A 57,671-nucleotide genomic window follows, 5' to 3' on the forward strand; every position below is an offset into this window, starting at 1 on the left:
GGCCGCCGCGGCGGCCTCCCGGGTCGTGGCAGCTGCCGGCATCGCCGACGATCCGCGCCCCGGGCGGGGCCCGCGCGTCTTGTTGCGGGAAACCAGCCGCATGATCACCAGGCCGATCACGACCACCAGTACGGCGATGAGCAACGGCACCACAAATTCCATACTTGAATCGTACGTCCCGGACCATGGCCCGCGCGCCAACAGCCTTCGAAAGAGGGCATCACAGCTCTGTAATTTCAAGCTGTGGATAACCCGTGGATAACTTTCGCCTTACGCGTCTATTCCGAATCTGTCAACCGCAAAAATGGTGGAGAAATCAACAGCAAACTTCTTTTTGTCCACAGCCCGTGGATAGCGTTTTCGCAGGTCAGAGCGGGGTTACTCGCGAGTCAACTATTGTTTCCACAGCTCTGCGCACAGCCTGTGCACAAGACACGCCCACTGATCCACATTTTATCCACAGGGGGAGTGGATAACTCGCTTGGTGGGAAGGGGGAAGGGGGTTACCGTTGCGGAGTATCCCACTCGCAGCCCGCGCGTTGAACTGCAGTATGCGCCCTTTGGCGGTCCGACGAAATCGTCCGATCCGGCTGGTAGTTCTAGATCTGAGGGGGATGCGGTATCCGGTTCGAGGAGCAAAGAAAGCAGGCAGCGGTGTCGTTAGCGCACGCGGATTCGGCAACAGGTCGGGACTCCGAATTCGGCCGCACGCCGCCGCAAGACCTCGTGGCCGAGCAATCGGTCCTGGGCGGCATGATGCTCTCCAAAGACGCCATCGCCGACTGCGTTGAAGTGCTCCGCGGCGTGGACTTCTACCGCCCCGCCCACGAAAGCATCTACGAGGCCATCATCGACCTCTACGGCCGCGGCGAACCGGCCGACGCCGTCACCGTTTCCGACCTGTTGACCAAGCGCGGCGAGATTTCCCGCATCGGCGGACCCGCCTATCTGCATACCCTGATCCAGTCCGTGCCCACGGCCGCCAACGCAGGCTTCTACGCGGAGATCGTCCGGGAACGTGCCGTGCTCCGCCGCCTGGTCGACGCCGGCACCAAGATCGTTCAGCTGGGTTACTCGCAGGACGGCGAAGTCGACGCCATCGTCAACCAGGCCCAGGCCGAGATCTACGCCGTCGCCGAGCGCCGCACCGCTGAAGACTACGTCCCGCTCAAGGACATCATCGAAGGCACCGTCGACGAGATCGAATCCGCCGGACACCGCGGCGAAGGCATGACCGGCGTGCCCACCGGCTTCTATGAACTCGACGAGCTCACCCAGGGCCTGCACGGCGGGCAGATGATCGTCATCGCGGCGAGGCCGGCCGTTGGCAAATCCACCTTCGCACTGGATTTTGCGCGGTCTGCCGCGATCAAGAACAACATGACCACGGTCTTCTTCTCCCTGGAAATGGGCCGGAACGAAATCGCCATGCGCCTCCTCTCCGCGGAAGCCACCATCGGGCTTCAGGACCTGCGCAAGGGCACCATCAAGGACGAGCAGTGGGGCAAGATCGCCACCACCATGGGCCGGATGAACGACGCGCCCCTGTTCATCGACGACAGCCCCAACATGTCCCTGATGGAAATCCGGGCCAAGTGCCGGCGGCTCAAGCAGCGGCACGACCTGAAGCTGGTGGTGCTCGACTACCTCCAGCTGATGTCCTCCGGCAAGCGCGTCGAATCCCGCCAGCAGGAAGTCTCGGAGTTCTCCCGCGCCCTGAAACTGCTGGCCAAGGAACTCGAAGTCCCCGTCATCGCGCTTTCGCAGCTGAACCGTGGCTCGGAGCAGCGTACGGACAAGAAGCCGATGGTTTCCGACCTTCGCGAATCCGGTTCGATCGAGCAGGACGCCGACATGGTCATCCTGCTCCACCGCGAGGACATCTACGACAAGGAATCCCCGCGCGCCGGCGAAGCCGACGTCATTGTGGCCAAGCACCGTAACGGCCCGACCAAGACCATCGTGGTCGGCTTCCAGGGCCACTACTCACGCTTCGCCAACATGGCGGTCGAGCACGGCTAGCAGCCGTAGGGTTTCAGCCCACTTGCCGTTTACGACCTTTGGGGAGGGGTTCTATCGGTGCCCGCTGGCTTGAGGGCGCGGTGGTCGTGGGCCAGGCGGGTGGCGGCGTGGGTGATCGCCTCGGTCATCAGGCTGAGCACCTTCAGATCGACGTTGCTGAGGTCGTCGCCTGGCCGGTGATAGTTCGGATCGCAGGGCCGCTTGGCGGTGCCGCCGAAAAGGCGGGCCTGTTTGGTGGTTTTCTTCTCGTCGTCTCCGGTGTACAGCCCGCCCACGGCGACACCCTTTTTGACGAAAGACAACTGATCCGAGTCCATGTCCCAATCGGTGGCGACCCAGGGCTGGTCCCGGGTGTCGAAGTAGTCAGTGAAGACGTCCATGATCTCGGTCGAACCTTCGGGCACCTCGTGATGGGGCTTGGCGTCCCGTGCGTCATAGACGCCGATGATGGGGTTGGGCGAGGCGATCATGTCGAAGTTCAAGTAGGCGGCGATCCTGTCGAGTGCCTCGCTGTCGCGCTTGGCCAGGTGCTTGACGTAGTGCCGTGACCCGTATTCCTTCTTGTACTCCTCGGCGCCCCACCAGGCGAAGCGCACCGTGTTGCTGAGGCCCTCCTGACGGCCGAGCGCTTTGGCGGCCTCCACCACGGCCGCCACCCCGGAGCCGTTGTCATTGATCGCCGGACAGCCGGGCACCCCGTCGAGGTGGGCCCCGAGCATGATCACGTTCTCGTCGCTGCCGGATGCGGTCTCGGCGAGGATATTGAAGGTCTCGATCTGCTCGCCGCGGTGTTTGAAGGTGAAGTACTGGCGCGTGCTGCGATAGCCGGCACTCGCGAGTTGGCGTTCGACGTACTGGGCCGCGGCCTCGTACCCGGAGGTGCCGGTCGCGCGGTCGCCGTGCTCCTCGGCCAGGGCCTGGAACTCCTCCAGATGCTCGTAGGCGGCGGGAACCTTGCCCGGTGGGATCACGAGGCCTGATCTCAAGCGCCGGCTCAGCTTCATCATCGTCCCTATCCAGTACGACCCGGAGACGGCAGTCTACCCTCCTCCTCTCCGTGATGCACAACATAATTTCACTTGACACGCTGTAAAGATAACGGGCAGACTGTGTTCCACGCCTCACTGCCGAGGCGCGGCTCTCCGAGGCAATGGGCGTCCCCATCGTCCGGCTTCCGACCCGCCCCAGGACGATCAAAAGGAGCACACCGTGACCACACCGATCGAAGCAGACATCGACATCTGGGACGATGACGTCCTCGTCGACCCGTACCCCACCTACGCCGCCCTGCGCGAGCAGGCCGGCGTCGTCCGCCTGCCGAAGAATGACCTCTACGTCCTGACCCGCTACGACATCATCCGCGACGCCCTCGCCGATCCGGAGACGTTCTCCTCCACTAGCCTTGGCTTTAACCCGATGGTGAACGAGGCGCTGCAGGGCACCTCGCTCGCCTCCGACCCGCCCACGCACACGCAGCTGCGCGCGACCCTGTCGGAGAACCTCACGCCGCGCGCCCTGCGCGGACTGAAGGTCACCATTGACGAAAAAGCGGACAAGCTCGTCGCCGAACTCGTCGCCAGCGGCAGCTTCGAAGCCATCGACTCGCTGGCACGTGCCTTCCCGCTCGAAATCGTCGCCGACCTCATCGGCTTCAGCGGCCACGTCAAGGACAACATGCTGCGCTGGGGGCAAGCCGCGATGCAGGTCCTCGGACCGATGAACCACCGCACCCAGGAGAACTTCCCGATCGCCGGCGAGCTCTACGGCTGGTGCTCCTCCGTCACCGCCGAGGACCTCGTACCGGGGTCGATCGGCCGCGGCATCTTCGACGCCGAGACCCGCGGCGACATCCCGCAAGGAGCCGCCGGGCACATCATCCACCAGTACCTGGGCGCCGGCGTCGACACCACGATCGCCTCCATCGGGAACATCGTCGCACTCTTCGGCCGCCACCCTGAGCAGCTGGAACTCGTCCGCCAGAACCCGGAGCTCGTGCCCGCAGCGTTCGCCGAGGTGCTGCGCTACTGGCCCCCGATCCACATCTGGGGCCGGACGGCGACCCGCGACGTCGAGATCGATGGAGCAACCGTTCCCGCAGGAGCCCAGCTGGGCATCCTGTTCGGTGCCGGCAACCGCGACCCGCGGCACTATGAGAATCCCGACGTCTTCGACGTCACGCGCAACCCGGTGGACCATCTCAGCTTCGGCTACGGGCCGCACGGGTGCGCCGGCCAAGGCCTGGCGAAGCTTGAGGCCCACGCGATCATCGAGGCCCTGGCCCGCCGGGCGAAGGTGTTGGAGATTGGAGACGAGGTCCGCGTGCCCAGCAACATCACGCGCAGCCACGAACGCCTCGACGTCGTGAAGGCGGTGGCAGTGTGAGGATCGAGCTTGACCGCCCCCGCTGCGAAGGACACGGACTCTGCGAGGAAGCCGCGCCCCAACTCATGCACCTCGACGACGACGGCGAATTGGTGATCGACGTCCCCATGGTCGACGAGGCGGAGCTGGCCGCTGCGAAAGCCGCGGTACGGGTGTGCCCGGTGGCCGCGCTGCGGTTGGCGGAAAAATGACCCTGCGGCGGATCGTCGTCGTCGGCAACGGCATCGCCGGGCTCACCGCGTGCGACTCGCTGCGTTCGAATGGGTTCGACGGCGAGTTGACCGTCGTCGGGGCCGAGCCGCGCCACCCGTACAGCCGCCCGGCCCTCTCAAAGGCGCTGCTGCACGGCGACGGCGGGCTGCAAGCCCACGAGCTGCCCGAGCCAACCCACGAAGCGACCGACCTCCTCGGGGTCAGCGCCACAGGCATCGACCCGGAGGCGAAAGTCGTCCGGACCGACGGCGGCGATGAGCTGCCCTACGACGGCCTGGTCATCGCCTCCGGTTCACGGGCCAAGCGGCTTAGCCCGAGTCCGCTGTCAGAGGGCGCTCCCCGGGAGCTCACCCTGCGCACGCTCGAGGACGCGGTGGCGCTCAAACAGTGGGTCTCGGGCCGCCCCTCGGTGATCGTGGTCGGCGGCGGACCCTTGGGCATGGAGATCGCGTCCGGCTGCCTGCACGTCGGCTGCGACGTCACGCTGGTCTCCGACGTGCAGCCCCTCTCGCGGCAACTCGGGGACCACCTGTCCGGGATCTTCACTGCCGCCGCCGCCCGGCGCGGGCTGCGGTTCGTCAGTGGCAGCAGGGCGCGACTTATTGACTCCGGCTCGGGGGCGCGGGTTGCCCTTGCCGACGGCACTCGGCTTGAGGCGGACCTCGTCGTCACGGCCATCGGCGACGAACCGAACATCGAGTGGCTGACCGGTTCGGGTCTCCTTGTCGACGGGGCGCTGCGCGTCGATTCACGCGGCCGGGTCCGGCCGGACGTCGTTGCCGCCGGCGATGTGGCGTACTTCCCGACCGGCCGCGGGGAGGGGCGGGTGCCGTTGTGGACGAGCGCCATCGATCAGGCCAAGGTCGCGGCTGCCGGCCTGCTCAACGGCGACGCGGCGCCGGAGCTCGACTTCCAACCGTACTTCTGGACCGAAGGATTCGGGCTGTCCCTCAAGGCGATCGGCTTCACACCCGTGACCGGGGCGCCGGACTACCTGGAGCCGGGCGGCGAGCCCCACTCGATGCTGCTGCGTTGGGACGGCGCGGACGGCGGCCCCGGAACCGCGGCGGCGATCAACTACCGCATCCCCATTCCCAAACTGCGCCGCCTGGCCAATGTAGGTTCGTCCGCGCTGCAACCGGCTACGCCGGCGAAGTCTTGATGCCGTCGCTGCGAGAAGCCCAGAAACAGCTGACCCGCGACAGGATCGTCGAACGGGCGCTCGAACTCTTCATCGACAAGGGGTACGCCGCCACGACGATCGACGATATCGCCGCCGCTGCCGGCACCACCCGGGTGACCTTCTATGCGTACTACCCCTCGCGAAGCGATCTCATGGGGGACTTCATGGCCCGGGTGAATGCGGTCCTTGACCGCGCCGCCGGACCCGGCCATGCATCGACGGCCCCCGAGCTCGTGGATGTGGTCCGCGCGGGCGAGCCAGCCGGCATCCGCGACTGGCTCGAGTCGCGCGCAGTACTTTGGCCCGTCTTCCGCCCCTACCTGGATGTCCTCGACGAGGCTGCCGCCGTCGACCGCGAAGTGCGGGCCCTGGTCATGGGCTGGCGTGAGGAAGTAGTCTCCGACCTCGTCCGGGGCATGCAGCAGGCCGGCCGCTTCTCGGAGGAGACGCACCACGTCCGCGGAACGCTCGCGTTCACCCAGCTCAACTACGTCTCCACCCTCTGGACGAGCCGCACCTCAGAACCAAACCGTGGCCAGGCGCTCGGGGTCCTCGCCGAAAGCTGGTACCACCTGCTCGGCGACGCAGGCTGAGTAAAGACTTTTCAGATCGACGGCATTGGATTAGGGTGTGACGCACGGGAGAACCGTAAGCACCCTTACTATTTTCTGAGAGGCCTACATCATGAAGGCACAGACTCTTCTCATTGCCCCTGCCGTCGCGATTGGCGCGATGGCTTTCGCGGCCGGCCCGGCCGTAGCCCAGGACGGCGTGTGGCAGGCTGACCTTGCGCCGGCCAACAACAGCGGAACCGCCGGACAGGCGATGATCGAGATACACGGTCAGCAGGCAACCGTCAGCATGAACGTCTCGGGCGCCGCGGAAATCTGGATGAACGCGCCGTTCCCACATGGCCAGCATATTCACATCGGCGGCCAAGGGTTGTGCCCCGGGCCGGCAGCAGACACCGACGGCGACGGCGTCGTCAGTTCACCCGAAGGCGAACCTTATGCCGGTGCCGTCAGTACCTCGCTGACAGTCCAGGGGGACACCAGCCCGGCCTCGATGGTGGCAACCGACCGCTTCCCCGCCGGCGGAGCCTACACCTATGAACGGACCCTGACCCTGGATCCGGCAACAATAGCGGCGATCCAGGCCGGAACTGCAACGGTGGAGGTCCACGGCGTAGACCCGAACAGGCTGCCTCCGGCTGCCCAGCAACAAATGAGCCCTGAAGCCCCGGGGCTGCCGCTGGCGGCCACACTTTCCGCGGCCTGCGGAACCTTGGTTGCTTCCCAGATGACCGGGCCGATGCCAGGCGGTGCCCCCGACACAGGCGTCGAGACCCCCGCGCAAACAGACGGAAGCGCGATGTCCCTCGCCGCAGGTCTGGGGGTTCTGCTTGCTGCAGGCGCTTCGGTGGCCGTCGCACGCAGGCGTTCCGCTCCCAAGGACTGACCGGCGTGAAGACGGCACGGACAGGGCCACCCTTCTTCGCCGGGCTGGCCCTTGTCCTGGCCGTGAATGCGGGGTGCGCTGCACCCACCGCTACCGGGTCACCACCCCCACCCTCCGTACCTTCGGCCTCCGCACCCTCGACTTCCGCACCCTCGAGCACCGCACCCTCGGGCACCGCCGTCGAGCAGGCTCCCCGTGCGGCTCAAGGGCGTGAACCAGGGGAAAAGCCGCAACGGGCTGACAAAAAAACAGCCGCGCCCCAAGCCGCCGTTCCCGCTGCCGGCGGCGATTCCCTCGTGATGGAGAAAGCCAGGCCTTCAGCGTTGAGCATTCCCCGGATCGGGCTTGGCAGCGACATCATCGACCTCGCACAGCAGGAGGATCGCACCTTGGAGGTGCCGCCCGAAGAGGCCGGTTCCCCGGCAGGGTGGTACATCAATTCCCCGACGCCGGGGGAAAGGGGGCCCTCGATCCTCCTGGGTCACGTCAACGCCTTGGGCGGGGGCCCGGGCGTTTTCGCCAGACTGCAGGAACTGGTACCCGGAGACGAAGTCAGGGTGGAGCGCGAGGATGGCACGACGGCGGTCTTCCGACTGACGGTCATCAAGCGATATGCCAAAGACAACTTCCCGGCCCTGCAGGTGTACGGGAATACCAAGCAGGCAGAGATCCGGCTCATCACCTGCGACGGGTACAACCCGCAAAGCGGCAGGTTCGAGGACAACCTTGTTGCCTACGGGAAACTTATCGCCGCCATCCCAGACGCGGGGGACAAGGGCTGAACGTGCTGGCAACTGCCCGCCACCGTTCCGACCCATCACCGAAGACCAGCCTTGACCGAACGCCCGCCCCTTCCGCCTGCGGCTTTTCAACACACTTGAATCGCGGTCCTCGCCCTGAGTTCCGCGTCGAGGCGGCCGCCTGCCGATGCGAGGGTGAACTTAAGGGATCCGCGTTCCTGGTCCACCGGAACCAAGGTAGCGCCGGGCAAGCGTGCTGGTGAGCTTTCCGGCGGCGGTGAGGACGAGCAGGGTGGCGCCTGTCCTGCGCAGCGCGGTTTTTCTTCTTCCGTGCCAGCCGCCTCCCGTTGCTGGCTTTGGGTGCGAGGGCTGCGGCGAGTAGAGGTTTCCCGCGGTCGTGGGCGCCGGCTCGCTGCGCGAAAGATGTGTCCTGTTAACCTGGGCCGCCATGGCGCCTTCCATCAAGCGCGGGGTGAGCCTGTGCTGCAAGGCCATGACCCGTCCAAGCGGTCCGACGACGGCTTCCGCGCGAGGGGAGACCGCCAGCGCGGTGATGGCTTTGGCAACCCGTTCCGCCGTGTACACCGGCGGCATGGCCAGGGCCTTGCGGCCGGTGTAGTTACCGGCGTGCTGGAAGAACGGGGTGTCGATGGTTGCCGGCAGAAGCGTGCAGACCCTGAGGTTTTTCCTGCCGGTGAGCCGCAGTTCCGAGCGCAGGCTAACGCCCAGGGCGCGGATGGCGGCCTTGGACATCGAATAGGCGGAGGTGTAAGGCTGGGCGATTTCCCCCACGACGGAGGAAACGTTGATGACCACGCCCGCGCCCTGCTGCTGCATCTGCGCTAGCGCGGCCCGGCACCCGTGCACGTAGCCCATCACGTTGACGTCGATGAGGCGCCGGAAGTCCTCGACAGGTGCCCTCAGGAATGGAGCGAAAAAGCTAACCGCGGCGTTATTGACCCAGACGTCGATTCTGCCGAAGCGTGCTACCGCGCGGTCCGCGAGTTCCTGCACGGCGGCTGCGTCGCTGACATCGGTCGGCGCTGCCAGTGCTTGCGCCCCGCGACGTTCGCATTCGGCGGCAAGCGTTTCCAAAGCCTGAGTCCGGCGGGCCGCGAGCACGACGCGGGCGCCCTTCCGGGCGAAACGCAGGGCAGCGGCGCGGCCTATTCCGCTTGACGCGCCGGTAATCACAACGACGGAATCCTTGATGCGCATCGAAGCTCCTCCTCGATGTAGGCCCGATGCCCACTATGGGCAACTCTGGGTTCCAAAGCCTGTGTTTATAAGTATGCTTACGGTTTCGGTAACTCGCTAGCCATGGCTTTCGCGGTCCGCAAAGGAGGCCCTGATTATCTGACTTTTGGTGCTGCCAGCGGCGGGGTCATGGCAAGGGTGGCGGAAGCCCCTCGAGGGGCGGGGCGTGGTGTGATGCTGGCTGCCTGTTGTTGTGCTTCCACGGGAAGGGGCGACCAGCAACGGCAATCTGCGGGGTCTGCCAACCAAGAGGGTCGCCGGCTCCAGGCGCACCGTCTAAGCTGAGGCCATGCCGGGCCAGAGCAGGCATGGCCCAGCCCTGACAATTTTTGCCCATGCGGCGAAGAGAAGTTTGGAGGACACCAATGGCCGCCTCGCACCGATTCAGTGGCATCTGCCGCGCGGCCGGCACCGGTGCTTTGGCCGGACTCATCGGAGCGGGGGTGATGACGGTAGGGGAGAAGGTTGAGCAGGCGATCACCGGCCGTCGGAACTCCTACGTACCTGCCCGCGCCCTGCTGACCCTGCTCGGACAACGGCCCGCCAACGATGCCAAGCCCTTCCTGTGGAACCACCTGATGCATTACTGCACCGGTGCCAGCCTCGGCGCCCTGAGAGGAGTGTGGGCCGTCACGGGCATTCGCGGACTGCACGCCAATATATGGCACACCGTGATGCGACTGGGCTTTGACCAAACAATTGAGAACGCCACCGGTGCCGGGTCACCACCAAAGACCTGGCCCGCCGAGGAGAAAGCCGTGGACGTCCTCCACAAAGCGCTATTTTCAATGGTGACCGGAATGGTGGCCGACCGAATGCTGCCCCCGACGTTGGCCTCATCCCGCGGGCGCACCAGTCACTGAATTGTCTTGCCCTGGAACTGTTGCCCTAAGCCTATTCCGCCCATACTCTGAGCTCAACGACAGGAGACAAGTGTGGAATTTGCCATCATTGTTGCCATCCTCTGTGCGGCATGTATTGCCTGGGTGGTTCTGGGTGCCCGCGCCGACCGCCGACCAGTAAAGGGTGCCCGGGCTCCCGTTCGCCCGGATGCAGCCAGCACGGGAGCTTTTGGAGCCACTGCCTATGGAGGAGACGCCGGAGGCGGTGGTGGCGGCGACTGTGGCTGACAGGAAGGTCAGGCTGCCGCCCTTGGCCGTGGCTGCGTGACTTTACCCGTCTAGTCGCCGCGCCCGGCTTCAGTACTGATGCAGAGCCGGTTGCCTTGGGCATCAGTGGCAACTACCCACATGGGCGCATGTTCATCATCGAGTGTTGCACCAACGCTAACCAGGGCATCCAGAGTCGAGGCGCTTTCGCTGAAGGGGACGGTGACGTCCAGATGAAAACGATTCTCGCTCGGACGCTGGGACTCCTGAAACCAAATGGCCGGACCCCTGCCATAGGGATCGATCAGGCTTCCGTCTTCGTGCCGCTTGTAGCCCAGCGCCGTCCGCCAGACTTCCGAGATGGCTTCCGGGGCATCTGTGTCTATGGCTATCTCCACTGTTCGCAAGAGTTCCGGGAGGGGCGTGACGCCGGTGGTTTGGGCAAGCTGCGATATTGAACGGGCCAGCGTTACGTCACGCGCCGTCACCCTGTCGCCGGCATCATGCGAAGTGAGCGTGATGAACAATGTGTCGTACCGCCAGTCCACATCAGGGTGGTGGTCGGATTTCTGTGCCAGCCGGCCAATTGCGGAAAGCAAGTCCAAGGCAGCTGCGGATGATTCGCATTTCACTGCGGTCCGCAAAGCACCCAAACCATAGCGCCATTCGGGCAACTGGAGCAGATTTGCTTGGATTTGCTCCTGGCTTAAGACATCTCTTGCTGGCATGATTTTTCCTCCGCGTTTCGAGTTAGAGCTTGAGACCATCCAAGGTATCTGGAATGCCGGAGGGCGCGCTTTCCAAATATGCTTGGGTCGGGTTCGACAGCCGCTACCTGGGCCTCGAGGGCATCGCGTCACTTTCGGGTTAAGCCGAAGGCGACCCATTCAGGTCATATTCTCCTTTATGCAGATGGTTGGTTACTCGCTTTGGGCAAGCGCGTCGTTGACGAGTTTGATGAGTTCGTCCTGTGCTTCTTCCTCGATGTCGGCTCCAATTTTCACTGCGGTGGCCGCGAGGGATCCTTGCGTTCCAGCTACGGACATGACCTTCTGGCTTTGCCCGTTCGGCAACTTCTGGGTGGTGATGGAGCCGAGGGACTGCTCACCGTCTGTGATCACGTCCAGTGGGGTGATCTTGCTGCTGATTTTCTGTCCTTCCGCTTCGATTTCGAAGTCGGCGCACTGCTGCATGGATTTTTGTGCTTGTTCGAGCTGCTCGGCGACGACTTGCGGGTCTTGGACGGCGACGAGGGTGATGATGGTCTGAGACTTTTCTTCGGCTGAGTGGCTGGCTCCGGCGGCGTAGGTGCTGCCATCGGGTATCCGGGTCTGTTCGGTCGCGAACATGGAACAGGCTTCAGGGGTAATGGTCGCGTTCGCCAGCAATTCCTTCGCGGCCGTGAGTCCCTGATCGATTTGTGCCGCCGGAACGACTGAAAGTTGTTGGCCCTGCGCGTCTTCCAGACCCGCGATCACTTCCTTGAGGTCGTCGTTGGTGTATGTTTTGGCCGCCGAGGTGGTCTGCGGAGATTGGGCGGTAGGGGACGTGGCCGGCTCGGCGGTCCCTTCCGGGGCTGCTTCACCTCCGCAGGCTGTGAGCATCAGCATTGCGGACAGGAGCACTGCGTAAACCCCGGTTGTGCGTGCCATTCTTACCGTCTCCCTCGGTTCGCCGGTCACACCGGCCGTGGACGCGCCGGCATGATGCGCGGCGTAGGGCGTATTCTGCACGGGTCCTCTTATGAAAAGCTTGTTCCAGCATTCACCCCGTCCATAGGGAAGCTTGCGGAGGCCAGCGGGACTTGCTGGATGCTGCGCCGAGGAAGCTATTCCACATACAGGCAACAGTTACGCGGAGGCACCATCGGCCAACCAGCCTGCCGAAGTTGCGCAAAGACGCCGGATGGTGCGATTCCGCCCGGCCGGATCCTACCCCTGGCCATCGTGTTCGGCCGGCATTTCGTCTGCCAGTGCCGAGGAGGGATCGGGCAGGGTTTGGGCGTTGTAGTCGACGACCTGCCACCCGCGGTCCGGGTGCTTTTCCAGCACCGTCCAGGCGCAGTTTGCCATGCCGGCAAACATCTCGCGCATGTGGGCCGGTGCGTCGAAGAAGGCCAACAGCCCGCTTCGGAGCGCGGCACCGTGCCCCACCAGGACGCCGGTGCCGCCCCGGGCCAGCTCCGCGGCGGCGTCCTGCATGACCGATTTCATCCGCCCGTTGACTTCGGAGGGCAGCTCGGCTCCGGGAACCCGGTAGTTCTCCTCGCTGAAGAACTTCTCGTAGATGCTCGGATGCTGTTCCCGGAACTCCGCAAAGGTGGTGCCTTGCCTGATGCCCACATGGTACTCGCGCAGCCGCTTGTCCAGCACCGGTTCCAGCCCGGTTAACGCGGCCAGCTCTGCAGCAGTGTGGCGGGCGCGTTCCAGGTCGCTGGACCAGATGAAATCGGGTTGGAACGTTGCCAGCAGCCGGGCAGCCTGCTTGGCCTGGACCCGGCCGATTGCATTGAGCGGGATGTCGGCATGTCCCTGGGCCTTTTCCAAGACGTTCCAGTCGGTTTGGCCGTGCCGCCACAGCACCAGGCGGGGCCGATGGACGTGGCCGCCGGCGGGGACCTGCTGCTGCATCAATTCTCCTCACTGCCGCGGCCTTGCGCAGACGTTTCCGAGCCGCCCGCACCGGCATCCGCAGCCCTTTCCGGGGGCCGGCCGTCCCTGCCAATCTCACGGAAACTATTCACAGGGCAGGATCCGGCCCCGTAGGCTTCGACTTGATCCTACCGACAGCCGGCCTTGGGGGATGAACCGGCGCTCGATGAGAGGAAGCCGGAATGCGGGCTGACGTTCTGGAGTGGTTCTCCGCCAAAAATTATCAAGGCAAAAGCTTCGACCGGCACGAACTCGTGAAACGCAAGGCCGGCCAGCGGATCAGCGTGGTACTTCCGGCCAAGAACGAGTCGGCGACGGTCGGGTCGATCGTGACCGCTTTGCGCACCGAACTTGTCGAGGCGGTACCGCTGCTGGACGAGATCATCGTGATCGACTCCAACTCCACCGACGACACCTCCGCCGTGGCCGCGGCCGCCGGCGCGAAGGTTGCCCACCAGGACCTGATTCTGCCCGGCACCGGATGCACTCCGGGCAAAGGCGAAGCCTTGTGGAAATCCCTGGCCATCTCCAGCGGCGACCTCTTGGTGTTCATGGACTCGGACCTGCGCCGGTTCGATGCACAGTTTGCCGTCGGATTGATCGGCCCCCTGCTAACCGATCCGCGGACCCACTTCGTCAAGAGCTACTATGACCGGCCGCTCGACGACGGGGTCAAAATCATGCCGGCGGGCGGAGGCCGGGTCACGGAACTGGTGGCACGCCCCCTGCTGAACCTGTACTGGCCCGAACTGGCCGGGATCGTCCAGCCGCTGGCCGGCGAATATGCCGGCCGGCGCAGCCTGCTCGAACGCATACCCTTCGTCTCCGGCTACGGGGTGGAAACCGGCATGCTGATCGACGTGTTGGAAGCCGTGGGCCTGGACGGGATGGCCCAGGTGGACCTGGGCGAGCGCTGCCACCGCAACTCCACAGACGCCGAGCTGGCCCGGATGGCCCTGCAGATCCAGCTCACCGTGCAGGCCCGGCTGCACCGCCGAGGCCTGGCCCCGGCTGCCCCTCACGCCGTCGAACTGACGCAGTTCATGCGCCAGGGGGAGGACTACGTCGGGCAAACCTGCACCGTTGAAGTGTCTGAACGTCCGGCGATGCTGGACATGGGCCAGTACCGGCTCGCGACCGGGCACGTGGCCTGAGCCGTGCGGATCCTCATCAACGCCGGCCCCTGGTTGCCTGTTCCGCCCCGCGGGTACGGGGGCATCGAAACGGTGGTCGCCACCCTGATTCCGGAGTTGCGCCGCGCCGGGGTGCATGTCACCCTCGCCACGGTGGGCCCGAGCACGATCGAGGCCGACGCCTACCTGTGCCCGCTCGACGAACCCCAGTTCGCCTCGATCGCCCTGCCCTACAACCAGGTCTCGGGTATCGCCCACGCGCATATGCACGGCGTTGTGCAGGCCATGTACGACGGCGGCGCCTGGGACCTGGTGCACGACCACCTCGAGGTGGTGGGACCGGCGGTATTCGCCGCCATGGGGCAAGCTGCGCCGCCGGTGCTGCAGACCCTGCACTGGGACCTGGGTAAGCACAGCGCTTTCTATTCGTCCTTCAACGGCCGCGGCCGCATCCGGTTCGCGGCGGTCTCGCAGTCCCAGCTGGAGCGCGCACCACTAGCGCTGCGGCGCCAGACGATCGGCGTCGTCCCCCTGGCCGCTCCGCCCGCCCTGGACGTCCACGCAGAGAGCGCCGGGCACGCCCTGATGCTGGCCCGCATCACCCGCGACAAGGGGCAGGACACCGCACTGAGGATCTGCCGCCTGGCCGGCCTGCCCCTGGTACTCGCCGGCCCCGTCGCCGGAATCAACGACCCGGCCGAGCTGGACCGCCGGCTGGCCGAAGGGGACCCGCACCTGGCCTCCCACCCGGACGCCAAGTACTTCCGGGAGGAGGTCCGTCCGCTGCTCGACGGCGGCCGGTACCGCTGGATCGGCGGAGTCGAAGGCGAAGCCAAGGAGCACGTCCTGCGCTCGGCCCGGGTGCTGCTGGCCCCCAACCGGTGGGCCGAACCCGGAGCCACCGGGGTGGTGGAAGCCCTGTCCCGCGGCATCCCCGTGGTGGGGACACCGCTGGGAGTGTTGCCCTCGCTGGTGGACCACGGCCGCACCGGTTTCCTCGCCGCCGATGAGCAGGAAATGGCCCGGTTCCTGCAGGAACTGGACAATATCCGCCCACAGGACTGCATCGACGCGGCAGCGGCATGGACACCCGAGGCGATGGCTGCCAGTTACCTGCGCCTGTACGACCAACTCCTCCAGGAGGCCACATGAGCGTGAAAGTAGCCTTGATCGGGGCCGGCTCCGTCGGGCGGCGGCACGTCGGCGTCCTGCAGGAGCTTGGCGCCCGGATCACCAGCGTCACCGACGCGCATGCGGCTGCGGCGGAGAAGCTGGGGCGTGAAGTGGACGCCCCGGCCTTCACCGACCCCGAGACGGCCCTCGACCACACGGAAGCGGACGCCGTCTACGTGTGCGTTCCGCCGTTCGCGCACGGGCCCGGTGAACGGGCGGCGCTTTCCAGGGGACTGCCGCTGTTCGTGGAAAAGCCGGTCGGCCTGGGCCGGGAAGCCGCGGAGGAAATTGGGGCGCTCGTGGAAGCGGCCGGCGTCGTCACCGGCACCGGCTACCACTGGCGCTGCATGGACGCCGTCGGACATGCCCGGGGCCTGCTCGAGGAGGCCCCGGCCCTGCTGGCCAACGGCTATTGGCTGGACAAACGGCCGCCGGTCCCGTGGTGGGGGCGCATGGACCGCTCCGGCGGTCAGGTGGTCGAGCAGCTCACGCACGTCCTGGACACGGCGCGCTTCCTGCTCGGCGAAGCCGTGGAGGTCTACGCCGCCGGGGTGCGCGGGACGGAGACCGGGCATCCCCCGGCCGACGGATCGGGGCCGGAACCGGACGACGTCGACGACGCCACCGCGGCTACCGTCCGCTTTGGCAGCGGAACCGTGGCCACGCTGGCGGCGACCTCGGTGCTGGCCGCCAAGCACCGCGCGGCTCTGCACATTGTGAGTCGAGGCCTGTACCTGGAGCTGTCCGAGGCCGGCCTGAGCAGCTTCGACGGCACGTCGCGCACGGACCTGGGCTGTGCCGAGGACCCGCGCATCGCCGTCGACCGGGAATTCATCGAGGCAGTCCGCGGCGAACGGGAAAGCACCCGCGCCCCCTATGCCGAGGCCCTGCGCAGCCACCGGCTCGGCTGTGCCATTGCCGAATCGGCGCGCACGGGGCTGCCGGTGAAACTGCCGGAAGAGCGGCCGGCCACGGCAGGGGAAGCGCCATGAGGAACCGGCGCAACCTCGTCATTCCTGCAGCCGGAGCCTTGGAAATCGTCGAGGAGCAGCTGCCCGAAGTCCCCGACGGCGGGCTCCTGCTCGAAACGCTCGTCACCGGCCTGTCCGCCGGCACGGAACTGGCCTTCGTCAAGGGCGACCACCCCGGGCTGCGGTCCCGCCTGGATCACGAGCTCGGCCTGTTCCTGCAGGACTCGGCCGAGGCCGCCTACCCGATCCGCAGGCTGGGCTACATGGAGGTCGCCCGGGTCGCCCAATCCCGCACTCCGGCCTTCGCCGAGGGGGACATCCTCGCCACGGCCTATGGCCACGCCACCGCGCATGTGGCCGACCCGCTGCGCGAGCATCTGGTGCCGCTGCCCGACGACCTTGATCCGCTGCTTGGCGTCTTCGTCGCACACTTCGGGCCCATCTGCGCCAACGGCCTGCTGCACGCGGCGGCAGATGAAACCGGTGGCCTGGTCCGCGCGCTGGGCGACGGGGTGGACGGCCGGCTGGTGCTCGTCACCGGCGCCGGGCCCATCGGGCTGGTTACCGCCCTGTTCGCCCGATCCCTCGGCGCGCGCGAAGTCGCCGTCGCGGACTCGGACGCCCGCCGCCGGCAGTTGGCCGAAGAGCTGGGCTTCCTGGCCCTCGACCTGAATGACGACCCCGGCAAGATATTGAAAACGCGATGGCGCCATGGTCCCGGGGACCGGGGCGCCGACGTCGTCTTCCAATGCCGGGGGCGCCCCGAGGCGCTGCACGCCGCCCTCCGCGCGGCCCGACCCCAGGGCAGCATCATCGACCTCGCCTTTTACACCAGCGGAGCCGACGCCGTCCGGCTGGGCGAGGAATTCCACCACAACGGGCTCAACCTGCGCTGCGCGCAGATCGGCAGGGTACCGCGCGGCCTCACGGCACAGTGGGACCGGGCGCGGCTTTCGGCCGAAACCATCAAGCTGCTCGCCACCCACGGCGACACGATCCGCAAGCACCTGATCACCGACGTCGTGCCCTACGAAGACGCGCCGCTGCTGATGCATGACGTCTCCCGCCGCCGTCGCCACGTGCTGACCGCAGTCTTCGCCGTAGCCCCAGCGTTCCTGTGAGCACCTGAGGTTGATTAGCGGTCCTGCACGAGCCTGATCGGGCCTAGTTCAATCTGACAGACAATGCGCTTTCCGCCCGCGCTGCCGACGGCCTGGTCGAGGACCGTGGATCACCACACGACGTCCTCGCCGAAGGTGTCCAGCCGGAAGCTCTGCTGTGGCCGTTCGTCGACGATCTCGAAGGCGAGGGTCTCGGTGTGTCCGTTGCCGTAGCGGTCGGTCCAGGCCACCTCGGCCAGGTGCATGCCGTTCTCGAGGTCGGCTGACAGCGGGATGCGCCACAGGTGCGGGGAGCCATCGGCGAGGTTGCCTTCCACCGGGCGCGGTGCGGAGGGTCCGTAGACCTGGCCGTTGTACAGGTGTAGGCCCTGGGCCTCCGGGTTCCCCGAGGTCGACTGGTAGGACATCCGGGCGCTGGTGAGCTGGCGGATCAGCGCCGACGGGTCGGACCACTCGACGCCGCGCCGGACCTCTTCACCCGCCGCAGGCTGGGTGATCTCCGCGGTGACGGGTTCGGCACCGTCGATTGAGACGGTGACGGTGGAGTCGGTGGTGCCGGCCCAGACGTTGGCGGTCAGGTAGGTGCCCCCGTCCAGGTCGTCGCGGGTAATCATGTTCTGATCCCCGAGATCACCCAGTGTGAGCGGGGGCACCGCGTCCTTGTGCTTGTTCTCCCAGGTGACGGGGTGCTCGTCGCGCCAGTCGATCAGGGTCTGCGCCCAGTGGCGGTAGTGCGGGGAGCTCAGACCCAGGCCCATCTGGTCGCCGTCCCGGCCGGTGGCATGGAAGGCATGCCGGTAGTCCGTGCCGGAGAAGTCGAAGGTCCAGAAACCTGGCAGCGCGCCGTCGCCCTGGAAGCTCATCGGCTGGCCGTTGACGTCGTAGTCCCCGGCGTACCAGTCTCCCGACACGGCGCCGGCGACGATGTGGTCGAACGGCACCGCCTTCACCCCCACGGCCTCCTCCCATGCCCCGAGGGAATCTCCCTCGGCCATCGACTCGATCCAGTGCGAATGACCGGACAGGGACAACGCCTCGCGTCCTTCAAGGAGTTCGTAGAGTGTGCGGACGTCGTCGGTCTGGTGCTGGGCGCTGTCAGCGCCGGAGTGGGATACCAGCGGGATGTGCGTGGCGACCACGACGCGCTTGTCCTTGGGCACTGTGGCCAGATCCTTCTTGATCCAGGCCAAGGTGTCTTCCCCGAGGCGGCCGTTGTACGCCGGGGCGCCGGCCGGGTCCTCGCAGGCCGGCCGCTTGCCGTCGGCGTTGTCGTCCTCGGGCGTGCACGGGTATTTCACGTTGTTTAGCGCCAGCACGTGTACCTCGCCGACATCATAGGAGTAGTTCTCCGGTCCCCAGTGCTGCCGGTAGGTATCAAACGACCACCGGGCGTCCGTGGCGTCGAAGTCCAAGTCGTGGTTGCCGGGGATCGCGCGCACGGGCATGCCCATCAGGCCCAGGGCCTCCTTCGCCCGGTCGTACATGCCCAGGTCATCGCCGGCGATATCGCCCAGCAACAGGGCGCCGCAGTCGGCGGCATCATAGGCCGCTGCTTCGCGCAGGGCACCGTTGCGCGCATGGGAGATCTCCTGGTTGGAGTAGGCCTGCGGATCGGCCAGCACCAGGCACCGAATGTCCTCGCCAGCCGAGGATGGATTCTTGGTCAGCGGAAAGTTCACCGCGGCGGGTAGTTCCCCGGTGGGCTCCAGGCCGCCGAAGCGCAACTCCTGCTCGGCGGTGCCCTGGGGAGCGTGGGTGTAGGAGAACTGCGCGATGTTGTTCTCATCCACCGGGGTGTCCCAGCCGGCGGGCTTGGTGACGAAGAAGGTGTCCTTGTCCTTCGCCGGCAGCTCGTAGCGGCCCTCCGCATCGGTCTGGACCACCTCGCGGCCGTTGGACACCGCCACCCCGGGGATGCCCTTCTCGCCCTTATCCCGGACCGAGTTTTGGTTGGCGTCATCGAAGACCACACCATCCAAGACATCCCCTTCGGTCTCGCCCTCGGTGACGACGTCGGGACCGCCGACGTACGTCGTGGGGTCCACATCGTCATCGACGGGCTTGTCTCCGCGGTGACCCTTGGCGGGGGCATGGGCCGGCGGGCTGCCCTCCGCGCCGGAGTGCTTCGGCGGATCCGCCGAAGCGATCTGCACGCCGAAGAACGCCAGCGGTGCCAGCAGGGCCAAGGCGGTGCTGCCGCCCGTCAGGGCACGACGACGCCGGGAGACAGGGGAAGGCATACAGGTTCCTTTCGCCAGGGTGATTGCTGTTGGAAGCAATCCCTCAAGCTAGGACTTCCGTATGACCGACCGGTCCCTGTTCCGCCACGCCCGGGTGAACGGGCGGCAAAGCCTGGCCCGCGCAGGCTCCAGTTGCCGGCACCGGGCGGATAATTAGCCCTCGCAGCACCGCTTTCACCCTTTTGCTTCGTGTACCGCCGTCATTGGCCTGTGCGGCCTGATCGTTCCGCCGCTGCACAGCGGAGGGACACACCCAGGTCACCAGGACGAGTTGCCCGCTAAATAACAACCATCCCTGTGTAGTGTCTTACCGCTGAATCGCATCACACTTGTGGCTGCGGCCCCGTTCCGCCGCGCATGAGTCGGCTCTTCGTGCACGCGGTGGAATGCCACAGTGCGGTAACCCCAACGAACATATGCGCTGTTATCGGCATTCAAGCCTCCCCGCTCCCGGATTGGTGTTGTCTAATCTGGGGGAGAGTCGCGATAACGGCGCTGACAGCCGTGCCCGGGTTCCCGGCATTTCCAGCTCTTTTGTGGCGTTTCGGTCTAATATCCGGGCTGCGGCTCCAGCGGCTTCGCTTCGGTCCCGCCATACGGTGATCGAACAGTAACCGGGTGCCTCGGAACAGGCAAGGGCGCCGAAATGATCAAGTACGCAAGCCGCCCGCTGACCGGAGGGAGTTTCGTGCCGATAGGGATAGTGAGAAGAGGCGTCGGAAGCGACTGCCTGCCGGTGCGCATCGTGCAGATTTGCTGAGGGCAGGCCGAAGAGTCCTGCAGCCGTGGAGAATTGAAAACAGGGGGATAGGGTGACACAAGAGTTACTCCAGCCATTGCTGGTGCGGGCAAGGTCGCCGTGGCGCGCCTGCATAGCCGTGTTATTGTCGGCGGTCCTGCTGTCACCGATTCTTACGCTGCCGTCAGCCGAGGCAGCGGAAGTCTTTAACCCACCCAAAAACGTTGTAATCACCACTACCTCCGAGTACGACGACGTGGACCCAGGGGCCCACCTGTTCACGGCCGCTGACGTGCCCGGACTCCGGGGCGAATTGACGGCGGGCAACCTGGTGGATCCCGTGCGGGAGGATGGAATTAAGGGGGGTCCGCCCGATGATCTTGAGTGGTATCTGGACGGCTGGCCATTCCATTGGGACTGGGCACCAGGTGATGCCTTCCGGCTGCCGGCGGATTCCGCGGGCAAGGAACTGACACTGATAGTTCATGCCACTAATGGTTGGGATGAGTCCAAGCGAACCCAAGCGACTGCGACCTTCGGCATTATCGGCGCCCCGCTGATCCACACCGCCCCCGTTCCGGCGATGGACGGGAATTTCTGTGTCGGACAGACCGTGGCTGCGGTTCCCGGAGCGTGGACACCCTCGAGAACGAAGCTAACCTACCAGTGGATGCGTAACGGACGAGCCATCTCGGGAGCCTCGGACAGGAATTACGTGATCTCCCCGGCAGATCTTTCAACCAGGATAGCCGTCCGCATCACGGGAAACCTGAACAACCTGGGCACCGCTGAACGCACCTCGGCAGCCAGAATGGTTACGGTCTGCGCACTTGTCCCGACCAAGAAGCTGAGAATCACCGGCACCGAGCGGGTCGGTGCAACCCTCACCGCGGCAGCCGCTTGGCCGAAGGGCACTAAGAGCACCTACATTTGGTACCGCTCGGGCAAGGCCATTAAGGGTGCCGTCAAAGCCCGGTACAAGCTCACCCCCAAGGATCTTGGCCGTGTCGTCTCAGTAAAAACCACCACCACACTGGTTGGATACAAGGCAGCCCAATCGACGGCCAGGTCCACGAAAATCGGAAAAGGAACGTTCAAAGTCGTCTCCGAACCCCGAATCACAGGAACCAAAAAGGCAGGCTATAAGCTCAGGGCAGTTCCCGGGACGTACTCGGTGAAACCGGCTTCCCATTCCTACCAGTGGTACCGCAACGGTATAAAGATCACGGGCGCCACCAGATCCACCTACCTGCTGACTGCTTCCGATGTCGGCGCGCAGGTGGCTGCCAAGGTCACGGCTAAGCGGACTGCCTATTCGAACCGCAGTGCGTCCACCAAGGCCTTCAAAATCGGCAAGGGCCTTTTCAAGGTCAGGACAGGCCCAACGATCACCGGAACCAAGCAGGTCGGCAGAACCCTGACAGCGAGGGGCAGCTTTTCCCCAACCCCGACGTCATATTCCTACCAGTGGTACCGAGACGGGTACACGATCAGGGGCGCCACTCGGTCAACGTATACCCTGACGTCCAAGGACCAGTTCTCGGACATCAGCGTCAAAGTCACCGCCAAAGGCCCGAACTATGCGGCCAAGGCTGCCAGTAGCAAGGCCTACTACATCTGGCAGGGCAGTTACGGAACGGGCGGCGCCGGTTCCGCACCTGCCGGAGGATACGCCAACTGTGCCGCAGCCCGGGCTGCCGGGGCAGCACCGGTCCGCTGGGGTGATCCCGGATATAGCTCCCGGCTGGACCGGGACGGAGACGGCGTGGGCTGCGAGTAACATCACGCAGGCCATCGGCGGTGGGAGCACGTCACCCCGAAAAAAGATCGGACAGGCATTCAGCAAAGGACCATTTCTTGAGACGATCCAGATCCGGACCGGAGCAGTGAGAAGCGGGTTGTTCGGCCTGCTCGGAACGTCTTGTCAATGTGTCTCCCGCTCCTGCGTCTCAACATAACGCAGAGCAGCCTTTACCGAGAGCGCAGGGAGTCTCCCGCTGGCAGTTTCTGCGGACAAGATGCCCTGATATGTACGCCTTGTATCTACGCCTCGACAGTCGGTGTCGGCACCTTAGGGGCGGCTAAAGTGCGAGAAGGAAGCAACAAAATACGGGTTGATCCCGAGTGCGTAACGTTTTCCTCAGCCGCGGCTCACTAACATCTGTCCCATGTACGCCCGGTGCTAGTTTTGATCTAAACAAGCACCGCGACTCTTCGTTTCCTGTCCGTGGAAATCCCGAAGTCTTCCGGTTCGTAACGGGGGAGCATGGCACACCAGCAAAATCTGCCGGAAACGGTACTGAGTATCATCGTCCAGGAAATTGACGAAGCAGTTTCCCTGCTGGGCGTTTGTGCCGGTCACGAGGAGAAGAAGTGGCGTTATGACGCCCTTTCACTTGACATGCTCAACTGGGCGGCAGACTGGGTACTAACCCACGAGGAACGGGCCAGTTTCACCCTGTCCAACGGCATGGCGCTCATGGCAAAAGCCATATCGCTCATTTACACCTCGGAAAAATACAAGAACCGCGGTGAGATCGGGGAACTGCTCCTGCATATGGTGTTGCGGCGGTTCCTGAACAGCGAGCAAGCCATCAGCCGCATTTATTTCAAGGACGCACCGAATGACACGGTGAAGGGCTTCGACGCAGTCCATATCGTTGAAACCAGTGAAGCCGGCGAGAACGGCAGCGAACTGGAACTTTGGCTTGGTGAATCGAAGTTCTTCACTGATGGGTCCGGTGCCATTCGTGCGGTGCTGGCAGAACTCCAGGATCATCTGGACAAGCAGTACTTGCGCACGGAATTTGCCGCTATTTCTTCCAAGATCGATCCTTCATGGAAACACGCGGATACCCTGAAATCACTGCTGGCGCGGCAGGTCAGTCTGGACGAAGTTTTTGAACGGGTAGTCATCCCAGTCTTCATTACCTTTGACAGCGACATCACTGGCAAGCATCAAACCAGTTCACCGGAATACAAGGCTGAGATTGCGGAACATCTTCGTGCGGAGTGGGAGACCTTCCGCCAGAAACTGACCGCCAAGCAACTGCCACGGGAAGTGCGGGTGCAACTCATCCTGATGCCTATGAACACCAAGACTGACCTGCTCGATGCTTTTGATGGGAGGCTCAAATCATGGCAAGCAGCATTCCAGCCGTAAAAGCGCTCCTAGCCGCACCCTCTATTGAAGGACAGGAGTTCTCGCTGCTGGCAGACATCGCATCCCTAAAAGCGATCCACGGCAAGAACGCAGACGTTCAGGACTTGGTGATCCGGGCCTTGGATAGGGCCGACGAGTTTCAGACCGAACTGCCGTTGCTACTGTCGCTGGCGCGCGACCAGGGTTTGTTTCCATACATGGACACGTTGGATGCCAGCCGGCTCCCACTTGCTGACCTTATCGCCATGGAACTGCATCGACCCGATGGGCTGGAAGGCGTTGTCTTTCACCGGGTCCAGGCCGAGGTTTACCGGAAACTGATGAACGGCGAAAACGTCATTCTTTCTGCACCGACCAGTTTCGGCAAAACCTTGGTCATGGATGCCCTGATCGCTTCTGACAGATACGACAACGTGGTCATGGTGGTTCCCACCCTTGCCCTAATCGACGAGATCCGGAAGCGGCTCAGCCGCAAGTTTGATGGATTTAAGGTGATAACCCATCCCGGGCAGACGTACGCGGAGCGCAACCTTTTCGTCCTGACTCAGGAACGGTACCTGGCAATCAAGGACATGCCGGAACCTGACTTCTTCTTCGTTGATGAGTTTTACAAACTCAACGATCAGTCTGTCCGGAGCGAACTGCTGAACCAGGCTGTCTATCGCCTCATGAAAACGAACGCGCAGTTCTACCTTGCCGCCCCTATCATCGAGGCGCTCTCTTCCGCTCTGCCAACCGAACTTCGTGCCAACCTAATGATTACCGATTACGCTACCGTTGCTGCAGACACGTTCAAGGTCAAAACCAAGCACAACAAGAACGACACCACCCGTAGGGCTGAGATACAGCGGATCATCAAGGAGAATGACGGTCCGACGCTGATTTATTGTCAAAGCCCCGGTAAAGCACGGAAGGTTTCCCGGTGGCTTAGGGAAGACGCGCCGGACGGCGGCTACGGTCCGGGCATGGCAGACGCTGCCGACTGGTTATCGCGCAACTACAGTAGAAATTGGAGCCTACCGAAGTCCCTGGAAATCGGTGTAGGCGTTCATCACGGCAAACTGCCACGATGGATGGGACCGTTGCTGGTAAATGGCTTTGACGACGGGCAACTTGGCGTTCTGGTTTGCACGAGTACCCTGATCGAAGGGGTCAATACCACCGCTAAAAACATCATCATCCTCGACAAGAACATAGCCAAGGATGCCTACGACTTCTTCACGTTCGCCAACATCAGGGGGCGCGGCGGCCGAATGCTGAAACATTTTGTCGGCAAGATATTCCTATTCAATGAACCGCCGCAGTTTGAACTGCCGAGCATCGACATGCCGGGTATCAGCCAGAGCGACGGCGCATCCGATTCCCTGTTGTTATCCATTGATGAGGAAGACCGGACCGAGCGTTCGCAGGAGCGCTTGCGTCCCGTGACTGAGCAAAGTGTTCTCAGCCAGGAAACGATGCGGCTCAATGCCGGCATTGATCCGGAAGCCCAGATCACCCTTGCTGAACACCTGATGAAGGCCCCTGCCCGGGTACTGGCGGAACTTCAATGGAAGGGTGCAGCACCCGGCTGGAATGAACTGGAACCGGTCATTAATCTCATCTGGGACTTCATCCCCCCTCGTAGAGGGCTGCAGTCTCATCTGGCAACATCTGCCAAGCACTTGACGTTCCTGACACTGCAGCTCGCGGGCTGCGATGGTGACCTGAAGGCGTTCATCGGTCGCATATCGGAAAAGGTCAAAGCGACGGAACCCGGAAAAATAGCGGAAGAACTTGATGAGAAGGTCGAGGATGCCTTTGATTTCGTGCGCTTTTGGATAGACCATAACCTGCCGGCTCTCATCCGTGCTTTGGACAGGGTTGCAAAGGAGGTCCTTCCCCGACGTTCCATGGAACCCGGAAACTTTGAAGCCTACGCTGCAAGGATGGAAGCCGGATTTCTGAACCCGTTGCTACTGACCGCCGAGGAATACGGGATACCGGCACAGGTATCGAAGAAACTTGTACCTGCCATGCCACGCTATGACAATTTGGATCAATTGGTCGCCGGCTTCAAGAGCTTGGATGCCGGACCAAGGGTGCGAGCCCTTGAACCGTTTGAAAGAAAACTGTTCCTTGACGCACTAAAAACACTTTGACCATGCAGGCAGTCCTTGTCGTTCTTGTGCCGGTATCCCGCGCCGAACTTGTGGAGCGGTAGGGGCTGCGCTGGATCCTGTTATCCTCCGGCTGGTGGTGTTCAGGGTGTGCGCTGCACGACCCGGTACACCGTGCTGCGGGCGACCTTGAAGAGCTCGGCGATTTCGGTGGTGGTGTGTTGTCCTCCCTTATATAGGGTGACAAGGTGGGCCTCCTGGCTTTTGGAGAGTTTGGGTTGTTTGCCGCGGAGCCGGCCCTTGGCTTTGGCGACCTGCATGCCTTCGCGGGTGCGGGCCCGGATGAGGTCGGATTCGAATTCGGCGACCATGGCCAGGACATTGAAGAGCAGTCGGCCGACGGGATCGGTGGGATCGTGGACGGAGCCGCCGATGCTCAGCTTCACTTTCTTCTTTGTCAGTTCTTCGACGATGTCGCGGGCATCGGGCAGGGAGCGGGCGAGCCTGTCGAGTTTCGTGATGACCAGAGTGTCGCCGTCGCGGACGGCTGCGAGGGCTTCGCGCAGGCCGGGCCGTTCCATGTTCCTGCCGGTCAGTCCGTGATCGACGAAGATCCTGTCGTCGGGGACACCGAGGGCGGTGAGTCCGTTCCTCTGCGCGGTGAGGTCCTGTTCATTGGTCGAAACTCGGGCGTAACCGACGACGTGTGCTGGCATGGGCTCAACTGTAGCGGTTGAGCGGCCTAAGCGGGACATTTTTGCGGGCGGGGTATACGCGAATCGGCGTAGTCAGAATTTGCATGGAAATTTTCGCGGCGGGGGAGTGGCCATCTAGTGTCGCGGTGGAGGACCGGCTTATGCGAAATGTCCGCCGCACGTTCGCGCCATGGCGTCAGCAAGGTCAGGTATGGGCAATGCGGGATTGGCCGGGCGAAACGAAGCGCGAGCGGAGGGTCCCCGCACGCACTGAGCACGACGAATCTACTGGTCGGAGTGGGGTTCTCCGTGGGGCCCCTCGGAGCAGGCTTCATCCTGGAAGGAGCAGGTGGCGTTCCAGCGCTCCTTGTCTTGGGCTTTATCGTTCTGGGGCTCGGACTCGGCTGCACCGCATGCGCTTTGTCCCGCAGCCCAAAGTGACCCGCTTGTTGTTGGGCCGGACCGCCAACCTGATCGTAGTGGGGACACTTCCGGAAGCCATGATTCCGCTGGGAACCTAAGCTGTGTCATGCGTCCGACACTCACCGGGAGATCACAAAGATCGGAGTGGCACGAGGGGCCGCCTTGGATCACAAAGTCCTATGAGTTTCTGCGCACTTCCACGCAAAGCGGTCACTCGACGCTCAAAACGCTCGAGGTCCTGTTGGAGGTGAGTCCGGCCTTGTCCTTCAGCGTCGGGGGTGCCCTAAGCCCGATGCTCCACGGCCATGGACCGGCCTCCACGGTTCAACCCCGTGCGTCGTCCAAAGACAATTGCAGGCGTTTCTTGATCCTGTTCCTAATGCTTTGTACCCTTGATCAATACTTGAGTTAACGCTAAATAAGCAATTCAGAGACGGTCACCCTTCAACAGCTCTGAGGGAGGCGGAAAGAGGCGGGCGAGCAGGAGCCTGCCCCCTCCAACCGGGCCCTGGCCCACCTCCGCGGCATCGTCAAGGGGTCTGCTGGACAAGTAGGTTATTGGGGCTCGTCTTGGCCAGCGACCTATCACTTTGCAAAAATTTGTCGAACTTATTAGGGAGTGGTGATTGTGGCATATCCAGGGGTAAGTCAGGATCAGGCCGTGCAAGCCGGGGAGAAGGTCGCATTTGATGTAGAGGGCTGTACGGTCCGAGGGACCTACTACGCGCCTGTCCGTGTGAGCAAACCCTGGCCGGTGATCGTCCTTGGGCACGGCTGGGGCATGGTCGCGGGCGGTGACCTGGAGGACTATGCGGCCGCGTTTGTCGCCCGTGGCTTCGCTGCCTTGACCTTCGATTTCCGCAATCTCGGAGCCAGTGACGGCGAGCCACGTCAGGAGATAGATCCGCACCGGCAGGTGGAGGACTTCAGAGCGGCTATCAGCTACGTTCGTTCCCGGCCGGATGTGGACGGTGGAAGCATCGGCGTATGGGGAAGCAGTTACAGCGGCGGTCACGCTCTCGTGGTTGCTGCATTGGACCGACGGGTTCGCTGCGTCGTGGCACAGGTGCCCACGATCAGCGGCTGGCGCGCGGCGCGGCAGAAGTTGTCGAGCAAGGACTTGCTCCACCAACAGCGCTGGTTCGAGGAAGAACGCGAGGCACGGTTTGCCGGAGCGGATGCTGCTGCCATCCCGATGGTCAGTCCGGAACCGGCTGCAGCCGTCGCTTACCCGGGCCGAGACTCCTATGAGTACATGTGGGGGCAGGGACAGGTCTGCGAGAACTGGCGCAACTCGGTGACGGTCCGCTCACTGGAACTTTCGCGCGGCTACGAACCCGGCGCTTTCGTCGAACGGATCGCGCCCACCCCGCTCCTGATGATCGTTGCGGATTCGGACACGGTGACCCCAACAAATCTCCAGCAGGAGGCCTATCAGAGGGCGCATCACCCGAAACAGCTGCTTCTGGTCCCTGGAGACCACTACTCCGTGTACTCCTCCTATTTTGACGTGGCAAGTTCTGCTGCAGCAGACTGGTTTGCCCGCCACCTGCTCCCCGTACAGGCCGGATTCTGGAGCGACAATCCTGCCTCTCCGCTTCCGCAGCGATGACCACGGCCGACGGGCCTTCCCAGAGTGACGGCGCCGGGTTCCTCGAGCTCGCGGCAGCTAACCTGTGCCGCGTTCTATTGCACCTGCCCGCCGGGGGGATATGAGCCGCCGTGCTCTGCCGCACCGAAGGTTGGGCTGGAAGGAATAGCTGCATTGTCGCGGCAGACCGCTTCATGCAGGAGCATTCTCAGCTGATATCGGGGTGTCGCTATCCTCCGGTCCCGCCGACACCGCTCCGGACATGCTATCGGGTGGGCTTTCTACACCACTCCGCCGATCGAAGCCCGAGTTAGGCCGATGCTTGACGCATCTCCTTAATGAATGTTAAATCGATTCCTGTAGCGGGTGTTTCCGAGGAAGGGCGGAAACGAATCATGAACCGTGGGACAGGATTCAGACAGTGGAGGCGTTCGGAGTGCCGTCAAGCGACTCAGGGTGGACCACCGTTTCCAGACCCGGCCAGCAACTGATCATTGCGGAAGGAACCGCCATTTCTCCCGCAGGAGTGGCCCAGGCGGAAGCCTGCGGTGCCCGAGCAACAGAAAAGCACTCCATCAACAAAGCAAGGTGACGGAAATGAACACCTCAGACGAGATCCACGCACAGCCTCGTCCAACGCTCGAGCTTCGCGGCTCGGACGATCCCCGCGTGGTCGAGGAGCAACGCCAGGCAGAGTACACGAACCACGTCGTCCCACCGACCGCTCGCCTCAATAAGTGGGCCGTCTTCAGCGGATGGTCATCGATCGCCAGTGCCTTGGCGTTCGTCTACTACGGAGCCCTCTCGGCAAGCCTTGTCGGCGTGCAGCAGGCCATCATCGGAATAGTCTTGACGGTTGTCGTGTACTCAGTACTTGGCGCCAAGAGTGCTAGGGAAGCCATCAAGTGGGGGCTGAACTCCACGTTACTCTCCCGCGATCTCTTCGGTTTCCGCGGGGCCGCTCTGGCCCCGTTCCTGATTGCCACGGCAGCCATCTACTACGCGGTCTTCGAAAGTAGCGTGCTCGCTGTCGCTTTGCAGTCGTTCTTCCAGGTGTGGGACATCCGCGTGTGGTACGCCATCGTCATCGCAGGGATGTGGCCCTTGATGCTCGGAGGCATGCAGACATGGTTGAGCAAGCTCAATGGCATCTCGCTGCCCATCTACTTCTTTGGACTCATCATCGCGGTCATTGCAGCCGGCGTACGGTTCGGCTGGGAAGGTGACTGGTCTGCATTCGAGCCCGCTGAGCCGACCACGGCGGTTCCGGGATGGCTGACCGTGTTCGTCCTCTACATGGGTGTCTGGCTCCTCTTCCCCGACACCCAGGACGCGGCCCGCTTCGGCCGCAAGGAAGACACGAAGTTCCACCGTTTCGTCAGCTTCGGCTGGGTTTTCTACTGCATCGCCTTCCTCTTCAACGGACTCGTAGGCATTTTCATCGTCGCTCTGGCCGCGCCCGACGCCAGCTCCGAATCCGGGGTCGTCCAGGGGATCATCACCTCCATCGGCGCTGTCGGGCTGATTGTCATCATTGTCAGCCAGGTGCGCATCAACTCCGCGAACTTCTACTTCGCCAGCGTGAACCTGGAACGATTCGTCGCACACTTCAGCCGACGGAACCTCTCCCGCCGAGCCTGGGTCATCGTTCTGCTGGCAGTGGTCTTCGGCCTCATGTTCACCAACGTGTTCAGCTATATTGCTCTGGCCCTGGCCTGGCAGGCAGTTCTGCTCGTTTCCTGGGTCGGCATCATGATTACCCACTGGATCATCGACAGGGACGCAGAACCGGAGTTCAGGCCAGCACGTCTGCGGGCCGTGGCCCCAGGCTTTGTGGTCTGGGTAGTGTCGTCAGCCGTGGGAATCGTCCTTCTCCAGCTGCCAACTCAGCTTCCCACCTTGTCAGCGCTCGCCCCGATTGTCTCGCTGGCAATCTCGATGCTGCTCTACTGGATCATCCGTGCTGCAGGACTCAGTGCGCGTAAGGCTCGGCAGCCGGATCTCGTCCGCTCCGAAGTTCAGGATCTTTGGAATGTGCGGGTCAAATGCGATGTCTGCGACCTGAGCTATGTTGCCTTCGAGGCCAACACAGCCCGAGAGGGGAGCCGGGTCCTCTGCCTCGACTGCCAGTCTCGGGACGACTAGACCAGAAGGAGCCGGGGGTCCCGAAAGTGAACTGTGGAGGGCGCCCCGGCTGAGCTCAACAAACCCGAGGGCCGTGGCCGTGGCTCGCGCGACCCGCGGGGCGTCCACCGGCATCACGTGCCTGCCCTACGGGCCTTTTGCGGCCTCGGTTTATCCGGAAGTCCCATCCTGTTCATCGAGGCTCTGCTCGAACAAGGCGCGAGTGACCTATCGAGCGCCGCGAGTAACTCGGGGTGGACCGCTGAGGGGCTGAACATCCTGCTGGCGGCCGCCGGATCGCCAAGATGACATCCTCCTATGTGGAGAGCTGCCCCGCTTCTGCAGGTCGAGACTGCACCGGGCGGGAGCGAGGAGCCGGCATGCCACTCCGCGCGACGGAACCATTGACGCGCCCGAAGTGGAGGCCTCAGGTGGACCCAACACCGCAAGCTGTTTAGCGCGATGCGGCCGGACTAGAGATCCCTCCGACCCCATATTGCGGACCGCCTGGGGAGCCCGCCCGCAGGCTCCGTACCCCGAAGCCAGTGTCGCCAGGCCACTAGGGCGTGGTGCAGTTCACAGCAAGCCCTTGACCTTTCCCCTTCCTTAACGTTAACTAAAGAGAATCAACAAGCTGCACAGAGTGAGGAGATCCCTGATGCCTAACATCACTTACCACCACCCCAACGGCACCGTCGACACCGTCGAGGTCGCCGAGAACGTCTCCGTTATGCGCGCCGCACTCACCAACAGCGTCGATGGCATCATCGGCGAGTGTGGGGGACAAGCCATGTGCGCCACATGTCACGTCTACGTGCGCGGCGAGGTCGAGTTGCCCGAAGTCTCAGATGACGAGGACGAGATGCTCGACTGCACGGCCGAAGACCGCCTCGAAAGCTCCCGTCTAAGCTGCCAGCTCTTGGCCGGCCGTGACTTCGATGCTCTCGAGGTCAACATCCCCGAGAGCCAGAGCTGATTGGGGTGTGACATGACCGTTGTCATTATCGGCGCCGGACACTCCGGCGTGCAGGCTGCCGAATCACTCCGCATGGAGGGATTCACCGACCCCATCGTCCTGCTGGACAAGGCCGAGCACCTGCCCTACCAGCGCCCGCCGCTGTCGAAGGACTACATGAAGCAGGGCGGCGATCCGACGCCCATGCCACTGCGTGGTGCCGCCTTCTACAGCGAGCATGACATCGATCTGCGGACGGGAGTGGAAGTCATGAGCATCGACAGTGCAGCTGGTCTAGTGCACGTAAAAGACGGTGAACCCATTCCCTACGACGATCTCATCATCGCTGTGGGCGCCGAAGCACGTCGCGCATCATGCGCTGGAACCGAGCTGGAAGGCATCAGATACCTGCGCACCGTCGAGGACGCAGAAGCCCTGCGGGCGCAGCTCGACTACGGCCACGGCCGGGTGCTGGTGGTCGGGGCCGGATTCATCGGCCTTGAATTCGCGGCTGTCGCCGCAGAACGCGGGCTCGATGTCACGGTCATCGACTTCGCCCAGCGACCCATGCAGAGGGTGCTGTCACCGTCCATGTCGGATCACTTCACACAGGTGCACGCCAGCCTGGGAGTGAAGCTGCACTTCGACGAGGGACTCGATCACTTCATCGGGGAAAAAAACCACGTCACCGCCGTGGTAGGCACCTCGGGGGCCACCTACACGTGCGACTTCGCGGTGGTCGGCCTTGGCGTAGTGACCGACCACGTCCTCGCTTCGACGGCGAATATAACCTGCAATAGCGGCATTCTCGTGGATGAGTACCTGCGCACGAACGTGCCGCATGTATACGCCATCGGCGACGTGGCCGTCTTCCCCTCACGCCACTTCGGCGGGAACCTGCGGCTCGAGTCAGTGCAGAACGCAACCGATATGGCAAAGGCCGTCGCAAAAACTATCACGGCCGATCCCAGCCGTTACGACATCGCCCCCTGGTTCTGGTCCAGCCAGGGCCCTGCCAAGCTCCAGATCGCCGGACTGGCCAATCCAGGCGATGTGGTGATCGAACGTGGTAACCGTTCGGCGGGTAAGTTCAGTCAGTTCCTCTTTCGCGATGGGCAACTCGTCGCTGTCGAATCGGTCAACGCGCCGGCAGACCACGTCGCAGCCCGCAAGCTCCTCGAGCACGACACCGGCATCACGATGGATCAGGCCCGCGACTCAGGCTTCAACCTGAAGGCCTACGCGCGAAGCCTGCCGGTTGCGTGAGGACCGCTGCCTGACCGTACCAGCCCACCGGCGATCACGGGAACCTGTGGATACCGACGTCCATTCAAGGGCCATCGACGGATCCTGACCCGGCGTGAATCCGGCCTGCAGCGGCTACATCGTCCAGCTGCCGCTGCTCGCGCGCATCAACCTGCCAGAGACACCGGCGGGCTTCATTCGATGAAACCCGGCTGGACGCCTTGGTCTCCGGGGAACTTGGTTCACTGCTGTGCAACTCCAAGGGGCGAATGTGAAGGCGGAAACGACCGGCGGCAGCGATATCATCATCGCTGCCGCCGGCTCGCGCGCATGGGAACCAAGGACGACGTCAAGAAAGCGGCCCATCGTCCCGGACCGGCACCAGTCCTGTCCACAACGACAGACGTCCCTGGCCAGCATGCAACGTGAATCGCGGAAGATCACCGCCTCGGACGCCCGGCTTCCCAAGTCTCCACGACCACTACACCAATCAACCTGCTGGACACCATCGGACCGATCGCCAAAAAGGGCACGGGAAGCAGCACCGGTCTTGCTGATGAAGCGGCGCCGGGATTAGCCCGCCCCAGCGGCCGTCGTGGCTCTAAGCAATGACCCAAGAAGAAGCGCGGATGCCCGGTATAAATCAGGTCCGACCAGACCGTTTACAAGGGCCTTTAATGAATGGAAAATAAACTCACCTCAACAGGTGCGACTTGGGGTTCGTGCAGCATCTGATCAGGTTCTCCAAGCGCAGATTGGTCCCTCTTTATCCATCATTCAATCTGTCTCGCTAACGGAAGGTTCGTCGGACTGACTTCGGCGAGGCAGCGTATGGGTTCTCCACATCCTGATGGGAGTGTGCCTTGATCACACCAACTAACGAACAGCCGGGCCTTGATTCCAACAATGCCTTGTCCTCATCCGCCAGCAGCAAGCTGACCGGGGGGATGGGCGGCCTGTCACTGGCGCTGACCGTGCTGGCCTTCTCGGCCCCACTCGCCGTGGTCACGGGCTTTATTCCATTCACGATACTTTTCGGTGGTGAGGGTGCGCCCTTTGGCTTTGTGCTGGCCACCGCGGTGCTGCTGCTGTTCAGCATCGGTTATGTGACGATGACCAAGTACGTTCCCAAGCCCGGCGCGTTCTATGCGTTCATCAGCTTGGGATTGGGAAAGGTCACCGGACTGGGCTCTGCCTTCCTGGCCGTGCTGTCCTACCTGCTCGTGCTCACCGGCACCTATGCATTCTTCGGAATCAGCGTGGCCGCCCTGATGGCGAGCATCGGTGGCCCGAGCACGCCATGGTGGGCCTGGACGATCCTCATCGTGATTGCTACAGGAGTCCTCGGCTACTTTAATATCGAGCTATCGGCCAAGGTCCTTGGCGTTGCGATGGTGCTCGAGGTGGCACTCATTATGGTGTTCAACATTTTCGTCCTGGCCAAGGGCGGCGCTGACGGGCTCTCCATCACCCCGCTTCTACCCACCGAATTTGCCAAGGGCGACATCGGCGTGACATTGCTCTTCTCGATCCTCGTCTTCTTGGGATTCGAAGCCACAGCGCTGTTCCGCGATGAAGTTCGCAACCCCGCTCGAGTAATCCCGCGGGCCACCTACGGTGCCGTACTCTTCGTGGGGGTGCTATACACGCTCTCGGCCTACGCCCTGGTCACGGCCTACGGTTCAGAGGCAGTCACGTCTGCCGGTGAAGCCCCCACGGAAATGTTCCCCAGGGCCGTGGCTCAGTTCGTTGTTCCGTGGTTCGTGCAGATCGCCTACATCCTCGTTTCCACCTCAATCTTCGCCGCGTGCCTGTCCATTCATAACGTCGTAGCGCGGTACGTCTACAACCTCGGTCATGACCGCGCCCTGCCCTACTTCCTGGCGCGAGTTCACGCTAAGCATCACTCGCCGATCTGGGCATCTGTCACCATGTCCGCGGTCGCCTTGCTGATCATCGTGCTCATGGCCGTGATGCGCGTTGAGGAAGGCACGTTGTACGCCCAGATGGTGGGCCTGGGCTCAGTTGGTGTTCTCACCCTCATGGCCCTGGCCTCTGTCGCGGTGGTGGGTTGGTTCGCCATGCGGCGCGGCGAGGTTCGTGCGCACCCTTTCAAGACCTATGTCGCACCCGCAATCGCTGCACTGTCGTTGCTGGTTGTGACAGTCTTCGCCTGCCTCCACTTCGAGTTGGTCATCGGCGGCGAACCGGGGCAGTACACCTGGTTGCTGCTGCCTCTCCCCATCGTTTTTGCCATCGGCGTCGGCATCGCCATCCGATTCCGTCGGTCAAAGCCCGCTCTCTTTGAGCGGTTGGGTCGTGCCGATGGCCCCCAGCTCGACACCACGACTGCTGCCGACGTAGAAGCCAGCAAGCTCGGATCTTCGTCCGACGGTCCCTGACTGACTGAACCCCCGGAGTCGCCCAGTTACCTATGGGATGTGAGGGAGCCAGATGAGGACTTCCCGTTACCGTGTCCTCGAGCCGTCGAAAAAGATTTTTCCTCTGGCTCCTCACGCCATGGAACGTAGGTTGACTTCCGGGGGCTTGCTGCCGGCCAACGTCTCGACCATGAACGCGAACCCAGAGTTCTCACACACGGTCCAGGCCAGACGAGTGAAGAACAACAGGCTCGCCGCCGCCGGCTACGTCTGGAGGTTCTCCGCCCTAGCAGCGCAACCGGAGCCGCAACCACTACGATCGGCGAAAAGGCTCGGGCGACAGACACACGGCAGCCCAGCGCAACCTTTTCAACCGCCTGCTCTGCTGCCTCTATTACTACCTACAAACCGGCTCCAGTTACGGCCTTCCCCGACATAGTTGCGATGGCCGCCGCTGCTTGACTAAGCCCATCAGATGTCTTCTCGTAAGCCCTGAATAGGCAAGCATCAGGGTTGCTGGTCTGTCGGCCCCGGTATGATGTCTGCCCCAGTCGTTCATGATCCGGGGTTGTTATCCCCGAGGTCCGATAGGCGACAGAGGATCGCTAATGGTGAAAAGACCAGCAGCGGCTTTGACCGTGGCAGGTCGGCTGTAACATGAATTCCGCACTCTGCTGCCACAGGCCACTGCCAGTACTCGTACGGGGGATGGTCTCCGCACGCGACGGTATCCGCCTAGCGACCGACGTCTCGCTTAATTCTTGAGACAGCTGAGGCTGTACCGGCGCCTTTTCGTCCCACTGACCTACCGCAAAGACATCCTCCCGGACGGCAAGTGCGAGCATCCCACGATGCCGAACCTTTTCGACCTGCTGCGGGCTGCGCCGTCATCCATCAGGACTGCCGCGATCGATGCGACCGTCTTCTCAACGACCTCCTCCCTCGGCGCGCATGCGGCTCGAGATCTACAAAGCAACTTTCCCCGCTACGACGCCACGACCATTTCCGGCGAAGAGTCCCCCCATGCACTACCACGACGCAACTGCGGAAAATGACGTGCTCTCTGGGTCAGACCATTCGGGCTGCCTCGTCCTGACGACCATCAAACGGACGCACGCACCGTACGCCTAACGAGTTGGAGGAAGTTAGCACAACCGTCGCGACTGTTTCGCCGGCCCCAGCGGGTACCCAGCTGGCAGCCCGGCGGTTCAAAGTCATAGGATTTCGAATCGTTCCTGCGTCCGGCCCCATCAGCCCAGGATGAACCCCTTCTGGACAATCAGACCACTGACTCACCGGGGGGGGGCGGGGCTGACTCCGACAGGGCAGGAGAAGAACGCAGCGACCGCACCGATGTTTCCGCCCGCAGTGCCGTTACCACGCCGCCATCTACGGTCGGCGCCCATGGTTTCGCCCCTGAAGGAAGCGAAGGCAGGGGAGGCCCCCCGGGCAGGCCTGCTCCCCGAACCGGAAACCATTTAGGTTCAGGGGAGCAGGCTTTGTTGGCAACGCCTCAGGACGATCATTCAGTGGACGCACAAAGAAGGGCAACTTACACCGGCTGGTTCTCCGGGTCGCTCTCCGGGTCGCTGCGCACTGGCAAACTCGCGCCGTCCGTGCGACCAAGCCGCTCATAGTGCTCCGGCTTGGATCGACGGAAGTAAAGGGCGAGGCTGACGCCGACGAGGAACACCAGTGCGAGTGGAATGAGAAGCCAGTTGTATTGCCCGGGATCGCCACCGACCAGGAGGTGCAGCTTTATGCAAGCGAACACGACAACAGAGACCAGCGTGGTTGCCGCGATCGCCGGAGCTACATACGTCTTTAAGGCATTTTCCTGAACGCTCGAGCGGCGGGCGAAGAACCACGCTATGACAGAGACCGACACGACCGCCATCAGGGACAAAACGCCCACTGATCCAATACCGATCAACTGCGCGTACAGCAGCATCTCGTCCAGGGGCAGGACGGCCATCAAGACCAGAATCAGGCCAGTCAACGCTGCCAGCGCATTGGATGACCGATGCGGGGAACGATGCTTCTCATGCACTTTCGCCAGTGGGTGAGGCAATGCGCGGTCGTAGGCCAGGTTGTAGATATAACGCGCGATCACGTTGTGGATCGACAGCGAAGCAGCAACGACGGATGTAGAGATCAACACAAAGGCGATCGGCACCAAGAACGAGGCGACGTACTGAGAAATCGACAGCGGGAACATTTCAGTGGGAGTCTCCGTGGCTACGGCCGCGGCCTTGGAGCCGAACGCGGTCACAAGGGCGTAAGCCGAGATCGTGTAGAGCAGCCCCACAAAAATCACAGCACCAAACGTTGCACGGGGGATCACCTTGCCTGGGTTGCGAACCTCCTCACGGAATAGCGCCGTGGCCTCGAACCCCATGAACACCAGAATCGCGAAAAGCATCGTAACGCCGAAATCACCCTCTAGGAACTTCGTTACCGCGAACGGCTCCGCTGACAGCCCCTCAGCTCCCCCCTTGGCGAGCACAACGACGTTGACGATCATAACCAGCGTGACCTCAAGGGCCATCACGATTGTCAGCACTTTGGCCGAGAGTTCGATATTGAAGTAGCCCAGGATGCTCACCCCTGCCCATCCCACCAACGCCCAAACCCACCACGCCGTTGCTGGGCCGCCCAGGCTCTCCACCAGGGCGGCCACTGTGATTCCGAACCAAGCGTAGTTTCCGGTGTAGACGAGCAGGTAGGAGATCACGGCCAGGAAGGCAGAGCCCAGCCCGGTGATCTTTCCCAATCCCATGCTGATGAATGCGTAGAACGCGCCGGGCTTTGGGACGTGCTTGGTCATCGTCACGTACCCAACGCTGAACAGCAGCAGCACTGCGGTGGCGAGTAGAAAACCGAAAGGTGCGCCCTCACCACCGAAGAGGATCGTGAGTGGAATAAAGCCGCTAACCACCGACAGTGGGGCCGAGAAGGCCAGTACCGTCAGCGCCAATGACAAGCCGCCCATGCGGCCCGTGAGCTTGGTGTTGTACCCGTCGTTTGATTTTGCGGTCTCAAGCGACGACTGCTCCCTGTTATTCGATGTCGTCATCAGGGACTCCGTTCTCTGGAGGGGAATGGGCCGGCGATATCGCTGCGTTGCTCGGACCACGATGACCTCCTGGCTTGTGACTCGGAAATAAACGAGGAACAAGCGGTTGAGGGCCCTCGGGATCGGGTCGCCGCGAAGTAGCGGCACCTGTGATTGGGCTCACAGGTATTGTTTAATGTATATTCAATCAATGTTTGCGTCAACGGCGAGCCGCCATGTTCTGCGGACGTCCGGCGGTATGACAAGCTCCCAGGAAACCGATCCTTGAATGATCATTCAATTAGAGATACTCTCCTTGCATCCGTTGCCACCGCTCGCCTTCGTCTCAAGATCGCCTTACCGGCGCAGAGAAGTCGCCGGCGAGCACACACATGTAAATCCGCGAAAGGTAGTCAGCCATGCCGTTGCCAGTGGGGCTCGAGCCCAATCCGACCACCGAGCGCTTCGCCGACCGTGTCTTGGAGTGGGAGGAATCGTTCGGCAGGCCCTTTGCCACCCACTACGGTGATCCAGCCAAGGAGTACAAGGCACTGCGTGAAGCGGTCGTAGCACTGGAGTACTCGACGATCCGCAAATGGTTTGTGGAAGGACCGGATGCTGTCGCGGCGGTCGACAAGGTCTTCTCCAGAGATGTCCGCGCCTTGCCCCCTGGCCGGGTGGTGTATGGAGTTTTCACGGACGCCGAGGGGTTCATGATTGAAGACGTCACCGTCTTGAAGCTGTCCCCGGAAGCCGTCCTAGTGCTCGGTGGTGAGCAGCTGACGCAGCGGCAGCTCGAGCAGGCGGCACCCGAAGGAACGACGGTCACCGATCGTCGCCCCGAGTATGCTGCCGTCTCGCTGCAGGGCCCCTCCAGCCGCACCCTCCTGGCGCGGCTTACATCAGCCGATATTTCGAATGAGGCACTGCCCTACTACGGAGCGCTTATAGACGTACAAGTGACCGACGCGCCCGCCATGATCCTCCGACTCGGATTTACGGCCGAGCTCGGCTATGAAGTCATGGTTCCCGTCGAGCATTCTGACACTTTGTGGGATGCAATCCTGGCCCAGCAGGACCTAGGAATTGAACTCATGGGGCTGGAAGCGATCCTGGTGGCCCGGACGGAAGCCGGGATGGTCATGAATGAGTATGAATACGACCGGTCTACCACACCGTTCGAATGCGGCCTGGGCTGGACGGTCGACTTTGAGAAGGGACCTTTCCAAGGAAGGGACGCCTTGCTGGCGAAGAAAAACAACGTGCCCGCGAGGCTCGTCAGCCTCGAGACGACGGCGCCGGCCGCTGGACTCGATGGCCGGTCGCTGTTCATTGACGGACAACCCGCCGGGAAAGTCTCGATGGCCGTTGCATCCCCGGTCCTTGGGGGGAAAACCTTGGCTTTGGCCCGTGTCGACACCGCACATGCACGGTTGGGAACCACCGTCCAGATCGACTCGGAACAAGGACCGGCATCGGCGACCATCCGCAAGACCCCCGCCTATGACCCCGAGCGCACGCGCGTTAAGAGCTGAGCGTGCAGCGATACATTCTGCGACTGCGGGCCTCGGATCAACCCGGCATCATCCACACGATGGCCGGCGGCATCACCGCCTGCGGAGGAAACATCCTCGACAGCGCTCAATACTCCGACGAGTACAGCGGCCAGCTCAATGTCCGGGTTGACTTCGATTCCCATGTAGACCGCGAGGCGATCCGCGACGAGCTCATCGACCGTCTCGCACGCTTCGATCCCATTGTGGAGCTTAGGAGGCGCAGCGACCGCCGCCGAGCACTGATCATGGTCTCCAAGCTCGATCACTGCCTGGACGATCTCCTCTACCGATATCGGAGAGGAGAGCTCGCCATCGAGATCCCAATGGTCGTGTCGAACCACGAGGACCTACGCAGCCTCGTTGAGGCAGCCGGTGTGCCGTTCCACTACCTTCCGGTCACCCCAGACACTAAGCCAGTGGCAGAACAAGAACTGTCCAGGTTGGTTAGCAAAAGCGACGCGGACTTCATCGTCTTAGCCCGATACATGCAAATCCTCTCTGACGACTTCTGCACTCGTTTCGCAGGGCGCATCATCAATATCCACCACTCGTTCCTGCCCAGCTTCAAGGGTGCCAAGCCTTACCACCAAGCCCGCCAACGAGGTGTCAAACTCATCGGAGCGACGGCACACTACGTAACCGCAGACCTCGACGAGGGACCAATCATCGAGCAGGATGTGGTGCGCGTCGACCACCGGAGCAATGCCGATGATCTCGTGGTAATCGGCCGTGACGTCGAGCGGAGAGTCCTTTCACGAGCCGTGCAACTCCACGCCGACGACCGCGTCTTCCTCTCAAACCGGCACACAACCGTACTCTCTTGAATTGGATGTCTCGACCGCCCCTGGCGCCGCGCGAACTCTGCCGAATGCACCGGGCGGTCGGGGTGACCCCGCGGAGTCGGGCTCTTCTCTGCGCGCCGAGGTTCTCTTTGGCAGCGGTGACGGACCGGATTGCTTAGGCGGCCGCATACCATGACCCCTCAGGAACATGCCTACCCGAATGCTTCCTGCGGCACCAGTCGTAAGAGGCGCGGGAAACCGGATCTTTTAGGGGCCGCGAATGCCGAGAGAACCAACACACGCGTGAGTCCCTCGGTGCCCTTCTTCGAGGGATGGTTTCCCGGATTTAGGTCCCGGCCCGCCCGGTCACCGGCGCAAACCGGAGGAGACCCATCACCCTGCTGAGGCCAAGTCCTTGCCAATGATCCGTGCTTCCGCCCGGACGCCGACCGGCGACTCGGACGTCAAGACGTGGTGAAGAGGGGTACCTCTCCAAGTTCTTCGAACCAGGCAAGGATCTCGGCACGCGAGCTGCGCCAGCACGATCCTCGCTGCACCGGTGCTGGCAACGACCTCAAGATCTGCTGCCATGCTCTCCCACCCACGAAGCCGAAGTTATCCCCCGTTTACCGAGCCCGGCCAACGTTTGACCGCCCGGCATGTTGGGGACCTTCCAGGAAACGGGCTGCGGGGCTCAAGCGGGAACACGGGCCGGACAGGGCGTCGGAAGGTATGAACCCTGCCTAGTCCTGACCTGCGTAGGTCAGTTCCCCACCTGGGCCACTGAGTCCGCAGCCAAGGGGATCATGGGTTCAGGGAGGGTTTCCATGACGTAGAGATTGGCTGTCAGTCCGCCGTCCACGACGAGATTGGAGCCGGTAATTGCGGAGGCGTCGTCGGAAGCCAAGAAAGCGACGGCTGCGGCGATCTCCTCGGGTTCCACCAGCCGGCGGATCGGCACCCGGGTGAAGTCGTGCAACATGTGATCCAGGACGTTGGGCGTGGAGGTCTTGTGCACCATGTCCGTGTTGACGAAACCGGGGGCTACGCAATTGACGCGGACCCCCAGCGGAGACAGCTCCGCGGCCATGGAGCGTGCCATGCTGACGACAGCGGCCTTTGTGGACGTATAAGCCGTGAATGGTCCGTCGGCGCCTAGGGCATCGATCGAAGAGATATGGATGATGGACCCGGCCCCGGAGTCGACCATGCGGCGAGCGGCATTCTGGGACATGAGGAAGGTGCCAAACACATTCGTCCTGTACGTTCGCTCAACGGTCTCGAGATCAAGCTCCAGGAACGGAGGTTCCTCGAATACGGCTGCGTTGTTTACCAAGATGTCGAAGCGACCCCACTTCTCGATCACCGAGTCATAAATCCTCGTTACGTCGACCTGGTCGGTGATGTCAGCGCTGATCGCCATAGCACTGCCACCAGCGCGCTCGATGCTTGCAGCGGCCTCCTCGATGGACTGGCGGGTGCGCCCGACGACGGCGACGTGGGCGCCTTCGGCAGCAAGCCGGTGAGCGATGGATTCACCGATGCCTCGCCCAGATCCGGTGACGATGGCTACCCGGTTTTTCAGGCGGGGAAAAATGGTGCTGTTCATGGTTGAGCGTCCGTTCGTGGTCGGGGCGGGGGAGTGTCGACTGCGCGCCGAGAAGGTGACTGTCTTGGATTTTTTGCGGGAAGTGACCCAACTCGCTGGCGGCACAACGCTCAGCAGGGCCCCCGCGCGAGCCGGCTAGATGGGATTCCGTGCCGCCGTGAGCCAGCCGCCGTCGATCACGACCTCGGTGCCGTGTATAAACGACGAGTCATCACTTGCCAGGTAGACGGCCAGTTTGGCTATGTCGGTTGGTTCGCCCCAACGCTGTGCAGGGGTGCGGGCGATCTCGGTCTCCGTGTCCGGAAGCGTTTCCGACCCGCCTTCCGGCATGGTCAACCCGGTCCTTGTTGCACCGGGACAAATGGCGTTGACGCGGATGCCGTGCCGACCGTAATCGAAGGAAAGTTGACGGGTCAGACCAAGCACCCCATGCTTGGCTGCAGTATAAGGCGTACCCCCACCGGCTGCGCTGAGCGAAGCAATGCTTGCGGTATTGAGGATGACGCCGCCTCCATGCTCGAGCATGCCCGGGATCACTTCACGCGAGACCAAGAATGGACCCGTGAGGTTCACCGCGATCGTCCGATGCCACTCGTCAAGAGGGATCTCGTGCGCCGGGCGGAAACTGTCAATGATGCCGGCGTTATTGCACAGAACATCGATTTTCCCAGCCCAGTCGGTAACCTCAGCGATCGCACGCGCCACCGAAGCAGGATCACTGATGTCGATCTGGATGGCGATCGCGTCGGCGCCGGACGGCAGGTTACCGACCGTCTCCTGGGCTCGTTCAAGGTTGATGTCTAGGGCGCCGACCCGAGCGCCCTTGGCCACGAATTCCTCGACCATCGCGCGCCCCATCCCGGATCCTGCACCGGTAATCACGACGACTTTGTTATCAAGGGACATGTTTTCTCGGCTTCCTGTCCAACGTGTGCGCCAGCGGGATTGACGACGCATTTATACGGAACGGCGGGCAATCTCCGTCGGAGCGCCGGCACCATGTGACTTATGTCATTTTCAAACTCGATCCTAGTTCATTCATTGAATGAGTGTAAAGGGGTCGCGCACGACGAAGGGGCGCGGTCATGCGCCTGCCTTGCAAGAGATGTGACTCTTGACACGCACCACTATTTCATGTTCATTAAGGAAGTATGTATCTCCCTAAACGGCTGCTGGACGAGCGGATGCGCCATGAGCTGACACCGCTTCACCTGCAAAGGTATTCGACGCCAATAGCCACGGCCTCGGCAGAGGCGACGTGGCGATAGCGGGGGCGACGGGGGCCCGATCTCTGGGACCACTCACTGATGCCGCAGATGTCTGCATCGCCGAGACCTTGCGTTCTTGGCATGACCAGAAACAGAGGAAGCCATGGAAAGCACTTCATCTCTAATCAAGACCCCACGTAAGGACCGTGCTGCCTTTCGATTCGGGGGCATCGCACTGAACACCTGTGTGACTCTCCCCCCCGGGGACGGGAAGCTGTCGGCAAATGAGTATTACCCCTGGGACGACCCCGAGTTCGAACGCGACCCGAATCCTTGGTATGCGCGCGCCCAGGCCGAGCGGCCGGTACTGCTTGACGAGACGGGTGCATACGTGGTCGCGCGTTACGCCGATGTCATGGAATTCGGACAGTTGCCGTGTATGTCGGTCGAACCCGGCTGGGATGCGGCTGGACCGTGGTCGGTTGCGAGTTCCACGATCATCGGCAGGGATGCCCCGGATCACACCAGATTGCGGCGCCAGACGACAAAGTGGTTTGCCCCGAAAGCCGTGCGTGAGTGGGTCACAACGACTGCGGTAGTCACAAACGAGATCCTCGACGAGATGCAAGGAAACACCCTCGATGGTTGGCTCGATCTATCGCTCCTGCCAACGCACCGAACTATGTGCCGGGTGCTGCAGGTAGATGATGGCGACGCGAGCGATGTGATGGCCGAAATGGCCCAAACGATGCCTATGCTGGCGGCCCGGCCGCGGCCGGGAACACTCGAAATGGCTGCCGATGGTTTCGACAAGCTCGCCCAGCGCATGGACACGTTCATCAAAGCCCACAGGATCTCACCGTCCGACGGCCTCACCGACGCCTTGCTGGAAGCGCAGCAGGAGGGCAAAATGTCAGCCCAGGAGATGCGCGCCACCGCTCTCATGCTCTACAGCCTCGGGCATATGGACGTCGGCTACCTTGTCGCCGCCGGCCTGCGCATTTTCGCCGAGTTGCCCGAGGTCTATGAGGCCTTCCGAAATCAAGACGGCGCCCGCGATGCCATCATCAACGAGATGGTCCGGTACGACCCGCCTGAGTTGTCTTTCTACCGCACCACGCTGGAGGATGTCACCATCCAGGGTGTGCAGATCCCGGCCGGATCGCGGCTTCGGTACATGATGGGGGCCGCAAACCGTGACCCCGACTTCTTCGAGGATCCGCACCGTTTCGACTTCCGCCGCCCCCAGGACCACAGCAAGAACCTGTCGTTCGGCCTCGGTCCGCACACCTGCGCCGGCCAAGGGTATGCCCGCAGCCAGGCACGTACCATCTTCGAAACGGTGGCCGCACGCTTCAAAACCATCGAGTTGGCTGCGCCATTCGAGATGGACAATACTGACTTTTCACGGCACTTCACCAAGCTTCCGCTGCGCTTGGGGAACTGAAGGCCAAGGCATGCGGGCGATGCAGCCGAGCGAGGGCCTGAAGTGCGGGAAGAGGCGCAAGCAATGCTTGCGCCTGAGTGTTCGGGTCCACCACGATGGGACGGCGGACCGCTACTGACCTCTTGCCGCTGAGATGGGCACTTGCCCCACTTTGCCGGGGAGGGTGAAGAGTGAGGTTATCTGCCGTGATCACGATTGGTGACGGCGGGAGGTTTTAGCGCACTGCCGGCCGCTGGTTCCGCGACGCGGTAGCCGCCTCGCACATCGCCCGGCGGCTGCCAAGGACACCACAGCAAGGCCGCTCCATGGTGACGTCACGCCATCCCAAGACTTCTAGGGAAGGCGTGGCATCTGCGGTCGAGGACTCGATGAATCGGGCGGCAGCACGCCCGATTGTCCCAGCGCCATGGGCCTCCGCTCACGAGGCGCAGCAATTTGCTGGGTTGTTTACGCACGGTCTGTCAGACGCCGGTGTTCATCCAAGAACTTCACCAAAGGCGCCACGGGATCAGCGGCGCCTTGCAGCTCCCGCTGCACGAATTCAAGAAAGGCTTCCTCATGGGCGACGACGCGGCTCGTTACCGCCTGATCGGCCTCATCGCTCATTGCGTGAAGCCGCTTCATGCCTTTCAGAGCGACCTCAGCGAGTGGCTCTATCTTCCGAAAATACCCGGACCATCCCTCACTGATGGATTCGTTTGTGAAGTCCTCTCCGATCTGCCAGGCAGCGTCTCTATCGAACGAGACTCCGTGTCGCTCCAGGACCGGCAGCAGCATGTCACCGGTCTCCCTTTCCACATCGGCGAGAAGACGCGCAGCGTACCGCTGGTAATCGTTTTCTGCCAACGACACGAGCGAGGCGTACATCGCTTCACCGACGACCTCGCCCTCATAGGCTTTACGCAATAAGATCTCCCACGGCGCGTCAGGCTCAGCGCGGACGGTTTCATTCACCTTGTTCACTGATGCATCTCCTTTGTCGCACTGTTTAGACGCCGAACTTATGGGACGGGAAGCGTCCGACGAGAATAGTCGTCGCCGGACAACGGTTGTGAAGCATGCTCATGTTTTTCATTCGATAGGGGAGCGGACTCTAGGGCTCGAGCACCACCTGGCGATACGTACTACCTCGCTGTGTATCCCCCGTCGATGACGTGGTCAGCACCGGTCGTGTAACTAGACTCGTCTGAGGCCAAGTACAGGGCAAGATATGCGACCTCGTCCGGCGACCCGAAGCGTCCGATAGGGGTGTCCGCTACGGGTATGTCGAGGTCCGCGATCATGCGAGTGTTCACCTCGCCGGGGGCAATGGCGTTGACGCGAATGCCAAATGGAGCCAATTCCAGAGCCGCAGCCTTGGTCATGCCCCGGACCGCCCACTTCGAGGCCGTATAGGCAAAGTTGTCTACCATGCCTACCATGGCCGCGCTCGAGGCTATGTTCACGATGGAACCCCGGCCGGCGCGCTTCATGCCGGGGATGACTGCCTGCATACCAAGCAAGACGCCAATTTGGTTCACTTCGATGGTTTTCCTGTAGTCCTCCAGCGAGATGTCGTCGATCCTGTTGAGAAGGAGGATCCCGGCGTTGTTGACGAGTACGGTCACCTCCCCGAAGCGCGAATTGGCGATCGACATCGCGTTTTCCCAGTCTGCGGGGGCCGACACATCGACGCGCACAAAAACTGCCGCTTCGCCAAGCTCATCGGCGAGATGTTTTCCTCGCTTTTCATCCAGATCGGCAATGACAATCTGAGCGCCATGGCGTGCCAGCATTCTCACATGCGCCTCGCCCATGCCCTGGGCTCCCCCGGTGACGATAGCCACCTTGCCCGCCACTCGTCTCTTGTCCATATCGCCCATCGAACCCCTCCACCCTTAGACAGTCTTTATTGAATCTACGTTAACTTTAGACGTGGCGGCCATAAAAGGCGATCCTCCAAGGTGCGCAACGATTGGCCTCAGGGTTCATGAGCAACTGAAGGCGAGAAGAAGCGGGGTTGGCATCATCTCCGCCACCAACGAATCAGCTCTCAAACCCGGTAAACCAGCTCAAAATCCCGAACATGCTCCTCCTCCGAAGTGTATTGGCCATTGTGGTGGGTCAAACTCTTGGTCCCGGCGTGATTGGATCCCGTGCGTCTCTCCCTGAATACGAGCGGCTTATCGACGACTGTTGACGGCTGCCTGTGATCCAATTAACATCAATTAAAGAAGTGCCCGTGGATTGCTGATTTGCCAAACTGGCGCTCAGGGATTGCCGGCCGAGTCGAAGCGTGAAGCAGCGCCACTGCCCCGGCCGCCCTGCCACGCAACTCGTATGACCCTGATGAAAGAGACACCGTGACAACGACACAGCATGTGCCCACCGCACCCCCTGGCGAGAACCTCCTGCCTTGGCGGGACCCGGCATTCGTCAAGGCTCCTTGGCCGTGGTTTGCGCGTGTGCGCGAAGAGTTCCCCCTCCTCCAGCTCGAGGACGGCACGATTGTCGTCACTCGTTACGATGACGTCACCGAGCACCTCAAGAGCGCCTCACTCGTCGCTGTGCCTCCGGAAGGGATCGGAGACAGCCCTTGGGCCAACAACCTCAACTCCGTGTTGCTCGCCGAGGGCGAGCGGCACAGCAGGATACACAAGTCGTTCCGCAAATGGCTGACGCCCAAAGCGGCCAAGGGAATGGGCGACGTAGCCGCCGAGTCAGCACGCACGGCTCTTGACAGGATGGGAGCGGACGGGATCATAAATGCCCACCGGGACCTCGGTGTGCAGCCAGCCCAAGACGCAATGGCCTCGGTGCTCGGAATCCCGCGCGAGGACGGTATGCCCTACATCCTGGCCACCAACCAGACTATGGACGCCCTTGGCTGGGAACCCACGGAAGAGGAAAAGACCCGAGCCTGGGAGGGGTTTGGGTTCATGATGTTCAACGCGGATCGCTTGATCAAGGAGAAGAGAAAGAACCCCGGTGAAGGGCTCATCGACGAGATGATCAGGATCACGGACGAGGGTGGCCTGACCGATCGGGAGCTCAAAGAATCGCTGCAGATTTTGTGGGGGTCCGCCGCGCACAACCCGGGCTACACCATGGCCTCGGCACTGGCCGACATGGCCGCTTATCCAGAGGCATGGAAGGCCTATCGGGAAGACCCTGACACGCGTACCGCAATCATCAACGAGGCGTTCCGGCGTGCCCTGCCAGAGGTGCTTGTCGATCGATACACCACTGAACCCTACGAAATCCGGGGAGTCAGGATTCCTCCCAACACCATGGTTCGGTTCATTCTTGGGGCAGCCGTCCGCGATCCGGAGGTCTTTCGCGATCCCGATGGATTCGACTGGACTCGCCCAGCCTCAGCCAGCATGGCCATCGCTTTCGGAGCGGGCACTCACAGCTGTTGCGGGCAGGCCGTCGCACGGATTGAGATGCGCGCTGTGCTCGATGTCCTCGCCGAGCGGGCCGAGAAAATCGAGATCGTCGGAGAGCCGGACTGGGTCTTTTCCGACCGGCATCGCAACTGCGAGGGACTGACAGTACGGCTTTCCTGAACAGTCGGGGGGCGGCCGTCTTGACATCATGGCGGCCGCCTCTCACTCCTCGGCGCCGTCATCTGCGCCGAGTGCCGCGGCTGTGGCAGGTCCTGCGGCCAAGAACTCGCGATCGGCGGCCTATGGCCCACCCGGAACGCTCGCCTCCCGCCAGAACCACTAAGGCCCGGGCCCGACGGGGCTGGCTCAAACCGGTCCAACCCAACTGCTGACGTGACTGGAAGCAGTACGGCCTTCCAAGCTCAGGATAGTGACCACGCAGTGGGCCTCGAGGGCTCTTCTCCTCGTCCTGACCTCACGCCGGCGGGCAGCCTCAGTACGGAAGCTCGGATCGTCACCGCGATCGTCGGCAAGGACTTCGTCTCCGCAGGAGATGGCCTTCTACTCCGGATCCGCACCGGTGACCGGTAGCTCGGCTACTTCAATCCGCGGCGGCCATCCCTTCGAATAAGAAGAGTGCTACGGCCGGAAACGCGCCGAGGGGAAACGCCGCAAATAAGCGTCGATTGCCTTGGCCGGACGCCGCGGCCCTGCCCACTTCGCCATGCTCCGCGACCGTCAAAACACCCCCGCTTGCAGCAGCTTAATCCTCTGCGGAAGAACATGGGGACACCCTGGGTGGATCCGGGCGACCCCGGAAGCGAAGATGTAGCCCGGAGCGAGGTCCGGGCTACATCTCCACCGAGCGTTCTCGACCAGAAGCCTTAGTTCAGCTGAGGTCACCGAAGAAGGCGTCTACCTCGGGCTGGTTCATGTCGCTGAAGTAGCACTCGACGATCTTATTTTCTTTGAAGCGATAAAAGCCCAGGCGATCCGTCTTGACCGACCGATCGCCCTTGCCCCAGACTTCATGAACCATCATGAGCACACCGTCATCACCGACGAGCAGGATTTCGTCCTCGTCGCCGACTTCCCAGCGATCTACGTAGTCATTCACACGACCGATCCAGTCGTTCACGAAGGCGTCGCGGCCATGGTAGTCACCTGCGAGCGGCCCGTTCCCCCCCATGTGCACAACGACGTCATCGGCAAAAAAAGCGATGCCGGCCTCTTGGTCCCCGCGGCCCCAGGCCTCGTGGTACTGACGCAGTAGCTCCCGTGTAGATTCGGCGCTCATAATATCCTCCAGCGAAGTCGTAGCTTGGGTAGGCCAGGCCACCCAAGGCAGTTGATTGATCGTTTATCCTCGTGGTGCTAATTGGTTGACTGGGGCTTGGCCGGCTGGCTCGCGGCCTCCTGCTCGATGGCTTTGACCCCGACCATCCGGCGGGCTAGGTCGACCATCTTGTCAGCCACTTGGGTGCTGGTCAGCGGCCCTTGGGGGTTGAACCAAGTGTGGGAGTACTCGCAGATCGTGATGATTGCCGAGGCCGTCACCTTGAGATCGTCGATGTCGAAGACACCGAGGGTCTGGCCCCGCTGCAACAGAAGTCGCACGTCGCCGCGATACTCAATTTGGAGTTGGCGCGTCGGCTCGAACCGCTCGGTCGGGATATTTGGGCTCTGAACGCGGCTTAGGTCGAACGCACGAGCGGACTCCGTCTGATCAAGCTGCCAAATCACGTGAGCTCGCACCAATTGCTCGAGCTGCTCGACGGGATCCGTCGATGTCGTGGCCGCCCGGACGAAATCAACGAAATCGCGCATCGAAGCCTCTATGACTTCGATGTATAGATCCTCCTTCGACGGGAAGTACCAGTAAAGGGCGGGAGCGGAAACACCTAGTTCGGCGGCGATCCGTTTCAAGCTCGTGCCTGCGTACCCGACACTGAGGAACATCTTGGTCGCTTCGGCCATGACGCGGTCCCGTCCGACCTGACCCCGTGCATCACCATTAGTTCGCCCGGGTGTTTTTTTCGGTACCCGACGTTGCGTAGTCGTCGTCATGTTGTTCCCCTCCAAGGGCGGCCTTTGGGCTTGCCTTACTTTACGTTTATCACGAGCGCGGAAAAATGCTCCGCCGTTGCACGGCGGTCAATCTTGCCGCTTGCCGTCCGCGGCAATGCATCGGAGACGAAAATCCGTTCAGGCACCGCGTAGTCCGGAAGGGCGGACTGGACATGTCGCATAATTCGATCCTCATCGAAGTGCTGGCCGGGCTTCTTCTCCACGGCAGCGTAGACGCGCTGCTGCAGGATGGGGTCGGGTAGCGGGAAGACGATGCTCTGAGCCACCGCGGCGTCCTCCGCAATTAGCCCTTCGACGTGGGTGGGGAGAATCTTCTCGCCGCCCCGATTGATCACATCGTCGACCCGGCCTTCGATGTAGTAGAAGCCCTCCTCATCGACGCGGGCCAGGTCGCCCGTGCGCAGCCAGCCATCCGTGATTTTCGCGGCGGTCAGTTCTTGCTGCTGCCAGTAACCCTTCATTATGGTCGGGCCCTGAACAAGCAGTTCGCCGACTTCGCCGGGCGCGACATCCTGGTTGTTCTCGCCCACGATGCGGATGCTCGTGCCGGGGACCGCATGGCCGACGGACTCTCCGCGCGAAGCGGCGTGCTCAGGCCCGAGGAACGAAATGGCCGACCCGTATTCTGTCAAGCCGTAGCCGTGATACAGGCGCAGTTTCGGCCACCGTTCCAAGTACTCATGGATCCAGCTTGCCGGCATGGGCGAGCCGCCATATAGCAGGATTCGCATGGGCTCGAGCGCTTCGTCGGCGCCCTCGGCCAGCATGATGAGCCGGTGGATGCTCGGCACCGCCGCCAGATAAGTCACCGGGCGGGCACGGAGTGCTTCTATCGCCAAGGCGGTCTTGTACTTCCGCAACAGATCCGTTCGACCGCCCACCAACAACATGTGACCTAACTGGTCGACAAAGCCAGTGTTGTGAAAGAGCGGAACCACGACGAGGGTAGATTCCTCCGGCCCGGTGTGCATGACCCGCACGAACGCCCACGAGGCTTGAGTAAGCGCGTCATGCGTTAGAGTCGCACCCTTCGGACGGCCCGTGGTTCCCGAAGTGAAGCTGATCAACGCGGCAGCTTTCGGCGACGGGCTCGTCAGCGGCATCGGCTCGACAGGCAGCTCATGGTGCAGATCATGCACGGGAACCCCGCTCACGCCAGAGGAGAGCTCAGCATGGTCCTCGTCCCGCAGAACAAGTGCGGCTCCGAGCGTTGCGACCTGATCCGCGAACTGGCTGGGACTCAGGCGGTTGTTCGCAGGCACGATGACCGCCTCCAGGCCCAGCACGGCGAGATAATGCACGACCCACGAGGTGGTATTAAATCCCGCGATGACGACGCGGTCGCCGGCGGAGACACCCTGCGCGCGAAGCCAGGACCGGCACCGGCCGACATGCTCGGAAAGCTGGGCGTAGGTCAGTTCCTCGGGGCCGGCAGTCAAAGCCATCCGCCCCGGACTTTCAACCGCCCAATGTTCCAGTGCCTCGGGCAGTGTGGGGAAAGGCATCGGCATCGCTGATTTGTCCAACAGGCTCACGGCCCCTCCTTGGCATCGCTATACACATAGTTCATCACGTTTAACTCTTATTCAATATTGTACGGGACGGGGGCACAGTCAAGCATCAGTATCGCGGAAGAGCGATCTCGGTGTGTTCCTTGACACTTCCTTACTTAACGTTAAAGAATAGGCTCAAACACGTCGGAGAAGACGTGGCAAATCCTCAGGACGAAGGAGTGCCGGATGGGGTACCAGATATCGGCAGACACGGGCGGAACCTTCATCGATGTCGTGGTGCGAGGGGGCCCTCAACCGCTGATCGGGAAGTCTCTGACGACGCATGATCGGGTCTTTACGGGCATGTCGCAGGCATTGGGCTTCGCTGCGGAGCAGCTCGGATTGACGGCGAAGGAACTCATCGCCGACACGGACCTGTTCATTTATGGGACGACTCGGGCGACAAACGCCATCGTGACACGTAATACCGCCCGGACGGGATTGCTGACGACGGCGGGGTTCGAGGACGTGCTCGTGCTCAAGGAAGGTGGCAAGCACGATGGCCACGACTTCTCGAAGCCCTACCCGGAGCCATACATCCCTCGCCGCCGCACCGCGGGGGTCCGCGAACGCATCGATTCTGATGGGAACGTCGTGGATGAGCTTGACGAGGTGCACCTGCGCGCCACCATTGAGCGGCTCCTGGCTGACGGTATGGAGGCGATCGCTGTCGCGTTCTTGTGGTCCGTGGTCAATCCCGCCCATGAGTTGCGTGCTGCCGAGATCATTGAGGAGCTGGCTCCCGATGTTCCCGTGACCCTGTCCCACCAAATCGCCCCGATCATTCGCGAGTACCGACGCACCTCGGCTGCGGCGATCGACGCTTCGTTGAAGCCGCTAATGCAGCGGCACTTCCGGGAACTGGAACAGGACCTGCGTGCGTTCGGGTACACCGATCGCATCCTCGTTTCAACCAGCCTCGGTGGTGTCATGAGCATTGAGGAAGTCATTAAGTCCCCGATCCACGCGGCGCGCAGCGGCCCCTCCATGGCACCGTTGGCAGCCTTGCACTATTCCGGGGCTGAGGATCTCGGCGAGGACATCATCGTCGCAGATACAGGCGGAACGACCTTCGATGTGGGGATCTCCCGAGACGGGGCCGTGGTCAAGACACGCGACACCTGGATCGGCCCGCAGTGGGAAGGCGATCTGCTCGGTATCTCCTCCGTCGACATCCGTTCGCTCGGAGCCGGGGGTGGGTCCATCGCCTGGGTCGACAGCGGCGGGTTGCTGCGTGTCGGCCCGCAGTCTGCGGGTTCCGAGCCAGGCCCCGCCTGCTACGGAAACGGTGGACTCGAGCCCACGGTTTCGGATGCGGCCTGCGTTCTCGGTTTCTTCGACCCGGATTACTTCTTGGGCGGCCGGATGACCCTCGATGCAGCTGCGGCCCGCGAAGCTGTGGGCCAGGTGGCGGGCAAACTCGACCTGACGATCGAAGAAACCGCGTGGGGCATCATCACCATCGCAAGCCAGTCGATGGTCAAGGCCGTGCACGAGATCACGATCGGGCAGGGACTCAACCCGCAGGAGAGCACCCTCGTCGCAGGCGGCGGCGCTGCCGGGCTCAACATCATGCAGATCGCGCAGGAGCTCGGCTGCAAGCGGGTTGTGCTGCCGAAGCTAGCCTCGGCGCTGTCTGCATCCGGCATGCACTTCGCCGACATCGTGAAGGAGCAATCCGCAGCACTTATCACGACTGCGCACGGCTTTGACGCCCAGGGCGTCAACGGAGTGCTCAACGGCCTCACCGAGTCGTTGACTGACTTCGCTGCCGGATTCGGGGACCATTACCCGCACTACCGTGTTGAGTACAGCGTCGAAGCCCGTTACCAAAGCCAGATCTGGTCTATCGATGTTCCGCTGCCGGGCGACCAGTTCAACAACAATGAGGACCAACAAGCGCTCTTCGCCGCCTTCCATGATCTACATGAACGCGTCTACGCCGTGCGCGACATCGGCAGTGATATTGAGTTCCTCAACTGGACGGCACGAATCACGATTGAACTGCCCAGCGTGAAGGATTCGCGCCAGTCCAGTGAAGACCACGAGGCAGTGTCGACCCGCTCGCGCACGTGCTACTTCGGTGAGCACGGCTCCGTGGACACACCCGTGTACAAGCCGGACGACCTCCGTCCCGGGGCCCGAGTACTAGGCCCCGCGATCGTCGAAGAACCCACCACCACCCTTGTCATTTTCCCCGGCATGGCTGCCCGGGTATCCGACGCGGGCAACTACCTACTGCAGATTGAGGAGGGAGCAGCATGAGCGCACCCGCATTCGAAGCCACCGAAACCCAGGGTTCCGGAGGGAAGGGACTAAACGCCCCGCCGGCCTTCGACGCCGTGCAGACGGCGATCATGGCAAACAAGATCGACGGCATTGTCCGCGAGATGACCAACACCCTGCTGCGCTCCGCCAGGTCTGCGGTGATCAACAGTGCGCGCGACTTTTCGTGCGCCATCTTGACCAGCGACGACGAACTGCTGGCCGCCGCCGAGGGCCTGCCGGTGCACATCTACGGCACCCAACTCCAGGCCGCAGCGATGCGCCGGGCGCATCCCGAACTGCGCGCGGGAGACGCCTTCTTGGACAATGACCCGTACACCGGTAACTCGCATGCGGCCGACCACACCGTCCTGGTCCCGGTTGTCATCGACGGTGAGCATCTCTTCACGGCAGTCGCCAAAGCCCACCAGGCCGATGTCGGAAACTCCATTCCGACGACGTACCACGCCGCCGCCCGAGACGTCTATGAAGAGGGCGCCGTAATTTTCCCCGTCGTCAAGGTCCAGTCGGGCTACGAGAACATCGACGATGTCATCCGAATGTGCCGTTCGCGCATCCGGGTGCCGTCCCAGTGGTATGGAGACTTCTTGGCGGAGCTGGGCGCGGCCCGCGTCGCCGAGCGGCGCCTGAAGGAACTCGTTGCCAAGTACGGCATGGATCGGGTCAAGCAGTTCATCAAGGACTGGCTGGACTACTCGGAAACGGTCATGGCCTCAGCCATCGCCGAACTGCCTGGGGCGACGATTCGCAACACCGGCCGGCACGACGCCTTCGAGCCATACCTTCCCGACGGCCTCGACTTCTCCGTGATCATCGACATCAACCCCCGCGACAGGATGATCGACGTCGATCTCACCGAGAACGGACCGAACGTCGACTGCGGCCTGAACCTGACCGAGTCGACGACGGCAGCGGCAGTATTCGGTGGAATCTTCAATGCACTAACGGCGGACATCCCGAAAAACTCCGGTGCGTTTCGCCGGGTACGGATCGCGATGAACGAGGGTTCGGCGGTCGGCAAGCCGAAGTTCCCGCACAGTTGCTCGGTCGCGACCACAAACGTCACCGATCGCCTCATCAACGCCGTCGGCGCAGCGTTCGTACAGCTCGGCGAGAACCATGGTGTAGCGGAAGGGGCCGTCGGTGTCGGTGTTGGCTATGCAACTCTCTCGGGCATGGACCATCGTACGAACAGCGCCTTCGTGAATCAGGTGTGCGTGACCGCAAACGGCGGACCAGCAAGTCCGTTCGCCGACGGGTGGCTGACCTACGGCGTTCCGTGCGTGAGCGGGCTCATGTACCGAGACTCGGTGGAGATCGATGAGATCAAGATGCCGATCCGACACCGCTACATGCGCATCCTTCCCGACTCGGCCGGTGCGGGCAGGTTCCGCGGCGGTCCCGCCTTCGAACTGGCCTACACGCCGACGAACGGACCGGTGACCGTGATCTACCTTTGCGACGGCCAAGTCGAGCCCGCAAAGGGGGTCGCCAACGGGCAGAATGGCCGCCGTGCCGAGTCGTGGATTGAGCGGGCCGACGGTACCCGGGAACGCCTGCCGAACGCCGCGACGGTCCACCTTCAGCCGGGCGAGACTATCATCGGGATCGATGCCTCCGGAGGAGGCTACGGCTCTCCCCTCGACCGGGACCCTGCCCTGGTCCTGCACGATGTCAACGAGCGATGGGAGACCCGCGAGCACGCCACCGCAACCTATGGAGTCGTCTTCACCGACGGGCCAGACGGGCTAGCTGTCGACGAGGCCGCTACCTCTGCACGGCGCGCCGCGGCAAATTCCTGACCGCGCTCAATGACCCGGATGAGGCAGTTCCGGGCATTGAACCGGAGCTATCCGGAATCAGCCAACAAATGTATGACCGTTGCCCCTCTGCGGGCCGACACCAAACCAAAGGTAGGGCTATGTCAGAAAAACGAGTTGTCCTTCTCGGCGCCGCTGGCGCACAGGCATCCGGAGTGCTGCGGGGACTAGGACGAGCAAAGGAAGCGATTCGCATCATTGCCTGCGATCGCGCCTTCCGTGATCCGGAGGCGATCGTCGCCGGAAACCACCCGGTAGAGCTGCGGCAGTTCGATCTGATCGCGGAAGCAGACGTGCTGCACCGTGTTCTTGCAGACGCTGATCTGGTGCTGAATTGCACGGGTCCATACTTCAAGCTCGGCCCGATTATCCTCGACGCAGCCATCGCGGCCGGCACGGACTACGTTGATATCTGCGACGACGCGGATGCAACGGCCCTGCTGCTCCAGCGGAACGATGCAGCAGTGACGGCCGGAGTGACTGCCCTCATCGGCATGGGATCCGCGCCGGGAACGACGAACGTGCTGGTCCGGCTCGCGCTCGACGCACTCCCACCGGGCGAAGCGAGTGTAGACATCACCTGGTGTGTCGATGCCAACGACATGTCGGGCGCGGTCGTGCCGCACTTCGCGCATTCATTCGCGACAGCAATCCCCGAGTTCGGGGGAACACCGGCATGGGAGGCGCTAAATCCGCAACGCGTCGAGTTCCCCGAGCCGATTGGCGAGCAGTTGGTCTTGACATTGAGCCATCCCGAGGTTCTCACCCTTCCCTTGTTTACCCGCGCGACACGCGTGGTGAATCGAGGCGGTCTTATCCCCGAGGACTTCACCCACCTTGGGTGGCTCCTGTCGAGGCTGCCCGAGACTGCAGACAGTGGCAAAGTCATGTCGGACACGTTCGACACGTTTCTGGCCCAGTACCGCGACCGGCCATCGGTCGGGTCAGGCCTAATCGTCGACGTTCGCGTCGGCGCGGAGGGGATCGTGTTCAAGTCAGGCGGCCAAATGCCGCAGGACGATGCCACGGGCACACCAGCCGCCGCCGGCGCGCTGATCGCCCTGGCCGGCCAGGTGCCGGGCCCCGGCGCGGTCTCGCCTGAGGTGCTACGACCCAGTGACTTCTTCACTGCACTGCGGAAGGTATCTGCGGGTGGGGGAGGCATGACCGCCTACCGCACGCTGAACGGTGAAATCGTCGAACCGGCCAGAATCCGCGACCTGCTTGCCGCCACCGCCGTAAGCGCTCATTAGGCGCCCGAGCGTATCCAGAAAGATCCATTCGTCGCCGTAAAACGGAGGCGATCTGCTCGACGAAGAAGATGCTGGTCTCCCGCGAATCGGCATCTGCACGCATTGTCTGAGGCACCTGGGGTGCGGGGGTTGCGCCGTCGTGTAGTCGGCGCGGCGAAGTTGTTGCAGGATCTACGGGCAGCCTAGGGAATTAAGCAGTTGGCAGAGAACTACCAAGACCCCTTGACCAACACTCATTAATTAATGTTCAATAAAGAGCAGTCGAGGGCGTATTCGGGAACCTGTGTGGAGGTTCTCCGATGCATCCACTTCAGAGAAGAAACCAAAGGAGCATCATGACGAACATCGATTGGAACCGGGTTTCCAAGGGCGTAGCCAGGGAGAACCAGAAGATGATCTGGCGCCCGTACGGCATCCCGACCGTGATGGACTTGGAGAGTACGTGCTACCACGACGCTCCGATCTCGGAGCCGTGGGAGGAGATCCCGGAGCAGATGATCGTGTCAGTGGCGATCACGGGTGCCTTCTTCCGTCGCGACCAGAACCCGAACCAGCCCATCACCCCCGATGAGATTTTG

The 57,671-nt window shown here is 62.6% G+C and carries 43 protein-coding genes (1 of these 43 running past the window's edge); 28 read left to right on the forward strand and 15 right to left on the reverse strand.

Features of this window, described 5'->3' with window-relative positions; translation table 11 throughout:
• Positions 1-654: 654 nt before the first annotated feature.
• Complete coding sequence (gene dnaB / locus AC5RUJ_RS00005; protein ID WP_493941666.1) at positions 655-2,022, forward strand: replicative DNA helicase; 1,368 nt, start codon at positions 655-657, stop codon at positions 2,020-2,022.
• Between the two features lie 29 nt (positions 2,023-2,051).
• Here dnaB and AC5RUJ_RS00010 read toward each other — a convergent pair whose 3' ends face one another.
• The gene (locus tag AC5RUJ_RS00010; RefSeq protein ID WP_494127693.1) at positions 2,052-3,029 is read right to left on the reverse strand and encodes a M20/M25/M40 family metallo-hydrolase; all 978 of its coding nucleotides are present in this window, start codon (positions 3,027-3,029) and stop codon (positions 2,052-2,054) included.
• A gap of 202 nt (positions 3,030-3,231) precedes the next feature.
• Between AC5RUJ_RS00010 and AC5RUJ_RS00015 the strand changes: the two genes are divergently transcribed.
• From AC5RUJ_RS00015 to AC5RUJ_RS00040, 6 genes are all read left to right on the forward strand, one after another.
• Positions 3,232-4,404 carry a cytochrome P450 gene (locus tag AC5RUJ_RS00015; RefSeq protein ID WP_494127692.1) on the forward strand — a complete coding sequence of 391 codons (1,173 nt, stop codon included), beginning with the start codon at positions 3,232-3,234 and terminating at the stop codon, positions 4,402-4,404.
• The gene (locus tag AC5RUJ_RS00020; protein ID WP_494001151.1) at positions 4,401-4,595 is read left to right on the forward strand and encodes a ferredoxin; all 195 of its coding nucleotides are present in this window, start codon (positions 4,401-4,403) and stop codon (positions 4,593-4,595) included. The genes AC5RUJ_RS00015 and AC5RUJ_RS00020 overlap by 4 nt, the downstream gene beginning before the upstream one ends.
• Positions 4,592-5,779: an NAD(P)/FAD-dependent oxidoreductase gene (locus AC5RUJ_RS00025; protein ID WP_494127691.1), complete on the forward strand. Its 1,188-nt coding sequence runs from the start codon at positions 4,592-4,594 to the stop codon at positions 5,777-5,779. The genes AC5RUJ_RS00020 and AC5RUJ_RS00025 overlap by 4 nt, the downstream gene beginning before the upstream one ends.
• On the forward strand, positions 5,779-6,393 hold the full coding sequence (locus AC5RUJ_RS00030) for a TetR/AcrR family transcriptional regulator (protein WP_494127690.1): 615 nt from the start codon (positions 5,779-5,781) through the stop codon (positions 6,391-6,393). Before AC5RUJ_RS00025 ends, AC5RUJ_RS00030 begins: the two co-directional genes overlap by 1 nt.
• Before the next feature lie 91 nt (positions 6,394-6,484).
• Entirely contained in the window at positions 6,485-7,258 is a 774-nt protein-coding gene (locus AC5RUJ_RS00035; protein WP_494024019.1) for a hypothetical protein, read from the forward strand.
• Positions 7,259-7,581: 323 nt separating this feature from the next.
• Entirely contained in the window at positions 7,582-8,040 is a 459-nt protein-coding gene (locus AC5RUJ_RS00040) for a sortase domain-containing protein (protein ID WP_494127689.1), read from the forward strand.
• A 159-nt stretch (positions 8,041-8,199) separates the two neighbouring features.
• On the opposite strand, the gene AC5RUJ_RS00045 is transcribed toward AC5RUJ_RS00040, so the two are convergent.
• Positions 8,200-9,216: an SDR family oxidoreductase gene (locus tag AC5RUJ_RS00045; protein ID WP_494127688.1), complete on the reverse strand. Its 1,017-nt coding sequence runs from the start codon at positions 9,214-9,216 to the stop codon at positions 8,200-8,202.
• 404 nt (positions 9,217-9,620) lie between these two features.
• On the opposite strand from AC5RUJ_RS00045, the gene AC5RUJ_RS00050 reads away from it, so the two are divergent.
• Complete coding sequence (locus AC5RUJ_RS00050; protein WP_494127687.1) at positions 9,621-10,118, forward strand: hypothetical protein; 498 nt, start codon at positions 9,621-9,623, stop codon at positions 10,116-10,118.
• Between the two features lie 317 nt (positions 10,119-10,435).
• Here AC5RUJ_RS00050 and AC5RUJ_RS00055 read toward each other — a convergent pair whose 3' ends face one another.
• From AC5RUJ_RS00055 to AC5RUJ_RS00065, 3 genes are all read right to left on the reverse strand, one after another.
• On the reverse strand, positions 10,436-11,092 hold the full coding sequence (locus AC5RUJ_RS00055) for a 4a-hydroxytetrahydrobiopterin dehydratase (RefSeq protein WP_494127686.1): 657 nt from the start codon (positions 11,090-11,092) through the stop codon (positions 10,436-10,438).
• Positions 11,093-11,284: 192 nt separating this feature from the next.
• Positions 11,285-12,016 carry a hypothetical protein gene (locus AC5RUJ_RS00060; protein ID WP_494127685.1) on the reverse strand — a complete coding sequence of 244 codons (732 nt, stop codon included), beginning with the start codon at positions 12,014-12,016 and terminating at the stop codon, positions 11,285-11,287.
• A gap of 279 nt (positions 12,017-12,295) precedes the next feature.
• Positions 12,296-12,994 carry a histidine phosphatase family protein gene (locus tag AC5RUJ_RS00065; protein WP_494013505.1) on the reverse strand — a complete coding sequence of 233 codons (699 nt, stop codon included), beginning with the start codon at positions 12,992-12,994 and terminating at the stop codon, positions 12,296-12,298.
• 203 nt (positions 12,995-13,197) lie between these two features.
• On the opposite strand from AC5RUJ_RS00065, the gene AC5RUJ_RS00070 reads away from it, so the two are divergent.
• The 4 genes from AC5RUJ_RS00070 to AC5RUJ_RS00085 are packed head-to-tail and all read left to right on the forward strand — an operon-like array spanning position 13,198 to position 17,413.
• Positions 13,198-14,169 carry a glucosyl-3-phosphoglycerate synthase gene (locus tag AC5RUJ_RS00070; protein WP_494127684.1) on the forward strand — a complete coding sequence of 324 codons (972 nt, stop codon included), beginning with the start codon at positions 13,198-13,200 and terminating at the stop codon, positions 14,167-14,169.
• Between the two features lie 3 nt (positions 14,170-14,172).
• Positions 14,173-15,300, forward strand: coding sequence for a glycosyltransferase (locus AC5RUJ_RS00075; RefSeq protein WP_494127683.1), 1,128 nt, complete (start codon positions 14,173-14,175; stop codon positions 15,298-15,300).
• Entirely contained in the window at positions 15,297-16,313 is a 1,017-nt protein-coding gene (locus AC5RUJ_RS00080) for a Gfo/Idh/MocA family protein (RefSeq protein WP_494127682.1), read from the forward strand. Before AC5RUJ_RS00075 ends, AC5RUJ_RS00080 begins: the two co-directional genes overlap by 4 nt.
• Positions 16,310-17,413: a zinc-binding dehydrogenase gene (locus tag AC5RUJ_RS00085; RefSeq protein WP_494127681.1), complete on the forward strand. Its 1,104-nt coding sequence runs from the start codon at positions 16,310-16,312 to the stop codon at positions 17,411-17,413. Before AC5RUJ_RS00080 ends, AC5RUJ_RS00085 begins: the two co-directional genes overlap by 4 nt.
• 110 nt (positions 17,414-17,523) lie before the next feature.
• Here the strand turns inward: AC5RUJ_RS00085 and AC5RUJ_RS00090 are convergent, their stop codons facing one another.
• On the reverse strand, positions 17,524-19,653 hold the full coding sequence (locus tag AC5RUJ_RS00090; protein ID WP_494127680.1) for a calcineurin-like phosphoesterase C-terminal domain-containing protein: 2,130 nt from the start codon (positions 19,651-19,653) through the stop codon (positions 17,524-17,526).
• 1,409 nt (positions 19,654-21,062) lie between these two features.
• On the opposite strand from AC5RUJ_RS00090, the gene AC5RUJ_RS00095 reads away from it, so the two are divergent.
• From AC5RUJ_RS00095 to AC5RUJ_RS00105, 3 genes are all read left to right on the forward strand, one after another.
• Positions 21,063-22,172: an excalibur calcium-binding domain-containing protein gene (locus tag AC5RUJ_RS00095; protein ID WP_494155529.1), complete on the forward strand. Its 1,110-nt coding sequence runs from the start codon at positions 21,063-21,065 to the stop codon at positions 22,170-22,172.
• 486 nt (positions 22,173-22,658) lie between these two features.
• On the forward strand, positions 22,659-23,555 hold the full coding sequence (locus tag AC5RUJ_RS00100; protein ID WP_494127679.1) for a HamA C-terminal domain-containing protein: 897 nt from the start codon (positions 22,659-22,661) through the stop codon (positions 23,553-23,555).
• On the forward strand, positions 23,531-25,696 hold the full coding sequence (locus AC5RUJ_RS00105) for a DEAD/DEAH box helicase (protein WP_494127678.1): 2,166 nt from the start codon (positions 23,531-23,533) through the stop codon (positions 25,694-25,696). The genes AC5RUJ_RS00100 and AC5RUJ_RS00105 overlap by 25 nt, the downstream gene beginning before the upstream one ends.
• Before the next feature lie 101 nt (positions 25,697-25,797).
• Here the strand turns inward: AC5RUJ_RS00105 and AC5RUJ_RS00110 are convergent, their stop codons facing one another.
• Positions 25,798-26,370, reverse strand: a complete 573-nt coding sequence (locus tag AC5RUJ_RS00110; protein WP_494127677.1) for a recombinase family protein — start codon at positions 26,368-26,370, stop codon at positions 25,798-25,800.
• 1,063 nt (positions 26,371-27,433) lie between these two features.
• Here AC5RUJ_RS00110 and AC5RUJ_RS00115 point away from each other — a divergent pair.
• The 5 genes from AC5RUJ_RS00115 to AC5RUJ_RS00135 all read left to right on the forward strand — a co-directional run bounded on the left by AC5RUJ_RS00115 (position 27,434) and on the right by AC5RUJ_RS00135 (position 35,089).
• The gene (locus AC5RUJ_RS00115) at positions 27,434-28,384 is read left to right on the forward strand and encodes an alpha/beta hydrolase (RefSeq protein WP_494112239.1); all 951 of its coding nucleotides are present in this window, start codon (positions 27,434-27,436) and stop codon (positions 28,382-28,384) included.
• A 576-nt stretch (positions 28,385-28,960) separates the two neighbouring features.
• Entirely contained in the window at positions 28,961-30,508 is a 1,548-nt protein-coding gene (locus AC5RUJ_RS00120; protein ID WP_494127675.1) for a purine-cytosine permease family protein, read from the forward strand.
• Between the two features lie 637 nt (positions 30,509-31,145).
• Positions 31,146-31,463, forward strand: coding sequence for a 2Fe-2S iron-sulfur cluster-binding protein (locus tag AC5RUJ_RS00125; RefSeq protein WP_494127674.1), 318 nt, complete (start codon positions 31,146-31,148; stop codon positions 31,461-31,463).
• Between the two features lie 12 nt (positions 31,464-31,475).
• Positions 31,476-32,708 (forward strand): NAD(P)/FAD-dependent oxidoreductase, encoded by a 1,233-nt coding sequence (locus AC5RUJ_RS00130; RefSeq protein WP_494127673.1) that lies wholly within the window; start codon positions 31,476-31,478, stop codon positions 32,706-32,708.
• An 842-nt stretch (positions 32,709-33,550) separates the two neighbouring features.
• Positions 33,551-35,089, forward strand: coding sequence for an APC family permease (locus tag AC5RUJ_RS00135; RefSeq protein WP_494127672.1), 1,539 nt, complete (start codon positions 33,551-33,553; stop codon positions 35,087-35,089).
• A 1,531-nt stretch (positions 35,090-36,620) separates the two neighbouring features.
• Here the strand turns inward: AC5RUJ_RS00135 and AC5RUJ_RS00140 are convergent.
• A complete protein-coding gene (locus tag AC5RUJ_RS00140; protein ID WP_494127671.1) occupies positions 36,621-38,144 on the reverse strand; it encodes an APC family permease in 1,524 nt (507 codons plus the stop codon).
• Positions 38,145-38,542: 398 nt separating this feature from the next.
• Here AC5RUJ_RS00140 and AC5RUJ_RS00145 point away from each other — a divergent pair, with 398 nt between their 5' ends.
• Positions 38,543-39,658 carry an aminomethyl transferase family protein gene (locus tag AC5RUJ_RS00145; RefSeq protein ID WP_494024045.1) on the forward strand — a complete coding sequence of 372 codons (1,116 nt, stop codon included), beginning with the start codon at positions 38,543-38,545 and terminating at the stop codon, positions 39,656-39,658.
• A gap of 2 nt (positions 39,659-39,660) precedes the next feature.
• Complete coding sequence (gene purU, locus AC5RUJ_RS00150) at positions 39,661-40,503, forward strand: formyltetrahydrofolate deformylase (protein WP_494112243.1); 843 nt, start codon at positions 39,661-39,663, stop codon at positions 40,501-40,503.
• A gap of 721 nt (positions 40,504-41,224) precedes the next feature.
• Here the strand turns inward: purU and AC5RUJ_RS00155 are convergent.
• Positions 41,225-42,070 carry an SDR family NAD(P)-dependent oxidoreductase gene (locus AC5RUJ_RS00155; RefSeq protein ID WP_494024047.1) on the reverse strand — a complete coding sequence of 282 codons (846 nt, stop codon included), beginning with the start codon at positions 42,068-42,070 and terminating at the stop codon, positions 41,225-41,227.
• Between the two features lie 135 nt (positions 42,071-42,205).
• The gene (locus AC5RUJ_RS00160; protein ID WP_494112244.1) at positions 42,206-42,976 is read right to left on the reverse strand and encodes an SDR family NAD(P)-dependent oxidoreductase; all 771 of its coding nucleotides are present in this window, start codon (positions 42,974-42,976) and stop codon (positions 42,206-42,208) included.
• A gap of 465 nt (positions 42,977-43,441) precedes the next feature.
• On the opposite strand from AC5RUJ_RS00160, the gene AC5RUJ_RS00165 reads away from it, so the two are divergent.
• The gene (locus tag AC5RUJ_RS00165) at positions 43,442-44,725 is read left to right on the forward strand and encodes a cytochrome P450 (RefSeq protein ID WP_494127670.1); all 1,284 of its coding nucleotides are present in this window, start codon (positions 43,442-43,444) and stop codon (positions 44,723-44,725) included.
• 447 nt (positions 44,726-45,172) lie between these two features.
• Here the strand turns inward: AC5RUJ_RS00165 and AC5RUJ_RS00170 are convergent, their stop codons facing one another.
• Both AC5RUJ_RS00170 and AC5RUJ_RS00175 read right to left on the reverse strand, forming a co-directional pair.
• A complete protein-coding gene (locus AC5RUJ_RS00170) occupies positions 45,173-45,688 on the reverse strand; it encodes a hypothetical protein (RefSeq protein ID WP_494024050.1) in 516 nt (171 codons plus the stop codon).
• Between the two features lie 161 nt (positions 45,689-45,849).
• Complete coding sequence (locus tag AC5RUJ_RS00175) at positions 45,850-46,587, reverse strand: glucose 1-dehydrogenase (RefSeq protein WP_494024051.1); 738 nt, start codon at positions 46,585-46,587, stop codon at positions 45,850-45,852.
• A gap of 582 nt (positions 46,588-47,169) precedes the next feature.
• Here AC5RUJ_RS00175 and AC5RUJ_RS00180 point away from each other — a divergent pair.
• On the forward strand, positions 47,170-48,273 hold the full coding sequence (locus AC5RUJ_RS00180) for a cytochrome P450 (protein ID WP_494155530.1): 1,104 nt from the start codon (positions 47,170-47,172) through the stop codon (positions 48,271-48,273).
• Positions 48,274-48,982: 709 nt separating this feature from the next.
• On the opposite strand, the gene AC5RUJ_RS00185 is transcribed toward AC5RUJ_RS00180, so the two are convergent.
• From AC5RUJ_RS00185 to AC5RUJ_RS00195, 3 genes are all read right to left on the reverse strand, one after another.
• Positions 48,983-49,390 carry a nuclear transport factor 2 family protein gene (locus AC5RUJ_RS00185; protein ID WP_494024053.1) on the reverse strand — a complete coding sequence of 136 codons (408 nt, stop codon included), beginning with the start codon at positions 49,388-49,390 and terminating at the stop codon, positions 48,983-48,985.
• A 77-nt stretch (positions 49,391-49,467) separates the two neighbouring features.
• Positions 49,468-50,070, reverse strand: a complete 603-nt coding sequence (locus tag AC5RUJ_RS00190; RefSeq protein ID WP_494127669.1) for a TetR/AcrR family transcriptional regulator — start codon at positions 50,068-50,070, stop codon at positions 49,468-49,470.
• A 125-nt stretch (positions 50,071-50,195) separates the two neighbouring features.
• Positions 50,196-51,716 (reverse strand): class I adenylate-forming enzyme family protein, encoded by a 1,521-nt coding sequence (locus AC5RUJ_RS00195; protein ID WP_494127668.1) that lies wholly within the window; start codon positions 51,714-51,716, stop codon positions 50,196-50,198.
• A gap of 204 nt (positions 51,717-51,920) precedes the next feature.
• Here AC5RUJ_RS00195 and AC5RUJ_RS00200 point away from each other — a divergent pair, with 204 nt between their 5' ends.
• The 4 genes from AC5RUJ_RS00200 to AC5RUJ_RS00215 form a co-directional block, all read left to right on the forward strand.
• On the forward strand, positions 51,921-53,999 hold the full coding sequence (locus tag AC5RUJ_RS00200) for a hydantoinase/oxoprolinase family protein (RefSeq protein ID WP_494024056.1): 2,079 nt from the start codon (positions 51,921-51,923) through the stop codon (positions 53,997-53,999).
• The gene (locus AC5RUJ_RS00205; RefSeq protein WP_494112249.1) at positions 53,996-55,822 is read left to right on the forward strand and encodes a hydantoinase B/oxoprolinase family protein; all 1,827 of its coding nucleotides are present in this window, start codon (positions 53,996-53,998) and stop codon (positions 55,820-55,822) included. The genes AC5RUJ_RS00200 and AC5RUJ_RS00205 overlap by 4 nt, the downstream gene beginning before the upstream one ends.
• Positions 55,823-55,941: 119 nt before the next feature.
• Positions 55,942-57,093 carry a saccharopine dehydrogenase family protein gene (locus AC5RUJ_RS00210; RefSeq protein WP_494127667.1) on the forward strand — a complete coding sequence of 384 codons (1,152 nt, stop codon included), beginning with the start codon at positions 55,942-55,944 and terminating at the stop codon, positions 57,091-57,093.
• A gap of 335 nt (positions 57,094-57,428) precedes the next feature.
• Positions 57,429-57,671: the 5' portion of a beta-keto acid cleavage family enzyme gene (locus AC5RUJ_RS00215; protein ID WP_494024059.1), read on the forward strand. Its footprint extends 786 nt past the window's final position; 243 of the gene's 1,029 nt are visible here — the first part of the coding sequence; it begins with the start codon at positions 57,429-57,431; the stop codon falls past the right edge of the window.

The sequence above is a fragment of the Arthrobacter sp. Y3223164 genome (assembly GCF_059091005.1).

Coding starts and splice junctions, on each gene's coding strand:
- AC5RUJ_RS00080 (WP_494127682.1), top strand. CDS start 15,297: ATGAGCGTGAAAGTAGCCTTGATCGGGGCCGGCTCCGTCGGGCGGCGG.
- AC5RUJ_RS00035 (WP_494024019.1), top strand. CDS start 6,485: ATGAAGGCACAGACTCTTCTCATTGCCCCTGCCGTCGCGATTGGCGCG.
- AC5RUJ_RS00030 (WP_494127690.1), top strand. CDS start 5,779: ATGCCGTCGCTGCGAGAAGCCCAGAAACAGCTGACCCGCGACAGGATC.
- AC5RUJ_RS00155 (WP_494024047.1), bottom strand. CDS start 42,070: ATGAACAGCACCATTTTTCCCCGCCTGAAAAACCGGGTAGCCATCGTC.
- AC5RUJ_RS00125 (WP_494127674.1), top strand. CDS start 31,146: ATGCCTAACATCACTTACCACCACCCCAACGGCACCGTCGACACCGTC.
- AC5RUJ_RS00200 (WP_494024056.1), top strand. CDS start 51,921: ATGGGGTACCAGATATCGGCAGACACGGGCGGAACCTTCATCGATGTC.
- AC5RUJ_RS00185 (WP_494024053.1), bottom strand. CDS start 49,390: ATGAGCGCCGAATCTACACGGGAGCTACTGCGTCAGTACCACGAGGCC.
- AC5RUJ_RS00160 (WP_494112244.1), bottom strand. CDS start 42,976: ATGTCCCTTGATAACAAAGTCGTCGTGATTACCGGTGCAGGATCCGGG.
- AC5RUJ_RS00165 (WP_494127670.1), top strand. CDS start 43,442: ATGGAAAGCACTTCATCTCTAATCAAGACCCCACGTAAGGACCGTGCT.
- AC5RUJ_RS00130 (WP_494127673.1), top strand. CDS start 31,476: ATGACCGTTGTCATTATCGGCGCCGGACACTCCGGCGTGCAGGCTGCC.
- AC5RUJ_RS00050 (WP_494127687.1), top strand. CDS start 9,621: ATGGCCGCCTCGCACCGATTCAGTGGCATCTGCCGCGCGGCCGGCACC.
- AC5RUJ_RS00070 (WP_494127684.1), top strand. CDS start 13,198: ATGCGGGCTGACGTTCTGGAGTGGTTCTCCGCCAAAAATTATCAAGGC.
- AC5RUJ_RS00055 (WP_494127686.1), bottom strand. CDS start 11,092: ATGCCAGCAAGAGATGTCTTAAGCCAGGAGCAAATCCAAGCAAATCTG.
- AC5RUJ_RS00175 (WP_494024051.1), bottom strand. CDS start 46,587: ATGGGCGATATGGACAAGAGACGAGTGGCGGGCAAGGTGGCTATCGTC.
- AC5RUJ_RS00090 (WP_494127680.1), bottom strand. CDS start 19,653: ATGCCTTCCCCTGTCTCCCGGCGTCGTCGTGCCCTGACGGGCGGCAGC.
- AC5RUJ_RS00110 (WP_494127677.1), bottom strand. CDS start 26,370: ATGCCAGCACACGTCGTCGGTTACGCCCGAGTTTCGACCAATGAACAG.
- AC5RUJ_RS00210 (WP_494127667.1), top strand. CDS start 55,942: ATGTCAGAAAAACGAGTTGTCCTTCTCGGCGCCGCTGGCGCACAGGCA.
- AC5RUJ_RS00140 (WP_494127671.1), bottom strand. CDS start 38,144: ATGACGACATCGAATAACAGGGAGCAGTCGTCGCTTGAGACCGCAAAA.
- AC5RUJ_RS00060 (WP_494127685.1), bottom strand. CDS start 12,016: ATGGCACGCACAACCGGGGTTTACGCAGTGCTCCTGTCCGCAATGCTG.
- AC5RUJ_RS00085 (WP_494127681.1), top strand. CDS start 16,310: ATGAGGAACCGGCGCAACCTCGTCATTCCTGCAGCCGGAGCCTTGGAA.
- AC5RUJ_RS00065 (WP_494013505.1), bottom strand. CDS start 12,994: ATGCAGCAGCAGGTCCCCGCCGGCGGCCACGTCCATCGGCCCCGCCTG.
- AC5RUJ_RS00010 (WP_494127693.1), bottom strand. CDS start 3,029: ATGATGAAGCTGAGCCGGCGCTTGAGATCAGGCCTCGTGATCCCACCG.
- AC5RUJ_RS00105 (WP_494127678.1), top strand. CDS start 23,531: ATGGCAAGCAGCATTCCAGCCGTAAAAGCGCTCCTAGCCGCACCCTCT.
- AC5RUJ_RS00095 (WP_494155529.1), top strand. CDS start 21,063: ATGCGTAACGGACGAGCCATCTCGGGAGCCTCGGACAGGAATTACGTG.
- AC5RUJ_RS00145 (WP_494024045.1), top strand. CDS start 38,543: ATGCCGTTGCCAGTGGGGCTCGAGCCCAATCCGACCACCGAGCGCTTC.
- AC5RUJ_RS00190 (WP_494127669.1), bottom strand. CDS start 50,070: ATGGCCGAAGCGACCAAGATGTTCCTCAGTGTCGGGTACGCAGGCACG.
- AC5RUJ_RS00100 (WP_494127679.1), top strand. CDS start 22,659: ATGGCACACCAGCAAAATCTGCCGGAAACGGTACTGAGTATCATCGTC.
- AC5RUJ_RS00025 (WP_494127691.1), top strand. CDS start 4,592: ATGACCCTGCGGCGGATCGTCGTCGTCGGCAACGGCATCGCCGGGCTC.
- AC5RUJ_RS00120 (WP_494127675.1), top strand. CDS start 28,961: ATGAACACCTCAGACGAGATCCACGCACAGCCTCGTCCAACGCTCGAG.
- AC5RUJ_RS00205 (WP_494112249.1), top strand. CDS start 53,996: ATGAGCGCACCCGCATTCGAAGCCACCGAAACCCAGGGTTCCGGAGGG.
- AC5RUJ_RS00045 (WP_494127688.1), bottom strand. CDS start 9,216: ATGCGCATCAAGGATTCCGTCGTTGTGATTACCGGCGCGTCAAGCGGA.